The sequence below is a fragment of the Clostridioides sp. ES-S-0006-03 genome (assembly GCF_020662275.1).
Taxonomy (GTDB): domain Bacteria; phylum Bacillota; class Clostridia; order Peptostreptococcales; family Peptostreptococcaceae; genus Clostridioides.
Genome location: NZ_JADGMM010000020.1, coordinates 1 through 53,153, shown reverse-complemented (window position 1 = coordinate 53,153; position 53,153 = coordinate 1). Strand labels below are relative to the sequence as shown.

General features: G+C 28.1%; 38 protein-coding genes, 1 riboswitch and 1 other annotated feature. Of the genes, 28 read left to right on the top strand and 10 right to left on the bottom strand.

The genetic code is table 11. The features are described 5' to 3' along the window. The 3 genes from IR151_RS18765 to IR151_RS18755 all read left to right on the top strand — a co-directional run. The coding region (locus tag IR151_RS18765) for a transketolase C-terminal domain-containing protein (RefSeq protein WP_227437326.1) at positions 1-635 on the top strand (635 nt) is incomplete at its 5' end. Positions 636-703: 68 nt separating this feature from the next. Then, positions 704-1,390, top strand: a complete 687-nt coding sequence (gene araD, locus IR151_RS18760) for an L-ribulose-5-phosphate 4-epimerase (protein WP_227437324.1) — start codon at positions 704-706, stop codon at positions 1,388-1,390. Between the two features lie 17 nt (positions 1,391-1,407). Beyond that, on the top strand, positions 1,408-2,055 hold the full coding sequence (locus IR151_RS18755; RefSeq protein WP_227437322.1) for a class II aldolase/adducin family protein: 648 nt from the start codon (positions 1,408-1,410) through the stop codon (positions 2,053-2,055). 181 nt (positions 2,056-2,236) lie between these two features. On the opposite strand, the gene IR151_RS18750 is transcribed toward IR151_RS18755, so the two are convergent. Further along, positions 2,237-3,604 (bottom strand): alanine/glycine:cation symporter family protein, encoded by a 1,368-nt coding sequence (locus IR151_RS18750; RefSeq protein ID WP_227437321.1) that lies wholly within the window; start codon positions 3,602-3,604, stop codon positions 2,237-2,239. A gap of 187 nt (positions 3,605-3,791) precedes the next feature. Then, positions 3,792-3,880: riboswitch (glycine riboswitch) on the bottom strand. A 428-nt stretch (positions 3,881-4,308) separates the two neighbouring features. Between IR151_RS18750 and IR151_RS18745 the strand changes: the two genes are divergently transcribed. Then, positions 4,309-6,426 carry a DNA topoisomerase III gene (locus IR151_RS18745; RefSeq protein WP_227437319.1) on the top strand — a complete coding sequence of 706 codons (2,118 nt, stop codon included), beginning with the start codon at positions 4,309-4,311 and terminating at the stop codon, positions 6,424-6,426. A 107-nt stretch (positions 6,427-6,533) separates the two neighbouring features. Continuing rightward, on the top strand, positions 6,534-7,787 hold the full coding sequence (locus IR151_RS18740) for a flagellar protein FliS (protein ID WP_227437317.1): 1,254 nt from the start codon (positions 6,534-6,536) through the stop codon (positions 7,785-7,787). Positions 7,788-7,852: 65 nt separating this feature from the next. Here IR151_RS18740 and ytvI read toward each other — a convergent pair whose 3' ends face one another. After that, the gene (gene ytvI, locus IR151_RS18735) at positions 7,853-8,914 is read right to left on the bottom strand and encodes a sporulation integral membrane protein YtvI (RefSeq protein ID WP_227437315.1); all 1,062 of its coding nucleotides are present in this window, start codon (positions 8,912-8,914) and stop codon (positions 7,853-7,855) included. 292 nt (positions 8,915-9,206) lie between these two features. Between ytvI and IR151_RS18730 the strand changes: the two genes are divergently transcribed. From IR151_RS18730 to IR151_RS18715, 4 genes are all read left to right on the top strand, one after another. Next, positions 9,207-9,947: a tyrosine-protein phosphatase gene (locus tag IR151_RS18730; protein WP_227862697.1), complete on the top strand. Its 741-nt coding sequence runs from the start codon at positions 9,207-9,209 to the stop codon at positions 9,945-9,947. An 11-nt stretch (positions 9,948-9,958) separates the two neighbouring features. Further along, entirely contained in the window at positions 9,959-11,737 is a 1,779-nt protein-coding gene (locus IR151_RS18725) for a BglG family transcription antiterminator (RefSeq protein ID WP_227437313.1), read from the top strand. A 174-nt stretch (positions 11,738-11,911) separates the two neighbouring features. Continuing rightward, positions 11,912-12,829 (top strand): 1-phosphofructokinase, encoded by a 918-nt coding sequence (pfkB, locus tag IR151_RS18720; protein WP_227437311.1) that lies wholly within the window; start codon positions 11,912-11,914, stop codon positions 12,827-12,829. A gap of 39 nt (positions 12,830-12,868) precedes the next feature. Beyond that, positions 12,869-14,788, top strand: a complete 1,920-nt coding sequence (locus IR151_RS18715; RefSeq protein ID WP_227437309.1) for a PTS fructose transporter subunit IIABC — start codon at positions 12,869-12,871, stop codon at positions 14,786-14,788. 338 nt (positions 14,789-15,126) lie between these two features. Here IR151_RS18715 and IR151_RS18710 read toward each other — a convergent pair whose 3' ends face one another. Beyond that, on the bottom strand, positions 15,127-16,521 hold the full coding sequence (locus IR151_RS18710) for a metallophosphoesterase (protein WP_227437307.1): 1,395 nt from the start codon (positions 16,519-16,521) through the stop codon (positions 15,127-15,129). 343 nt (positions 16,522-16,864) lie between these two features. Here IR151_RS18710 and IR151_RS18705 point away from each other — a divergent pair, with 343 nt between their 5' ends. The 6 genes from IR151_RS18705 to IR151_RS18680 all read left to right on the top strand — a co-directional run bounded on the left by IR151_RS18705 (position 16,865) and on the right by IR151_RS18680 (position 25,822). Continuing rightward, positions 16,865-18,391, top strand: a complete 1,527-nt coding sequence (locus IR151_RS18705) for an FAD-dependent oxidoreductase (RefSeq protein ID WP_227437305.1) — start codon at positions 16,865-16,867, stop codon at positions 18,389-18,391. 32 nt (positions 18,392-18,423) lie between these two features. Further along, positions 18,424-18,981, top strand: a complete 558-nt coding sequence (locus IR151_RS18700) for a hypothetical protein (protein WP_227437303.1) — start codon at positions 18,424-18,426, stop codon at positions 18,979-18,981. Between the two features lie 471 nt (positions 18,982-19,452). Further along, on the top strand, positions 19,453-20,688 hold the full coding sequence (locus IR151_RS18695) for a hypothetical protein (protein ID WP_227437302.1): 1,236 nt from the start codon (positions 19,453-19,455) through the stop codon (positions 20,686-20,688). A gap of 110 nt (positions 20,689-20,798) precedes the next feature. Then, a complete protein-coding gene (locus IR151_RS18690) occupies positions 20,799-21,941 on the top strand; it encodes a peptidylprolyl isomerase (RefSeq protein WP_227437300.1) in 1,143 nt (380 codons plus the stop codon). Between the two features lie 459 nt (positions 21,942-22,400). Beyond that, a complete protein-coding gene (locus IR151_RS18685; protein ID WP_227437297.1) occupies positions 22,401-23,792 on the top strand; it encodes a peptide MFS transporter in 1,392 nt (463 codons plus the stop codon). Between the two features lie 236 nt (positions 23,793-24,028). Beyond that, on the top strand, positions 24,029-25,822 hold the full coding sequence (locus IR151_RS18680) for an aminopeptidase P family protein (RefSeq protein WP_227437295.1): 1,794 nt from the start codon (positions 24,029-24,031) through the stop codon (positions 25,820-25,822). Positions 25,823-25,907: 85 nt separating this feature from the next. Here the strand turns inward: IR151_RS18680 and IR151_RS18675 are convergent, their stop codons facing one another. Continuing rightward, positions 25,908-27,290 (bottom strand): peptide MFS transporter, encoded by a 1,383-nt coding sequence (locus IR151_RS18675; RefSeq protein WP_227437294.1) that lies wholly within the window; start codon positions 27,288-27,290, stop codon positions 25,908-25,910. A 255-nt stretch (positions 27,291-27,545) separates the two neighbouring features. On the opposite strand from IR151_RS18675, the gene IR151_RS18670 reads away from it, so the two are divergent. Together IR151_RS18670 and IR151_RS18665 are read left to right on the top strand one after the other, a co-directional pair. After that, positions 27,546-27,893, top strand: a complete 348-nt coding sequence (locus IR151_RS18670; RefSeq protein WP_227437292.1) for a cupin domain-containing protein — start codon at positions 27,546-27,548, stop codon at positions 27,891-27,893. Positions 27,894-27,910: 17 nt separating this feature from the next. Further along, on the top strand, positions 27,911-28,945 hold the full coding sequence (locus tag IR151_RS18665) for a DUF6398 domain-containing protein (protein ID WP_227437290.1): 1,035 nt from the start codon (positions 27,911-27,913) through the stop codon (positions 28,943-28,945). Positions 28,946-28,995: 50 nt separating this feature from the next. On the opposite strand, the gene IR151_RS18660 is transcribed toward IR151_RS18665, so the two are convergent. Next, positions 28,996-30,045, bottom strand: coding sequence for a PTS transporter subunit IIC (locus IR151_RS18660; RefSeq protein ID WP_227437288.1), 1,050 nt, complete (start codon positions 30,043-30,045; stop codon positions 28,996-28,998). A 273-nt stretch (positions 30,046-30,318) separates the two neighbouring features. Here IR151_RS18660 and IR151_RS18655 point away from each other — a divergent pair, with 273 nt between their 5' ends. Together IR151_RS18655 and eam are read left to right on the top strand one after the other, a co-directional pair. Continuing rightward, positions 30,319-31,860 (top strand): hypothetical protein, encoded by a 1,542-nt coding sequence (locus IR151_RS18655; protein ID WP_227437287.1) that lies wholly within the window; start codon positions 30,319-30,321, stop codon positions 31,858-31,860. 723 nt (positions 31,861-32,583) lie between these two features. After that, on the top strand, positions 32,584-33,852 hold the full coding sequence (gene eam, locus IR151_RS18650; RefSeq protein ID WP_227437286.1) for a glutamate 2,3-aminomutase: 1,269 nt from the start codon (positions 32,584-32,586) through the stop codon (positions 33,850-33,852). Positions 33,853-33,953: 101 nt separating this feature from the next. On the opposite strand, the gene IR151_RS18645 is transcribed toward eam, so the two are convergent. The 4 genes from IR151_RS18645 to IR151_RS18630 all read right to left on the bottom strand — a co-directional run bounded on the left by IR151_RS18645 (position 33,954) and on the right by IR151_RS18630 (position 37,183). After that, positions 33,954-34,310 (bottom strand): hypothetical protein, encoded by a 357-nt coding sequence (locus IR151_RS18645; RefSeq protein ID WP_227437284.1) that lies wholly within the window; start codon positions 34,308-34,310, stop codon positions 33,954-33,956. Positions 34,311-34,460: 150 nt separating this feature from the next. Next, positions 34,461-35,555 carry an AI-2E family transporter gene (locus tag IR151_RS18640; protein ID WP_227437282.1) on the bottom strand — a complete coding sequence of 365 codons (1,095 nt, stop codon included), beginning with the start codon at positions 35,553-35,555 and terminating at the stop codon, positions 34,461-34,463. Between the two features lie 203 nt (positions 35,556-35,758). Then, a complete protein-coding gene (locus IR151_RS18635) occupies positions 35,759-36,457 on the bottom strand; it encodes a transglutaminase-like domain-containing protein (protein ID WP_227437280.1) in 699 nt (232 codons plus the stop codon). Positions 36,458-36,493: 36 nt separating this feature from the next. Beyond that, positions 36,494-37,183, bottom strand: a complete 690-nt coding sequence (locus IR151_RS18630; RefSeq protein WP_227437278.1) for a helix-turn-helix domain-containing protein — start codon at positions 37,181-37,183, stop codon at positions 36,494-36,496. Positions 37,184-37,576: 393 nt separating this feature from the next. On the opposite strand from IR151_RS18630, the gene IR151_RS18625 reads away from it, so the two are divergent. The 9 genes from IR151_RS18625 (at position 37,577) to IR151_RS18585 (ending at position 51,334) form a co-directional block, all read left to right on the top strand. Beyond that, entirely contained in the window at positions 37,577-38,692 is a 1,116-nt protein-coding gene (locus tag IR151_RS18625; RefSeq protein WP_227437276.1) for a 4-hydroxybutyrate dehydrogenase, read from the top strand. 318 nt (positions 38,693-39,010) lie between these two features. Beyond that, positions 39,011-39,832, top strand: a complete 822-nt coding sequence (locus IR151_RS18620) for an AAA family ATPase (protein WP_227437274.1) — start codon at positions 39,011-39,013, stop codon at positions 39,830-39,832. Positions 39,833-39,852: 20 nt separating this feature from the next. Then, a complete protein-coding gene (locus tag IR151_RS18615) occupies positions 39,853-41,049 on the top strand; it encodes a VWA domain-containing protein (RefSeq protein WP_227437272.1) in 1,197 nt (398 codons plus the stop codon). Between the two features lie 148 nt (positions 41,050-41,197). Then, a complete protein-coding gene (gene cspBA / locus IR151_RS18610) occupies positions 41,198-44,596 on the top strand; it encodes a bifunctional germination protease/germinant receptor pseudoprotease CspBA (RefSeq protein ID WP_227437270.1) in 3,399 nt (1,132 codons plus the stop codon). 9 nt (positions 44,597-44,605) lie between these two features. Next, the gene (cspC, locus tag IR151_RS18605; protein ID WP_227437268.1) at positions 44,606-46,279 is read left to right on the top strand and encodes a bile acid germinant receptor pseudoprotease CspC; all 1,674 of its coding nucleotides are present in this window, start codon (positions 44,606-44,608) and stop codon (positions 46,277-46,279) included. A 110-nt stretch (positions 46,280-46,389) separates the two neighbouring features. Further along, positions 46,390-46,584: a CDIF630_02480 family spore surface protein gene (locus IR151_RS18600; protein ID WP_227437266.1), complete on the top strand. Its 195-nt coding sequence runs from the start codon at positions 46,390-46,392 to the stop codon at positions 46,582-46,584. 289 nt (positions 46,585-46,873) lie between these two features. Next, positions 46,874-47,108: a binding site (T-box leader), on the top strand. 75 nt (positions 47,109-47,183) lie between these two features. Beyond that, a complete protein-coding gene (gene asnS, locus IR151_RS18595) occupies positions 47,184-48,581 on the top strand; it encodes an asparagine--tRNA ligase (RefSeq protein ID WP_227437264.1) in 1,398 nt (465 codons plus the stop codon). A 176-nt stretch (positions 48,582-48,757) separates the two neighbouring features. After that, positions 48,758-49,216, top strand: coding sequence for a hypothetical protein (locus IR151_RS18590; protein WP_227437263.1), 459 nt, complete (start codon positions 48,758-48,760; stop codon positions 49,214-49,216). Between the two features lie 183 nt (positions 49,217-49,399). Further along, positions 49,400-51,334 carry a YARHG domain-containing protein gene (locus IR151_RS18585; protein ID WP_227437260.1) on the top strand — a complete coding sequence of 645 codons (1,935 nt, stop codon included), beginning with the start codon at positions 49,400-49,402 and terminating at the stop codon, positions 51,332-51,334. A 272-nt stretch (positions 51,335-51,606) separates the two neighbouring features. Here IR151_RS18585 and IR151_RS18580 read toward each other — a convergent pair whose 3' ends face one another. After that, positions 51,607-52,782 (bottom strand): GGDEF domain-containing protein, encoded by a 1,176-nt coding sequence (locus tag IR151_RS18580; RefSeq protein WP_227437259.1) that lies wholly within the window; start codon positions 52,780-52,782, stop codon positions 51,607-51,609. Positions 52,783-53,153 lie beyond the last annotated feature (371 nt).

Sequence of the window (53,153 nt, the reverse complement as noted above, 5' to 3'; positions counted from 1 at the left end):
ACTTAAATGTTAAAATAGCAGCTACTCATGCAGGAGTAACAGTAGGAGAAGATGGAGGAAGCCATCAAGCTATAGAAGATATATCTTTAATGAGAGGTATACCAAATATGGTTGTATTAAATCCTGCTGATGGAATAGAAGCAAAGAAAGCTATATTTTCTGCTGTAGATTACAATGGTCCTGTATATCTAAGACTTGGAAGAGCAACTACTGAAGATATACATAATGATGATTATAATTTCAAAATTGGAAAGGGCGAGATTCTTAGACAAGGTTCAGATGTAGCTATAATTGCAACTGGAATAATGGTTTCAAAAGCTATTAAATCTGCTGAATTATTAAGTAAAGAGGGACTTGAAGCTATGGTAGTTAATATATCAACTATAAAACCAATTGATAGTGAACTTATAGTAGAGGTAGCTAAAAATACTGGTAAGGTGGTAACTGTAGAGGAACACAGTGTAATAGGTGGATTAGGTTCTGCTGTTACAGAAGTTTTAAGCGAGAAATACCCTGTTGTAGTAAAGAGGATAGGTATAAATGATGAATTTGGTCAATCAGGAAATCCAGAATCTCTATTAAACTATTATGGATTGACTGTAGAAAATATAGTTAGTACTGCAAAATCATTCTAAATAAATATAATCAATAATAAAAGCAAACTAAAAATAAATTTTATCAAAAAAATATAGGAGGAATCAGAATGTTAGAGACTCTAAAAGAAGAAGTATTAAAAGCAAATTTGGAATTACCTAAAAGAGGATTAATCACTTATACATGGGGAAATGTAAGTGGAATAGATAGAGAAAAAGGGTTAGTAGTAATAAAACCAAGTGGTGTTGAGTATGATAAGATGACTGTAGAAGATATGGTAGTAGTTGATTTAGATGGGAATATAGTAGATGGTAGATTAAGACCTTCTTCAGACACTCCAACTCATCTAGTTTTATATAAAGAGTTTGAGGAATTAGGAGGTATAGTACATACACATTCAAGTTGGGCTACAACTTGGGCTCAAATAGGTAAATCTATACCAGCATGTGGGACTACTCATGCAGACTATTTTTATGGAAGTATACCATGTACTAGAAAAATGACTCGAGAAGAAATAAGTAGTGAGTATGAAAGAGAAACTGGTAATGTAATTGTTGAAGAATTTATGGGGAAAAACCCAATACACTGTCCAGGAGTAATTGTAAATGACCATGGTCCTTTTACTTGGGGTAAAAATGCAAAAGAGGCTGTTCATAATGCAGTGGTTTTAGAAGAAGTTGCAAAGATGGCATATTATACAGAATTAATGAGTCCTGAGAATACTATGGATAGATTACTTATGAACAAGCATTTTTCAAGAAAACATGGTAAAAATGCATACTATGGTCAAAAATAACTATCTGGAGGTAAATTATGCTAGAATCTTTAAAAGTTAAAATTGTAGAAGTAGCAATTAAAGCAGAGAATTATGGCTTGTGTAAGGAAAAAGCTGGTAATTTTAGCATTAGAGATAAGGATACTGGATATATACTTATAACACCTTCAGGTATAGGAAGAGAAGAATTGAAGACAGAACACATTTGTGTATTAGACTTGGATGGGAATGTAATAGAAGCTGAGAAAGGTATTAAACCTAGTAGTGAGGTACTAATGCATATTGAAATATACAAAGTGAGAGCAAATGTAAATGCTATATCGCATACACATTCTCTCTATGCAACAGCATTTTCAGTGGCAAATAAACCAATTATACCAATTGTATATGAGTCAGTTAATTATGGTGGTTATGTAGACATAGCTCCATATGAAAGACCAGGGACTTTGGAACTAGCCAAAAGTGTTTCAAAGTTATTATTAGATACGGATGCATGTTTATTAGAAAGGCATGGATTGACAACTGTAAGTAATGACCTTGAAGATGCTTTGTTAAAATCGAGATATGTAGAAGAAGTAGCAGAAATATACTATAGGTCTTTAGTATTAAATCAATTTAAAGAACCTAAGGCAGTAGATATTAATGAATTTAAAGCATGGAAATATCCAGATGAAATAAAATTTTAATTAGGATGATTTAAATTAAATAGATGAACTATAATAGATATTAGCTTCTTTATATAGTGTAGTACTTCCTAAGTAAATATATTTAATCTGATATATTCATTTAAAACAAAAATAATATAAAACCCTAAATCGATTCTTATATTGGTTTAGGGTTTTATATTTTTTATTTATATATTTCTACTTATGCATTTCTTTTTAGTTGATTTTCTGGAGAATTTATATATTCAAAGTATTTTTTAGTTTCAGATACTATTATAGGTGATAGTGCAAGCAAAGCTATTAAGTTAGGTATTGCCATAAGTCCATTTACAATATCAGCAATTATCCAAACTACTTCTAACTTTAAGAATGCACCTAATAATACCATAGCTACAAATACAGTTCTATATCCATTCATACCTTTTACACCAAATAGGAATTCAAAACATCTTTCTCCATAATAACTCCACCCCAAAATTGTAGTGAATGCAAATAATGTTAAGCTAACTGTAAGTAATATTGGTCCAAATGTAGGAATAGCACCATTAAAAGCTGCTTGAGTCATAACAGCACCATTTAAGTCTGAACACCAAACACCTGATATAACAAGAGAAAATCCAGTAAGTGTACAGATTATAATAGTATCTATAAAAGTTCCTGTCATAGAGATAAGTCCTTGCTCTGCTGGCCACTCAGTTTTAGCAGCAGCAGCTGCTATTGGAGCACTACCTAAACCAGATTCATTTGAAAATACACCACGGGCGATACCATTTCTAATTGCTAGTGACATAGTTGCACCTAGAAAACCACCAGTTGCAGCAGTAGGTGTAAATGCACTTTTAATTATCAATACAAAAGTTTCAGGTATTTTATTCCAATAAGATATTAAAATGACTCCACAGATTACAATATAGATAACTGCCATAAAAGGTACTATCTTAGTAGCAACATTAGATATACTTTTAAGACCTCCAAATACAACTAAAGCTACAAATACTGCTAGTACAACACCTGTAATTCTAGGGTCCACTCCAAAGCTACTATTGATAGCGTCTGTTATTGAATTTACTTGAGTAAAAGTACCTATTCCTAAAAGTGCAACTAATATACCACTTATAGCAAAGAATATTGCAAGAGGTCTCCATTTTTCTCCCATACCATTTACTATGTAGTACATAGGTCCACCAGATACTTGACCATTTTTATCTTTAGTTCTGTATTTTATTGCAAGGACACCTTCTGAGTATTTAGTAGCCATCCCAAAGAATGCAGCTATCCACATCCAAAAAAGTGCACCAGGTCCACCAGCTTTAATAGCTGTGGCAACCCCAACGATATTACCAGTACCAACTGTAGCAGCCAATGCAGTACATAAAGCTGCAAAACTTGAAACATCACCACTACCTTTATTTTCAGCAGCAAATATTAGCTTAAGAGCACGTGGAAGTTTTGTTATTTGCACAACGCCAAGTTTAACAGTAAGTAATATACCAGTACCAACTAGTAGTACCAACAGGGGCGGTCCCCAAATAAAAGCATCAACTTTGTTTAAAATATCAATTAGATTCATAAAAACACTCCCTCATTTTTTTGCTTTACACAATCAATAGAATTTTTAATGAAGTAATTGACAGGAAATTAGTATAATTTATTAATAATTTCTAGTGTAATAAAAAAAGCTAAATCTAAAATAGATTCAGCTCTGGATATACACTAATTAGCAACCAAAATAAAAGTATTAATAATACTAGTTTTGGTAGATAATCCCTGTCCTTTTGCCTGAGAGATTGAGCACAAATGCCTTGCCCCTTCGGCGCCCATAATGGGTCTCTCCAGAGTTCCGTAAATTTTACAGTCCTACTTTAAAAAAGTACCTGAGAGTGTTACTCCTTCGGTGTGCCATATGGCAACTCTTCTATAAAATCTTAACCGGATATTGATTTGTCATAGCTTATTGTATTAATAATATTAATATAAGGTTTTGTGTTTTGTCAACTAAAAAATTTAAAAACAGGAAAAAAATATAAAAATATAAGTCTAATTACGAATTATAAACTTACAAATTTAAATAATATACGTAAAAATAAATAGGATAGTAGGTGTGTAAATCAAATTAAATATAGGTTTGTGATAAAAAAAGAAGAAAATATTAAATAATTAATTAGAATTGATTTAATTATGGTAATATTATAGTTACAATGTTAAGAAAAAGTATATTTATTTAGCTTTTAAGTGTAGTGTAAGATTGGAGAAAGAGAAAGGAAGTATTTTAAAATGGGAAAAATATTAGTACTAGCAGAAAAACCTTCTGTGGGAAGAGATATAGCAAAAGTTTTGGGTTCAAAAAATGAAAAAAATGGATATATAGAGGGACCAAAGTATATTGTTACCTGGGCACTAGGTCATTTGGTTACACTTGCTGACCCTGAAAGTTATGGAGAAAGATACAAATCATGGAGTTTAGAAGATTTACCAATACTTCCTAAGTATCTAAAGACTGTTGTAATAAAAAAAAGTGGAAAGCAGTTTAATACAGTGAAGGCTCAAATGAACAGAAATGATATAGATGAAATAGTTATAGCAACAGATGCAGGGAGAGAAGGAGAACTTGTAGCAAGATGGATAATAGAGAAATCTCAAGTAAAAAAACCTTTAAAACGTCTTTGGATTTCTTCAAGTACAGATAAAGCAATAAAAGAAGGTTTTGCAAAACTAAAAAGTGGTAAAGAATATGAAAATTTGTACTATTCAGCAATAGCACGAGCAGAAGCCGATTGGATTATTGGAATAAATGCAACTAGAGCTTTAACAACAAAGTATAACGCACAGCTTTCTTGTGGAAGAGTGCAGACTCCTACTCTTGCTATGATATTGAAAAGAGAAGAAGAAATAAGAAATTTTAAACCTAAAGAATATTATGGATTGGAGATAATTGCAACAAAGGGCAACTCAGATATAAAGTTTATTTGGAATGATAAAAATAATAATTCCTCAACTTTTAGTAAAGAAAAGATGGAAGGTGTATCAAAAAAAGTAAAAGATTTAGATGTTAAAATATCTGAAGTAAATAAATCATATAAGAAAAAATATTCACCTGCGCTTTATGATTTAACAGAATTACAAAGAGATGCAAATAAAATGTTTGGATTTTCAGCAAAAGAAACATTATCTATAATGCAAAAACTATATGAACACCATAAGGTACTTACTTATCCTAGAACTGATTCTAGGTATCTAACTTCGGATATTGTTGGGACATTAAAAGATAGAATAAAAGCTGTAAATGTTAGTGATTATTCGAAGGTTTGTAATAAGTTATTAAAAAGTAATATTGTATCTAATAAGTCTTTTGTTGATAATTCAAAAGTAACAGACCATCATGCCATAATACCAACAGAGCAAAAAGTGTTTATGAGTGATTTTACAGATAAAGAAAGAAAAATATATAATCTTGTCGTAAAAAGGTTTTTGGCAGTATTAAGTCCTCCCTTTGAATATGAACAGACAACTATAAGTGCAACTATAGAGGGCGAGACATTTAAAGCCAAAGGCAATAAAGTAATAAATCTAGGTTGGAAAGAAAGCTATAAAGATATGGATGATGAAGATGAATATGAAAGCATTCCAAATGTGTTGGAAAAAGATATTCTTAAAGTTAAAAGCTTGAAGATGACTTCAGGAAGGACAAATCCACCACCATACTTAAATGAGGCTACACTTTTAACATCTATGGAGAAAAGTGGACTTGGTACAGTTGCTACTAGAGCAGATATAATAGAAAAATTATTCAATTCATTTTTGATGGAAAAGAAAAATAAAGATATATATATAACATCAAAAGGAAAACAACTGTTAGATTTAGTTCCTGTGGACTTAAAGACACCAGAACTTACAGCATCGTGGGAAAAGAAATTATTAGATATTTCAAAAGGGAAGCTTAATAAAAATACATTTATAAATGATATGAAGGATTATTCAAAAGCTATTGTATTAGAAGTAAAAAGTAGTGATAGCAAATTTAAACATGATAATTTAACTAAAAATAGATGCCCAGAATGTGGTAAATTTATGCTAGAGGTAAATGGTAAGAAAGGTAAAATGTTAATTTGTGAAGATAGAGAGTGTAATACTAGAAAAACCATATCACAAACAACTAATTCAAGATGCCCTAATTGTCATAAAAAATTAGAACTTCGTGGTGAAGGTGAAGGAAGAATATTTACTTGTAGTTGTGGGTACAGGGAAAAATTATCCTCTTTTAATAAAAGAAAACAAGAGGAAAAAAAGAAAGCATCAAAGAAAGATGTTAATCAATATCTAAAAAATCAAAATAAAAATCAAGAAGTATTTAATAATCCATTTGCAGAAGCCTTAGCTAAGTTGAAAAAATAAATAGTTTTCATGGCAATATTATACACAATCATAATTTTAACTATATATTAGTTATATGTACTGATATAATATAGGGTATAGTTTAGACATGAAAGTAGGGATGTCAAATGAGATTAAATTATATATTTAAATGCTATTGTGACAAATGTAAAGATATATGGAATAATTCAAGTATCGAATTATGTAAAGAAATAGAAACATATAGTGAAGATTCACAAAAAAAGTGTGAAGGCGAATTAGATAAATTGATAGATAAAGTATCAGTTCACTTAGAAAAGTGTCCAAGTGATGTTGTTCTAAGAAAAATGTGGATAAAAAAAGGTGAAGCTTTTTTGCAAAAAACACTAGAAAAAGAGAATATTTTTAAATTAGAGAAAATGAATGTAGAAGATAGAAAAAAATTCTTAGAAATAACAAAACAATTTATCAGAGATGCTAGAGGATTTGATGATGATTTACCTATAGAAGATATTATGCAGGCCATGAGAAATGTATGGATTTCAAATGCACTGCAATTATTATTTGGAAAAGATGTCTATTATTCAAAAGCAAGTTTTGCATATAGTATGTTATATCCATATACAGACAATTATTTAGATAATACAAAGACAAATGAAATGGATAAAGCCTTATTCAATCGTTGGTTAGAAAAAAGACTCTTAGGAGAAAAAATTAAACCTAATAACTGTCATGAAAGTAAAGTATCTCAGATGATAGATTATATTGAAGAGGTTTATCCTAGAGAAGATTTTAAAGAAATATATGAGTCATTGTTATTAATATTTGAAAGCCAAGTAAAGAGTTTAAAACAGCAGGATAAGGAGACTTATTTGCATAAAGACGAAATATTATCTATTTCTATTGAAAAGGGAGGTTCATCTGTTTTAGTAGATGGATATTTAATAAATGGGCTTATGACAAATGAAGAGGTAAAGTTTTGTATTGGTTATGGATTTTTATTACAAATATCTGATGATTTACAGGATATAAAAGAAGATTTAAAGTGTAATCATAAGACTATTATGACAGAGATGTCAAAAAAGGGTTTATTGGATGAAATTGCAAATAAGTTAATAAACTTTACTATTGAATTAATAGAAAACTTTAAAATTAACAGTAGAAATGAAGCTATAACAGACATGATAAAAAATGATTGTTTAATGTTGATTTTGTTTTCTATAGCTTATAATGCTGAATTTTTTTCTATAGAATATATAAAAAAAATAGAGAGATTTCTTCCATATACGATATCTTATTCATTGGAAATTAAAGAAAAGATGCGAAAAAAATTTAAAAATATTGATTTTTTAAATAATGAAAATGAATATAAAGAAATGATTGATACTATATGTGCAAAGTAGAAAAATAGTGAGATGTATAATACATATCTCACTATTTTAAGTTTAAATAAAATATTGATTTTAAGTTATTTAAATGCAGTAATAATCCCATTATCATGTAGATTTTTAATGATTGTAGCTGCAATAGGAAAGCCAAATAATCCAGCTATTCCAAATAGTTGAGCACCAACAAACATACACATTAGTGTTATTAAAGGATACAGACCAATTTGTTGTCCTACTACTTTTGGTTCTAATATTTGTCTAACAACAGTTATGATGATGTATAGTATTAAAAGCCCTATTGCCAAATGTATATTTCCATTGATTAATGAAATAATCATCCAAGGAGTTAAGATACTTCCTGTGCCTAATACTGGTAAAATATCGACAAGCGCAACTATGACAGATATAGTAAATGCATTTTCAACTTGTAGGATATTAAGACCAATAAGAAGTTCTACAAATGTTACTGATAGTAGTATGGCATATGCTTTTAACAATTTTAAAATAGCATTGATACTACTATTTTTTATATTGATTATCATTGTCTGACTTTTTTCTGGAAACTGTCTTAAAATAAAGTTCACTATTTTTTGATAGTCAAATGTAAAGAAGAAAGAAGCAATTAAAGTTATAATAAGTTTCAACATAAATGCAGGTGTTTTACTTGCAATACTTGCAATAGCATTAAGTGCATTTGTTGAAATAGAGGCAACTAAAGACATCATAGATTGACTGATATTATCCCAACCAAGTATCAATGCTAGATTAACATTAGGTGTACTAGCATCTATCTTAGAAAATAAAGTGTTTAATGTTGGCTGTATACCTGATTTATATATATCAGGAAGTCTAAAAAATATGTCGCTTATACTTGCAAATATTTTTGCACCAAAACTAACTAATAAAAATATTCCTAATCCATAAAAGGCTAAAAGTACTACCGCAGAAATAAATGTACGGTTTAAGTTTGTATTATCTGTAATAAGTTTTATAATAGGTCTTAAAATAAAGGCAATGATAAAACTAATCACAAAAGGCATTAATAATGGAAATAAGAATTTTAAGACAACATATATAATACTTGCTATTAAAACTACATATGTAAATTTAATTATAAAGCTCTTTTGTTTTTGAATGTCCATAATATAAAACCTCCAATGTATTTGATATTATTCTAAATATGGTCTTATTTGTATAAAATATACTACTGTATATTGATTATAAACTATAAAGCTTCTATGTAGTAAATAAATTATGTAAAATTTAGGTTAATTTTGTATAAAGATATACTTTTGTATTTTAAAATTATTAAGCAAATACGAAAAAATATTTTAAATAAATAGCATAAAATTGTGATAAAATTAATTTATAATGTTTGAGCTAAATATAGTAGATAACTTATCATATGATAGAGAATTTTTAAGAGGTGGTAAGATGAAAAACTTTAGAGATTTAGGTGGAAATAAAACAGAGGATGGTAGAACTGTAAAGTATGGTTTATTTTATAGGTCTGCAAAGTTGTCAAATTTGAGTAGGAATGATATAAAGATTTTAAAAGACTTAAATATCAAATATGTATTTGATTATAGGAGTGATGAAGAGGCACGTAAACATCCATCAACAATAATATCAAATATAAAAAATATAAGAATTCCAGCAATGAGAGAATTAGAAGAATCAGGAGGTCGTTTTGGCTCTATCGAAGATATGATTGAGAGTTTATTTGAAAAAGATGGTGCGTTTAATATGCTAAATAATAGCTACTATAATCTACCTGTAAATAATCCTTCATATAAAAAGCTAGTAGAACTTATAAAAGATTACTCTAATTTGCCAGTACTAAATCATTGTACAGCTGGTAAGGATAGAACTGGTATAGGAAGTGCTATAATTCTTATGATTTTGGGTGTATCAAGAGAAAATATAATGAAAGATTATCTAAAAAGCAATGAGTTTGCAGATAAGGAAATAGAAAGGTTTATAGAATGTAAGCCTAAATTTAAAGATATTCCAAAAGAAAGATTAAATTATATATTTGGTGTAAATGAAGAATATATGAATACAGCCTTTAGAAGAATTGATGAGGAATACAATAGTGTAGAAGAGTATCTATATGGAGAATTTAATTTAAATAAAGAAGAGATAAAAAAATTGAGAAATCAATATCTAGAGTAAAAGGTGATTTTATGAGTTTAAATATAACAGCTAGACAGATAAATATAATAAAGATACTGTTAAATTCAAAAGATACAATGAGTGGACTTGCCTTAAGCCAAGAAATAGGGTGTTCTTCAAAGACTATACAAAATGAAATAAAGGATATTAACAAACAGCTTAAAAATGGTAAAATTTTATCAATAAGAGGTGTTGGTTATAAGTTAGAGGGAAGCTTTGATGAAGTGAATTTAAATAGTAACCTTTATGATGATGTAGATAGGGTAGAATATATAATCAGAAAAATACTAACTTTAAGCAATGAAGAAAAAAATACTATAAGGCTTGAAGATTTAGCAGATTATATGTATGTAAGTGTTTCAACAGTAAAAAATGACTTAAAAGAAGTCAAGAGGATATTTGATAAGTATTCAATTTCTGTTAAATCTAAGCACAAACAAGGTATATGTATTTCTGAAAATGAAGATAAGATACTAAATTGTATAATTGATTTAAGTAATAAGAGAGACAACCAACTCAGTCTAAATGATTTTTTAAATGACGATATAAAAGAAAAAAAGTTAATAATAAAAAAAATACTATTAGATGAATTAAATGAAAATGGATTAGTACTAACTGATATAGAATTTAAGAATGTATTAAATAATATATTAGTTATTTTGAGCAGGCATAAGTATGATGAAAGAGAGTTTATAAAGGACTATGTAGAAACTTATAGCAACAAAAGAAGTTCAATATTGGAAAATGAACAGAACAAAGAGATTATAATAAATTCGATAAGAACGTTTTGTAAAAATTTAAAGCTAGCTACATCAATAGATATAAGCCATGATGATATATTTGAAGAATATTTATATAAGCATATTAGTAGCTTGTGTAAGAAAATAAAGTTAGGCATGAATCAATCGCCTATAATAGCACAAGATATTAAAATAAAGTATCCTTTTGCCTTTGAGTTAGCTAATATAGCTAAAAAAACAATAGAACAAGATTTAAAAATAGAAATCAACGAAGATGAAGTTGCAAATATAGCTCTACATATAGGAGGTGCTATTGAGAGGGCATCCTATAATAATAAAGATAAGGTTTTCAAAGCGATAATAGTTTGTACATCAGGTATAGGTACCTCAATGTTAATAAAAGCTAAATTAGAGAATATATTTAGAGAAAAGCTAGAAATATTAAAGGTTATTCCTTCATATCTAGTTGAATATGTAAAGGTTATAGATGTTGATTTTGTAATATCTACTGTACCTATTGAAATAGGTGATATACCAGTAATAAACATCTCTCCAATGTTGAGTGAAAAGGAAATTAAATTAATTGAAAAATATATAGAAACAGGAAATGTATATTTGGATTTAGATATAAAAAACTTATTTGATAGTGCGTTGTTTTTTACTGACTTAGATTTTAAATATAAAGAAGAAATTATTGATTTTATGGCAAGTGAACTTGTACAAAAAGGTTATATAGATGATGACATGAAAAACTCTTACTTTGAGAGAGAAAAAATAGCAACAACAGAAATAGGCAACATGGTATCTATACCACATGGAGCTATTGGAAAGGTTTATGATAATAAAATAGCAATTGGAATACTAAAAAAACCAATTGCTTGGGAAATATCAGATGTGCGCTTAATAATAATGTTGGCACTTGATAAAGATAAAATATTAGATTATGAAGTTATATTTTCAAACATATACAAAAGAGTAGACTCCATAGCGAAAGTTATAAGCATATGTGAAAATAGCAATTTCGAAAAATTTGTAAACATGTTTAGATAGATATATATAGAACATAGTGTTGTATATACACATGCAAATTTGGATAATATAAAACTAAATAAGATAAAAACGATAAATTTCTCTTTTAATTAAGAGAAATTTTTTGACTTTCAGGGATATTAATATGGAGTTAAGATATAAATATAAGATAAATAAATAAAAAGAGGTGGCAAAATGATTTATACAGTAACATTAAATCCATCAATAGATTATATAGTTAAATTAGATGAATTAAATACAGGAAGTACAAATCGTGTAAATGAAGAATACGTTTATCCAGGAGGAAAAGGTATAAATGTGTCTTGTATACTTAAAGAACTTGGACATGACAATACATCATTAGGTTTTATAAGTGGTTTTACTGGTGAATATATAGTAAAAACATTGGAGGAAAAAAAATTAAAAACAGACTTTATAAAATTGAAAAACGGTTTTTCAAGAATAAATGTAAAAATAAAAGTGTCAGAGGAAACCGAAATTAATGGACAAGGACCCAATATAAGTGATGAATACATCAACCTATTATATAAAAAACTTGATAAATTAAATCAAGATGATATTTTAATATTGGCAGGTAGTATACCATCTACTTTAGATGAAAAATTATATGAAAATATAATGTCTAGACTAGAAGAAAAGAATATAAAAATTGTTGTAGATGCAACAAAAAATCTTCTTCTTAATGTATTAAAATATAAGCCTTTCCTAATTAAACCTAATAATGATGAGCTAGAGGAAATGTTTGGTGTTAAATTAAATTCAAATGAAGATATAGTAAAGTATGCTAAAAAGTTAAAAGAAATGGGAACTGTAAATGTTTTAGTGTCAATGGGTAAAGATGGTGCATTACTGATTACAGAAGATAATGAAGTATTTATAAGTGATGTACCAAAAGGAACTGTAAAAAATTCTGCAGGAGCAGGAGATTCTATGGTAGCAGGGTTTATATCTGGATATCTAAGTACTGGTGAATATGATTATGCTCTTAAATTAGGTGCAGCTTCAGGAAGTGCAACTGCTTTTTCATATGATTTAGCTGAAAGAAAATATATTGATAAATTAGTAAACGAAGTATCTGTGAAAAGATTTTAAAAATAACCTAAAAAATATATAGAGAGGAAATGAGAACTTATGAAAATTATAGAGTTATTAGATGAAAAATCAATTAAATTAAATTTAAAGTCAAAAAATAAACCAGAAGTAATAGAAGAACTAGTTGATTTAGTTGAAAATAGTGGTAATTTAAATGATAAAGAAAATTATAAGAAAGCAATTTTAGCCCGTGAAGAGATGAGTACAACAGGAATTGGAGAAGGTGTAGCTATTCCTCATGCTAAGACTACAGCAGTTACTAAAGCTTGTATAGCAGCAGCTGTATCAAAGGAAGGTATAGATTATGAATCTTTTGATGGAAGTTTGTCAAATTTATTTTTTATGATAGCTGCACCAGATGGAGCTAATAATACACATCTTGAAGTATTATCTAGATTATCTACAATACTTATGGATGAAGATTTTAGAAATAAACTTATAAATTCAAATTCAGCAAGAGAATTCAAAGAAATAATAGATAAAAAAGAAAGAGAAAAATTCAGTGAAGAATATCAGGATGAAGAAATTAGTAAAGAGGATGTTTTAAATAATAAAGATAAAAATATTAGTAAGTATCCTCAAGTTTTAGCAGTAACAGCGTGTCCAACAGGAATAGCACATACATTTATGGCAGCTGAAAGTTTAAATAAAATGGCTGAAAGTAAAGGTATCTCTATAAAAGTAGAAACTAATGGTTCAGCAGGTGTTAAGAATAGACTTACAAAAGAAGAGATAGAAAATGCTACATGTATAATAGTAGCAGCAGATAAAAATGTTGAAATGGCCAGATTTAATGGCAAAAAAGTTATAAAAACTAAGGTTGCTGATGGTATACACAAAGCGGAAGAACTTATAGATAAAGCTGTAAATGGAGATGCTCCAATTTATCATGGAGAAGAAGGAAGTCACAACGAATCAAGTGAAGAAAACGAAAGTGGATTTAGAAAAGTCTACAAGCATTTAATGAATGGTGTGTCTAATATGTTGCCATTTGTTATTGGTGGAGGTATACTTATAGCTTTGGCATTCTTACTTGATGATTACTCTATTGACCCTTCACATTTCGGTTCAAATACACCAATAGCAGCATTTTTTAAGGGAATTGGAGATAAAGCATTTGGATTTATGTTACCTGTACTTGCAGGTTATATAGCATATTCTATATCTGATAGACCTGCATTTGTTGTTGGTTTTGTGGGAGGAGCTCTTGCAGGAGATGGTGGTTCAGGTTTTCTAGGAGCATTACTTGCAGGTTTTATAGCAGGATATTTGGTAGAAGGACTTAAGAAAATATTTAATGTATTACCAACTTCATTAGAAGGAATAAAACCAGTATTATTATATCCTTTATTTGGAACTCTTTTGATGGGCGTTATAATGACATTTCTAGTAATACCTCCAGTTACAGCAATTAATAATGCTATGGTTGGATTCCTAAATAGTTTAGGTGGAACTTCAAAAATAGTTTTAGGATTAGTGTTGGGTGGAATGATGGCTGTAGATATGGGTGGACCTGTGAATAAAGCAGCTTATGTATTTGGTGTAGCATCTCTTGAATCAGGGCAATTTGAAATAATGGCAGCAGTAATGGCTGGTGGTATGGTTCCTCCACTTGCTATAGCTCTTGCAACTACATTCTTCAAAAATAGATTTACAAAAGAAGAAAGAGAGTCTGGTAAAGTTAACTATGTAATGGGGTTATCATTTGTAACAGAGGGAGCAATACCTTTTGCAGCTGGAGACCCACTTCATGTTATACCAGCTTGTATTGGAGGTTCAGCAGTAGCAGGAGCACTTAGTATGCTATTTAATGCAGCTCTTCGTGCACCTCATGGAGGAGTATTTGTTATACCAGTAGTTACTCATCCACTTGGATATATAGTGGCTATAATTGTAGGTGCTGTAGTTGGAATGATGCTTTTAGCACTACTTAAAAAACCACTAAATCAAAGCGCATAATAACCAAAGAGTATTAAAAGGGATAATTTTAGATATATTTAAATGAAATTATTATAAAATAACTGACTGACATTTAACTGACAGTCAGTTTTTATTATTTAAAAAAATTTACTTAAACTATAGGGTATTTCATTGTCAAATTTTTAAATCAGATGAGAATATCTATTTTATAGTTATTTGTAATGCTTTATAGCTTTATAACTAAGTCATAGTATAGCTTTTTACTTGAAAAACTTTCAATTAGCCTTGACTTATATTTTGTGTCATGTTTCATAAATCTTACACCTCATCTTTTAATTAATATTTTAATATTCAATCTTAAATCAAGGAATAAAACTCTACTCTATATGTTCTAAATTAATATTGTATTTTCTTTCACCTTTTATAACTTTGAATTTATCATTTTTATTAGGATAAATAGTCACAACATTGTTTTTGTACTCTGATTCATCACATTTTATATTAAATGGCATAAGCTCTGATTCTCCATATAGATAAGTAACAGGTTTATTATTCTTCATAACGACAATTTGTAGCATATCTCTATCTTTTGGAGAAGATATATTTCTCCATTTATATCCTACAGCTTTATATATATCGTTTGCTGATGTTCCAGACTTAAAGATAAATATTTTATCCCATTCAGGCGGCATTACTTTTGCCAGTCTTATTTCATTATTGTTTTCACTAGCTTTCATAAGTGAAGAAACAAATTGTCCAAATTTCTCATCTTCTTTATTTTCCTCAAATTTAACTAACTCACTGGATTTGTCAACTACACTCCATTTATCGTTATTTTTTTCTAATTTAAAGTTAATTTTAGAAATACATTCTCCATGCTTTCCTGGTTCAGTAACTATAACCTTTTCTCCCAATATGTTTTTATAATCGTGTTGTTCAATTTGAACATGATTATGCCCTGCAACTATCGCATCAATACCATCAACTTGTTGAGCTAAATCTTGTATTCTATTGCCTGGATTTTTAGGATTTTTAGGTCTTTCACCTGTGTGCGCAACAGCTACTATTATATCTGGACTTTCTTTTTCCATGATTTTTACCCATTTTTTAGCATCTTCTACTAAATCATTCATATATAGTTCACCACTATAACCTTCTTGGTCTTTTAGTTCTAAAGATTTAGAATCTACAAGTTCTCCATTTTCATTTAGTTGTTTTCCTTCACCAACTTCTTTTATAGTAAGTCCTAGAATTCCTAGTTTTACATTTCCTTCTGGTGTATCAATATTTTTTATTATGTATGGTTTTGTATAGCTATCCCCATTTTTCTTATAAGTATTAGCTGATAATACATCTATTTTTTGTTTTTCAAAATCAGATATCATATTGTCTAAATGAAATTTATTAAGAGATATAAATTCATGATTACCAAGAACTACAGCATCATAACCGACTTCTTTCATGTCCTTTGAAATAGGAGTTTCAATATAGCTTTCAGTTTTGTTGTTGTTATCTTTAAGCATAGCATTAGAATAATCATCCATACTACTTCCTAAAGCTACTCCACGGTCAAAGAAGTCTCCAGCATCTACTAAAGTTATATTTTTATCTTTTTCTCTTTGTTCCCTTACATAAGAAGTTAACTCATAAGGGATGTTACCATGTAAATCGGTAGTGGCTAGTACATTTATTTCTGTTGTATGTTTTGAAGTACACCCAGACATTAGCAATATAAATAAACAAGTAATGCCTATAATTATTTTGTTTTTCATAAAACCTCCATTTTACTTTTTCTGAATATTTGTTTTAGTGTCATTAACTACATAATCCCTCTGTAATATCAATAGTAATATATTACTATACAAAAATCAACTATATATTTCATAGACATATAAATTGATAGAGATAAAAATAAAGTTCATTAAATAAAAATCAATTAAAAGTAATCTCAAAAGAATTTTAAAGCATGCTATAAGATTGGTTAACTATAGTATCTTTGAGAAAATGATAAACAAATAATATATAGTCTTGCATTTATTTTTTTATATTATTTATAATAAATAAACCCTATGATGGAAAAACTATTCTTATTTAACATGTAAAGGAGTATTTAAAATGAATGAATCGTATTGGATTTTAAATTCAAGTCCCAAAGAATATGAAAAATTAGGCGAGAATATAAAAGTAGAATGTCTAGTCGTAGGAGGAGGAATAACTGGTTTAACAACTGCATATCTATTAGCAAAAGAAGGTAAAAAAGTAGCACTTGTTGAAGCTGATAAAGTAGGATATGGAACTTCAGGCAGAAATACTGGTAAAGTAACTTGTCAACATGATATAGTATATTCTAAAATAGAGAAAAAATATGGATTAGATAAAGCTAAATCATATTATAATGCAAATAATGAAGCTTTAAAATTGATTGAGAAAATAATCAGTGAAAATAATATAAAATGTGATTTTCAAAGGATTCCATCTTTTGTCTTTACAGAAAAGGAAGAATCTATAAAGGATATTAAAGATGAATACCGTACATGTAAAAAAATAGGCATAGATTGCGAATATTATGAAACTATAAATGATATTCCATTAGATGTAAAAGGAGCTATTCATTTTTCTAATCAAGGTCAATTTAATCCAAAACAATATGTTGATGGTTTGGCAGAAGTAGCAGTAAATTTAGGGCTAAAAATATATGAAAACACGCCGATAGTAGACCTAGAAAAAGGAGCTATATGTAGAGTTAAGACTGGAGATAATAATATAATAGAAGCTGAAAATGTTATAATCTCATCTCACAGTCCATGGTATGATGGGTTGAATTTTTATTTTGCAAAGGAATATGCTGAACGTGCCTATTTAATGGTTGCAGTCCTACAAAATGAATTGCCAGAGGGTATATTTATAAGTATAGATGACCCATCAATAACTTTTAGACAATGTAATGATGAAAATAATAACCTATTAATCTTTGGAGGAGGAGACCACAAAGTTGGTCAAGGTGGAACTGAAGAAGAAATATTTGATGATTTAGAGCATTATGGTAAAGAAGTATTTAAGATAAAAGACTTTAAATGTAAATGGTCTGCTCAAGACAATATGAGTTTTGACAATGTTCCTTATATAGGTTATATCAATAAAAGGGAGAATAATATTTATGTAGCTACAGGATTTTCTAAATGGGGAATGACTAATGGAACTGCTGCAGGAATAATAATAAAAGATTTAATAATAAATAAAACTTCTGACTATAAGGACACTTTCAATCCATCGAGATTAGGTAGTTATTTTTCAATGGATTTTATAAAGGAAAATGCAAATGTAGCGATGAATTATGTAACTGGAAAATTAAAAATAGGTAGTGGAGATATGCCTAAAAGTAGTGGTGAAGGAAAGATTGTTAATATAGATGGAAAAAGATATGGTGTTTATAAAGATGATAGAGGAGATTTTTATATTGTAGATACTACATGTACTCATTTAGGATGTGAACTTAATTTTAATAGTGAAGAAAAAACATGGGATTGTCCATGCCATGGTTCAAGATTTGACTATAAAGGAAACATACTTGAAGGCCCAGCACTTAAGCCATTAAAACTTTATGGTTATGGTGATAATGATGTTAATCCTAAGTTATTATAGAATATAGAATGTTTTGGAAAGGTAAATTATTTATGAATAAACTTTTAAAGCCAATAACCATTTTACTTTATATAGTATATGTTTTATGTGCCATATTTTTTGCTACAAATAGAGCTTTTGGAAATGTAGGTTTAGTAGCAATCAGTTTAATTGGTACTTTTATATTAAGTATTTTAAATAGGCAAAATAAAAGACTTTTGAGCAATGAATTATATATTGTGCTTGTATTATTTATAATGTTTGCATCATTATTAGGTACTTGTTTTAATTTTTATGACATAAATTATTATGATGATTTTTTACATTTATGGTCGGGTATAATATCATGTATTGTAGCATTTTCTACAATTAAATATTTTTATATACAAAAAGATATAAGTAAGATGAGTAAAATATTTTTAGTTATATTTGTATTTATGTTTAGTATGGGAGTGGCTAGTTTGTGGGAAATAGGTGAATTTCTAACGGATACTTTTATTGGGACTACTACACAAGCTGGAGGACTAGAAGATACTATGATTGATATGGTAGATGCTTTAGTAGGTACAATTATAACCATTCCTTTTATAATAAAAAAATCAAATGCATAGTTTAAAGTTGATTGCAATGGATTTAATTAGTCATATGAAGTTTTAAGAACTTATGTGATAAATTAAATCCATTCTTTATTGTATGTAAAGCTTACGTTTCACATTTTTTATAAATTTTACTCCATAAATAGAAAGTATTGTATCTTATTTTACTGGCCATAGTTTACAACATCTAGTATTATCACACTTGTGTTAGTGTATTGTTGTTATTTGGTAAAATATATTATAAATTGTATCTTAAATAGTATTAAAAAGTAAAAAATTTAAAAAGATAATATTTTATAAAAACATGATATAATTACTATGAAATAAAGGCTATGTTTTTGGCTGATAAGAAAGTTTTAAAAAAGTTTTATGGTTACAGATGTTGATGAATTTTTGACAAGTAATTAAAAATTAAGGAATTGCTAAAAATAGTAATATTTTATGTGATAATATAAAGAGTAGATAAAGTATTAGGAGGAACATTGAGTGTTAAAAAAGTGGTTTGGTATTATGAAAAAGAGACAAAAAGTTGAGGCAGCAAAAGAAGAAGGTGAAATAATATTAAAAAATGAAAAAATTTTGTATGAAGAAAATTTAATTGATAAAGAAAAAAAGGTATTATGTTGTAAAGAGGAAGTTGTAAGTGAAGAAAATGAGTCTTTAAACCAAGAAGAATATTTGTCTAATAAAGAAGATAAAGTGTTACGCAAAGAAGAAGTGGTATGTGATAAAAAAAATAAAGTCTTATCTGAAGAAGAATTGATAATCAACAATGATAAAGAAGAATTAATAGTTAATAATGATGATACAACTTTAAATAAAGTAGAAATAATAATTGATGATATAGAAATAATAGAAAAAAGTATAAATAGCGAAGAAATACTAATTAATAAAAATACTATAGAATTAGATAAAAATGAAGTATTTATTACTGATGAATCTATCAACTTAAATAAAGAAGAAATACCGCTTGAAAGTAAAAAAACAGATTCTAAAAAATTTGAAGAAATTGAGCGAAGTGAAAATAATACTCTAGTAACAAACACTACTGAAGTTGAAGAAAAACAAGTAATTGATATAAATGAATATTTAACAGAAGAAGATTTAAATTACATAAAAGAAATAAAAATAAAACGAGGAAGAAGTATAAAAGCAATAAACTTATATACTAAAGAAGAGAAGACTTTTGATACTCATATTCAATGTAGTAAAAATCTTAAGGTACCACTTGGCTACATAAGAGAAAATTTAAAATATGGATATATGGATTACTTTGGAGAAGCTATAAATTATTTAAGTAGAGTGTTAAATGTAGAAGAATACTGTAAAAATGAGTGGAGCTATCTAGAAAATAGTAAATCTCCATCTGAGATATTTAATATTCTTAATGACAAAATATTTAGTACAAGACTTTCTGATAAAAAGAGAAATGAAATTTTAACTAATGATAAGATTGAAACAATAAAAATGAATTATAAGTTTGAGTGTATTGATGAGGAATATGATGAATATTTTAAAAAATATAAGTCTATAATCAAAAGAGGTGGAAAGAAAAAGATTGAATTAGTAAATAAAAAAGGCGAAGTATTAGAGATATTTAAGTCTTTAGAAGAATGTTCTATTTATTTGCAAAAAGAAAAAAATGAAGTTATACAAATGTTAAAGTATGGAGATACAAAAATAGGAAGAAATTTCATAAGATATAGTTTAAGAAATATTTAATTTCATTTTAAATTCATGAGAGTTTCATTTATGATTCACACATTTAATATTATTTTAATGTAAAATAATAAAAGTGAAGTATTGTACAATTAAATTTAAGGAGGATATTAATGTCTGAAGAAAAAAATTCAAAAGATAATACATTGAATGAAATTAAAAATTCAGAAAATGTAAGTTCTAAACAAGATGATGTGTCAGGTGAAAAAAATACTGATAACAAAATCAAAAAAAGAGAAATAAAATTAAGTAGTAAAAAGCTTAAAGCAATTGTAGCAATTGTAGCAGTAGGGGCAATTTGCTTGTGTGGAGGCTATGTCTCTGGAAAAGAAGCTGGAAGAAAATTACCAGCCACTTCAAAGCGTTATAATAGTAATGAAGTAGTAGCTACTATTGGGGATAAAAAAATTACAGGGGAAATGTTAAGAAAAAGAATGGAGCCATTATTTTATTTAAATGCAAAAAATACTATGAGTGATGATGAAATACGTTCATATGAATCAAATATGATTGAGACTATGATTACATCAGATATATTATCTTCAGAAGCAGCAAAAGAAAAGATAAGCATAACTAATGACGAATTAAATTCTCAATATGATAATCTAATGTCTAGCATAGAATCTGCAATGGGAATGACAAAAGAAGAGTTTCTAAAGCAATTTGACTTGACTGAGAAATATATAAAAGACGATATGAAAAAAGAACTAATAGCATCAAAATACTTAAATGAAGCATCAAAAGTAACAGATAAAGATGCACAAAGTTATTATGACAAAAACAAGAGCAATTATTTACAAGTTAGAGCTTCACATATTTTAATAAAAACTGTTGATGATAAAGGTAAACAAGTCAGTGATAGTAAAAAAGCTGAACTTAAAAAACAAGCAGAAGAAATACTTAAAAAAGCTGAAGCTGGAGAAGATTTTGCTACTCTAGCTAAAAAGTATTCTGAAGATAGTAGTGCAGAATCAGGTGGAGATTTAGGATTTTTTGGAAAAGGTCAAATGGTAGAATCTTTTGAAAAAGCTGCATTTGCTTTGAAAAAAGGAGAAATATCTAGTAAGCTTGTAGAAAGTGATTATGGATACCATATAATTAAGAAAACAGATGAAAAATATCAACCATTTGAAGAAGTAAAATCAGATTTAGTAAGTACTTTAACATCAGAAAAGCAAAACTTACTTATAAATGATTTAAAGGAAAAATACAATGTAAAAATTACAGATAAATATCAAATGAAAGCAAAGCAATAGATTAAATCAATTTATTAAAAGAAGAAAATATTAATCTATATATCTAAAAGCTGTTTTTGTTCTTAAATAGAGGACTTAAACAGCTTTTATTATTTTATCATAAAATTAATTCGCCTAAAAATGAAATTATAAAAAAATAACATGCATAAATTAACAATGAAAACGTATTTTGAATTTAAATTATTTTATTGAAAATCTATATAAAATATAAAAAAAATAAATAAAAAAATTTAAAAGCTAAAAAAATACTATTCAAATATATATACTAAAGTTATTCTTTAAAAATACTTAAAAAAGAATATTTTTCATAATTTTAAAAATAATAATAAAAAAATGAAAATATTAACAATAATCTATTGAGTAATATAAAAAAAGATGCTATTATAAGTATGTGTTAAAATGATTAAGCTAATCTTAGTACTGAATTTAACTATAAAAATAATAAGGGGGCGTTTTTTTATGTCAAATACTGAAAGCGTATCTAAAAAAGCTAGTCATCCGAAGAGTTTTTGGCTTGTTTGTATGACAATTTTATGGGAAAGATTTAGTTATTATGGATTAACAGCTTTGTTGGTATTATTTTTTACAGCGAGTGTAACTCAAGGTGGTCTAGGACTTTCTACTCAAGAAGCAACTTCAATGTTTGGTTTGTTTACAGGTCTTATATATCTTACACCATTAATTGGTGGCTGGTTGGCAGATAAAGTTTTAGGTCAACAAAAATGTATATCTATAGGTGCACTTTTAATAGCAATAGGTGACTTTGTTTTGTTTGCATCATCTACATCTATTAATATGGTTTGGGTAGGTCTATCAATAATCATTTTAGGAAATGGTTTTTTTAAATCAAGTTGTTCCAATATAGTTGGTGATATATATCCTAAAACCGAGGTATCAAGAAAAGACGCAGCATATAGTTTATTCTATATGGCAGTAAATGTAGGTGCATTCATAGCTCCAATCATATGTGGACTGCTTTCTGATAATGTATTTGCAGTAAGAGGAGTAAACGGAGATATAGTGTCTTATGGATATAAGATGGCATTCTTAGTTTGTGGTATAGGTATGATGCTTGGTATGATTATATTTACACTTTTTGCGCCAAAGCTACTAAAAGAAGTTGGAAAACATCCAGTTACTAAGGGAAATAAAGGTGAAAAAATTGAGTATGGACCACTTACTAAATTAGAGAAAAATAGAATCATAGCAATGGTTGTATTATTCTTATTTGTAGTTTTATTTTGGACAGCATACTATCAAACACAAAGTTCATTTATGATTTATGTAAGAGACAATGTAAATAGAACTCTATTTGGATTTGAAATGCCAGTGGCATGGCTTACATCGTTAAATGCTATATTATGTGTAGCTTTATGCCCTGTATTAGCTGCTTTGTGGGTTAAATTATCTAATACTAAAAGAGGCGACTTTTCTATTCCAGTTAAAATGGGGTTGGGAATGATAATAATGGGTCTTGGTTTTATAGTTATGGTATTGGCCACATTAGCCAATGGTTCAGATGGGACAATAAAGGCTAGCATACTTTTTATAGTAGTAACCTATATATTTACAACTGTAGGGGAGTTATTTTTGTCTCCTATAGGTCTTGCAATGTTTAATAAATTAGCTCCAGCTAAATATGCTACATTATCTATGGGTGCATGGTATCTGACAAGTTTTTTTGCTAGTTTGTTATCAGGAAAAATTGCTGGATTTACAGCTACATTAGGTTTTTTGCAAATCTTTGGAGGAATAGCAGGAGTCTTAATAATCTTTGGTTTAATATTACTTGGATTAAGAAATATATTGACAAAATTAATGGCAATGGATTTGTTAACAGAAACAAAATAATCCACACTTAATTAGTGAAAATAAAGGAAATTACATTTGAATATAAAATCAAACGTAATTTCCTCTTTAATTATGAAAAAAAGCTTTACATAGATAGATATTGTAATTAAAATTATAATTGTGATAATTAGAGTGTATAAGATTTATATAAATTATATAAAAGGAAAATTTATGTAATAAACTTTACATACTTATATATTTAGTTATTCAAACTATTATTTTGAGGAGGTCTTGTTGTGAATATAAAAGACAGAGTAAATGAATTAAGAAGACTTATGGAAGAAAAAAATATTGATGCTTATATGATTCCGTCTTCTGACAATCATCAAAGTGAATATGTAGGAGATTACTTCAAATCAAGAGAATTTATATCAGGATTCAATGGTTCAGCTGGAACAGTTATTGTGACTAAAGATGAAGCTGGATTATGGACAGATGGAAGATACTTTATACAAGCAGAATCTCAATTAGAAGGAAGTACAATAAAATTATTTAAAATGGGACAAGAAGGTTGCCCAACTACTGATGAATATTTATATACAAATATTCCAGAAGGTGGAACTTTAGGTTTTGATGGTAAAGTTATATGTGCTAAAGAAGGAGCTACATTAGCTGAAAAATTATCTAAAAAAGGTATAAAAGTAGAATACCAATATGATTTAATAGATAGCATATGGTCAGATAGACCAGCTTTATCAGATAGTAAAGCATTTTTATTAGATGTTAAATACTGTGGAGAAAGTTTTAGTTCAAAGTTAGCTAGATTGAGAGAAAAAATGAGTGAAAAAGGTACTTCTACTCATGTAATAACAACTCTTGATGACATAGCATGGTTATTTAATATAAGAGGTGGAGATGTTAAATACAATCCAGTTGTACTTTCTTATGCAGTGATAACTTTAAAAGAAGTTTATTTATTTGTTGATGAAAGTAAATTAAATGAAGAGATATTAAATGAATTGGCTAAAGAAAATGTAAAAATAAAACCATATAATGATGTATATGATTTTGTAAAACATATAGATAAAGATGAAAAAGTTTTAGTTGATGGAACTAAGATTAACTATGCAATTTACAATAATATACCTTGTGGAGTTGAAAAAGTTGATGAGTTTAATCCAGTAATGTTCTTTAAGGCCCAAAAAAATGAGGTAGAATTAGAGAACATAAGAAATTCACATGTTAAAGATGGTGTAGCTTTCACTAAATTTATGTACTGGTTAAAGAATAATGTAGGTAAGATAGAAATAACTGAAATAAGTGCTACTGAAAAATTAGAGGGACTAAGAAGAGAACAAGAAGGATTCTTTGAACCAAGTTTCAATACAATTGCTGCATATAAAGAGCATGCTGCTATGATGCACTATAGTGCAACTCCAGAATCAAACTATAAGTTGGAAGCTGAAGGTTTATTCTTAGTAGATTCAGGTGGACAATATTATGATGGAACTACTGATATAACTAGAACTACAGTATTAGGACCTATAAGTGATGAATTAAAATTACATTTCACTTCTGTAGCAAGAGGTATGATAAATCTTTCTAAGGTTAAATTCTTACATGGTTGTAGAGGATACAACCTAGATATATTATCTAGAAGTTGTATGTGGAATATGGGAATAGATTATCAATGTGGAACTGGACATGGTATAGGATTTGTATTAAATGTTCATGAAGCTCCAAATGGATTTAGATGGAGAGTAGTTCCTGAAAGATTTGATAGTGCAGTTCTTGAAGAAGGAATGGTAACTACTAATGAACCAGGTATATATATAGAAGGTTCTCATGGTATAAGAACAGAAAATGAAATAGTAGTTAGAAAAGCTGAAAAGAATTTTTATGGTCAATTTATGGAATTTGAAGTTGTTACATTAGCTCCTATTGATTTAGATGGTATAGTTCCAGAATTAATGAATCAAGATGAAAAAGATTATTTAAACTGGTATCATAAATTAGTTTATGATAAGATATCTCCTTTCCTAACTGGTGAAGAAAGAGAATGGTTAAAAGTTTATACTAGAGCTATATAGTTTTGTAATTGAATACTATAAATAAATCGAGGCATTTTAATGCCTCGATTTTTGATATATTATCTATTAAACTTAAACATAGTTTTTACTTTGATAATTCTACAAGTTTTTTATTCATTATAAGTAATATAATTCCAAATAGCAATAAAAATGAAGGGATTACTATAAATACTTGTAACATACCAAGGTGGTCTATAATAGCCTGTGTATAACCAGATAATTTATTTGCTGCAAATTTACCTAAGAACCAAACACCCATTAAGAATGAAATATATTTTTCTGGTGAAAGTTTATTTACCATACCATATCCAACTGGAGAAAAACAAATCTCTCCTATACTTTGGAATGTTAAAAATCCAATTACCCAAAATACACTTGCTTTCTGAATTGAATTAGGGTTAGTTCCTGTTTGTATAACTGCGACTATCATGAATAAAAATGCTATAGCTAATAGTATAAACCCTAGACTCATTTTTGAAGGTACACTTAAATCGCCTTTTTTAGTCTGAGATAATTTTACCCAGACTAGAGCAGATATAGGGCCAAGGATGACACATAGAAGACCATTATATGAATCTATCCATGAGGTTGGTATTTGAAAATTACCAACAGTCAGATTTATGTGTTCTTTTGTATACAAAGCTATAGACATAGAAGCTTGATTATATGCTATCCAAAAAAATACTGTAAAAAAAGCTAATATTAATATTACTATTATTCTTTTTTTCTCAACTGAAGTTAATGGTTTTGAAGCAAGTAATTTTTTATATTCTAATGATTTCTTTATAGTTTCTTTTTGACTACTAAATTCATTACTTGAAGATTTATAAAATCTTTTGTGACCAAATATAAAGAATAATAAGCCTATTAAAACAGTAATTGAAGCAAATAAAAATACATATCTGTAACCATACATATTTATAGAAGTACCATTTTTCATAGCGAACCATTCATTAGCGACCAAACCACAGATTAAAGGACCAAATAATGTTCCCAGATTAGTAGCCATATATGTAATAGAAAAAGCGCCATCCTTTCTTGGGTCATCATTAGTATATAAGTTTCCAACTAAGGTATGCAAGTTTCCCTTATAAAAACCTATTCCTAATCCAGACAAGAATATCATGATGTTTACATCCATTTTGCTATTTGCCAGATATCCTAAAAAGTAGCCAATTGAAACCATTATCATTCCAAGCATAATACAATTTTTCGGACCTAAAAATCTATCACTAACCCATCCACCAATAACTGGAGAAAAATAAGTCCATGCTAAAAAAGATGCAAGCATTGATGCAGATTCTGCTGGTGTTAATCCCAAACCACCTTTAGATACTTGCTCAGCTAGAAATAACAATAGCACTAATTTCATACCATAGTATGCAAGTCCTACAAATGTAAATATTGAACAACAAAAATATAAATCCTTAGGCTGTTTAAGCTTTTCTTGAGTTTTTAAAATTGACATATGTTGAGAACCTCCAGACCAATAATTTAACAAAATTTTTCCACACTATATGAGTATATGTTTTTTTTATAAAGACGTCAACTTATGGCATAAGAAAACAAAGTGTTAATAATCTATAAAAATAGTATTATTTTATAGATTCAGTAATATTTTTTTACAAGAATATATGTTATTATTATATTAAAATACAACATATTATGGAAAGGATATGCCAATTTAGTAGTTAGATTGATTGTTTGGCAGGTGGGATGAGCTATGATAAGAAAGAAATCTGAATTACAAGTAGAAGTAAAAGAAAATTTAACTGGTGGGGTTGGAAAAGTTAAGCTTGAAAATATATTACAAATTGATGAGCTTAAAGGAAAAGGAAGATTATTTAAAAGAATAACTTTACCAGTAGGAAGTTCAATTGGTGTGCATGACCATACAACTGATTTTGAGGTATATTATATATTAAAGGGAAAAGGTAAAGTTTTTGATAATGGGGAATTTGTAGAAGTAAATGAGGGTGATGTAATATACACTGCTGATGGTGAAGAACATTCTATAGAGAATATAGGAGAAGAAGAACTTGAATTTGTAGCAGTAGTCTTATATGTGTAAAATATGGAGGAGGAGTCATGACAAGCAAGATAGAAGAAATTAAAGACAAGATAAATAGATTTTGCAACTCCAATCTAAATCAAGAATATAAAGATATAAGTTTTAAAATCTTGCAAGACATTTTAGATAATAATAAAGAGATAATTCATTCTTCTAGAGCTGATATATGGTCTTCAGCTATACTAAACATAGTTTTGGAGCAAAATCTCTTATATAATAAGAAGCATCCATTACATATAACCAAAAAGGAATTTTCAAAAAAAATAGGTGTTTCTTTAAACACTATAAACAATAAATCATCATTGATAAAAGACGTTTGTAATATTGATTTCTTAAATCAAGATACTATTGCTATCTCTAATATTGAGTTTTGGGTAAGAGAGAGTAACTCTAAATCCAAAGCCATAGATTTAGAGTTAGAAAAGAAAAAAATACTTTATAAAAGATATATTAAACTATCACAAGAAGCTAAAAATCATATTGAGTCAATTAGGTATATGGAAGAAGCTGTAAACATTGGAAAAAGCATGATTACTAAGGAAGATAGACAACTTGGATTTTGGAAAGGTGTATCTACTAGAGCTTATATGGTAGCACTTGAGTCTCTTGCTAGGAAGTTAGAGAGTATTGATAATTTAAAGGAAGCTAGAAAGGTATTAGAGTATTTAATAGAAATCAATCCTGATGATGAGCAAGGAATAAGGTATAAATTACTCAATGTATTAATTAGGTTAAATGATAGAATAGCAATAAATAATTTATTTGAAATGTATAAAGAAGAAAAGTCTGCTACATGGATGTATAGCAAAGCTCTTTATTATTTTAAAAATAAAAATATGTTTTTAGCAAGTGATGCTATTAAAAGTGCTAAAAATAAAAATAAATATATTGGATTATATTTAATAGATTGGCGAAATGCCTTTGGTAGAGAGTTTGTTACAGCGGAAGAAAAGGGAGAAGCTGTCTATTACTATGATGAAAATATAGTACTTTGGAATGAAGTTAAAGGTTCTATGGATTGGTTACTGAAAAAAATGTTGGAATTTTCATAAAAAAAACTACTCCTTATTACTTATAAAAAAGTAAGGAGTAGTTTTTTTATTTATACATCTAATTTTAAATCTCCTGGTTTTATCATACCTTTTTTTCTCATAAATTCTGATATTATTAGAGTTACAATAGCAGGAAGTACAAAGTTAAGTAAAAGTATACCAATCCACATAGTTATTCCACCTTTTCCAGCACTTTGCATGGCAGTTACTGTTCCAAATTGTCCAACTAATCCACAAGTTCCCATACCAGAGCCAATAGGTATATTTTCCATTTTAAATATTGTTGTAGATAATGGGCCAAGTATTATTGAAGCTATTGTAGGTGGTATCCAAATTTTCCAGTTTTTTATTATATTGGGAACTTGGAGCATGGATGTACCAAGTCCTTGAGCTACAAGACCTCCTACTCCATTTTCTCTAAAACTCATAACAGCAAAACCTATCATTTGGCAACAACAACCAACAGTTGCTGCTCCACCAGCAAGCCCTCCCAAACTTAACATCATACAAATAGCTGCACTACTTATGGGTAGTGTAAGAGCTATTCCAACAAGTGCAGAGACAAGAGCTCCCATTATTATAGGTTGCATAGTGGTTGCTTGCATTATTATGTTTCCAAATGAAGTCATAAATGCAGAAACTGCTGGTCCAATAAGTTCTGCCACAAGTACTCCTATTAGTATTGTTACAGCAGGTGTAACTAATATGTCTACCTTTGTTTCCTTTGAAACTAATTTTCCAATTTCTACTGCAAAAAGTGTAGCGACAAATGCACCCACAGGTCCTCCTAGTTCATTACCACAAGCTCCAACAAGTGCACAAGAAAATAGCACAAGTGGAGGCGCTTGAAGTCCATACGCAATAGCCACTGCTATAGCTGGGCCTGTAACTTGCTTAGCAAGTGGGCTTATAACTTCAGTAAAAAGAGAAATATTGAAGTTGTCTCCTAATGTGTTAAAAATTGTTCCAATTAAAAGGGAAGAAAAAAGGCCTAGTGCCATATAACTTAATGCATCAATAAGATACCTTTGAACAGAAATTTCAATGTTTTTGCTCTTAGCAAACGATTTAAAATTTCTTTTTTTGCAATTGATTTCCAATTTAAAATCCTCCTCATATAATACAAATATAATTTCTTTTTAATTAATTATATAACTTTTCAGCTGACAAGACAAATGTTATTTCACTAAAATTAGACTACTGTAATAGTAAGAAATTAACACTAATTTTAGTTTTAAATTTTAAATTTATGGTTTATAATTAGTATAGGGATATTCTGAAATATAATACTTTTCCAGTTTATCCCAATATTTAACTTAGGTAGATTGCTTACAAAACAAATGATTATATATTAGGCTAAAGGAAGTGGATAGATGAGATTTGTAGAAAATAAGAAATACAGAAAAATTGCCATAATTATATCTATTCCTATATTGCTTGTTGCGCAGTACTACCTTTTTAAATTTGGAATACTTAGACCAATGGTAAAGGGAGTGGAAATCGAAATTGTAGATGGGGAATATGTTAAAGATTTAGATAAATATGTAGTAAAACTAAATGAAACAGTTACTTTGTCTACTGGCGAATATATCAAGGTTCCTTCATATGCTAAAGACCCAAATATTTGGTTTAATGTGTTGGATAATTCAGGGACTTTAAAAATAGATGGAAATAAGATGACAGCATTAAAGGTTGGGTATTCTTCTGTGGGTATTATGAAGAATTCAAGAGTGTTGAAAAAGGCTACTATAAAGGTAGTAGACCCAGAAGTAGAATCACTAGATATGGAGATTAATGGGGATTTAAAACATGTTGGTGATAGTGCTACTATAGAAAGTACAATAGAGGTTGATTATGACAAATTTAAAAAGTCATATAAACCTATTTATAAGAGTAGTAATGATGATGTGCTAAAAATTAAAGGAAATACAGTAAGTGCAGTTGGAGTTGGAAAAGCCACAATATATGCTAAGTGTGGAAATAAAGAAGTAGAGAGAACCTTTAGAATTCAAGCTAGAGTTGCCGAAATAAATATGAATGATGTAAAAATAGAAGTTGACCAAAATGAGAAATTAAAACCAGATATAATAACTTCTCCACCAGGTTTAGAACCACCAAAAATACACTATGAGTTGGCCGATTCAAAATTACCTGTGGAAAGAGCTATAAGTCTAAGCGGTGATGGAAGTGTAGTAGGTCTTAGAGAAGGTAAAGAAAGAGTAAGGATAACTTGTGGAGATAAGTCTAAAATAATAACTGTAACAGTAGTCAAAGAAACTATAACTAATGATTATATACAGAATTTAGTAGGTTCACATAAAATAGTAAATAACAAAGTTATTATTAAACTTGAATGGGATTATATGAAAGATGTTTTTGACTATGATATATATCTTAAAGACAAGTTGTCAGGAGAATCATTTAAGAAAATTAAATCTATAACTGTAAATGAAAGTGATTTAGGAAAATCACAAAAAGTATATGCTACTATAGAAATTGATGTAAAAGATAATCAGAGTATAGATTATGATATTTATGTTCTAGGTAAGAAAGACTCAGACACAACCAAGCCAAGTAATGTAATAAACATTACTAACATGAATGGTAATGGCAACTCAGATAATAATGATAACATACAAAACATGAAGGTTGAAAATATATCCGCTAATGTTGACAGAGATAACAATGTTATTAGAGTTAACTGGAGCAGTGTATCTCATAAAGAATGTACCTATAGTATATATATAAAAAATAATACTAATGGAGATGGTGAGTTTACTTTGTATCAAAGTGATATAAAAGGGAATGAACATACTATAAGTATCCCTGAAGGAGATTTAAATTTAGATATATATGTAGTGGCAAATTACAATGGACAAAATTCTAAAAATAGTGATGTTATAAATGTAAGATAAATTTATACAAAAATTTAGAAGTGTTAGATTTATGATTTATTAATAAATCAAATCATTATAAGAAGAGGATAGTATGGGAGTAATCATACTATCCTTTCTATTTTATTGAAACATACTGGTGTTAAATTTTTAGTGTGAAAATTATTGTAAAAATGAAAACATAAAAGGCATATATATCATACCAGATTATCATAATCCAACAACGCATTCTATGTCTAACTTATCATGTAAGAAAATAGCAGAGATAGCAAAAAAGTATAATATCATAATTATTGAAGAAAGAAAAGATGAGATTATAAAAAGAAATGAAGCTACTAATAAGATTTTATCTGAGTATAATTTAATTAAATAAATAAAAATGCGGAGAAATTTATTATAATAAACCTCCGCTTTTATTATTTAATGAAATACTTTACTTTCTATTAAAATTTTAACTTTAATCATCTTGAAAATATAATCGTTTTATGGTAAAATAATTCTTAAAAATAGAAATAATTAATCATTTGTTAAAAAAAATGCATAATAAATTGTAATTTATTGACTATAGTGGGAAAATATTCACAAATGTATAAAATAACAGAAAAAATGCAAAAATAAAATCAATTTCATATGTTATAAAATCTATATGGCAAAATTAAATTTGCCTATCAGAATGATATAAACACATCAGAAAGGAGGATGCTATCAATAATGGAAATTAATTAATTTTGGTAGCTAAAAATTATGAATGAACAAACTAGAATATCCTTAGAGAGAGCTGCTGAACTAAAATCAAAAATTGATGATTATATTCAGGCTAGGAAAACAATTAACAGAGGTCTTGAAAAAGAAGAAGAGATAAATAAACGAAAACAAAACATATTAAGCATATTAAATGGAACAGAAGAAGACTGGAATAATTACAAATGGCAATTATCAAATAGAATCACAGATGTAGATACTTTATCAAAGATTATCAATCTAACTAAAAAAGAAAAAGAATATATAAAAGAAGTTGGTACTCAATTTAGATGGGCAATATCTCCATATTATTTGAGCTTGATAGACCCAGATGATATATGTGACCCTATAAAATTACTTTCTATACCGACACATATAGAATTGGAAGATGAACAAGATGATTTAGACCCAATGGGAGAAGAGTATACAAATCCAGCAGGATGTATAACTAGAAGATATCCAGATAGATTAATAATAAATGTAACAAATGAATGTGCTATGTATTGTAGACATTGCCAAAGAAGAAGAAATATTGGTCAACAAGATTCTCATAAGTCGAAAGCTGTTATACAAGAATCTATAGACTATATTAGAGAAAATGAAGAAATAAGAGATGTATTAGTAACTGGTGGAGATGCTCTTACATTAAAAGATGATTATTTGGAATGGATTCTTAGCCAACTTAAAGAAATACCACATGTTGATTATGTTAGATTAGGAACTAGAACTCTTGTTACCATGCCACAAAGAGTTACAGATGATTTTTGTAATATGCTAAAAAAATATCATCCTATATATATAAATACACATTTTAATCATCCGATGGAAATAACTAAAGAATCTAAAGAGGCTTGTGAAAAATTAGCAAATGCAGGTATACCATTAGGAAATCAAGCCGTGTTATTAAATGGTATAAATAATGATAAATTTGTAATGAGATGTTTAAATCAAGAATTACTTAAAATAAGAGTAAAACCATACTATATATTCCAAAGCAAACATGTAAAAGGAACAAAACATTTTAATACATCAGTAGATGATGGTCTTGAAATAATGGAATATCTAAGAGGATATACATCAGGAATGGCAATACCAACATATATAGTTAATGCTCCAAAAGGAGGTGGTAAGACTCCATTACTTCCACAATACCTTGTATCAAAAGGAACAGATTATGTTATGCTTAGAACATGGGAAGGCAAAGTTATAAAAATGGAAGATGAACCAGCTGTAGATATAAAGAAACTTATAAAAGAGCAAGCACAGGATTAATAAAATATTTAGATATATAAAAAGAAACAACTTTAAAATAAAAATAAAATGGATGCTAAATTTATATCAATTTGCATCCATTTTTATATTAGTTAATTATTTTATTTATTATTTTGTTGTTGATTAACCAATTCAAGGTATCCACTTGGATGGAAGTAATATATCTCAGAAGTATTTTCATTTACAAAATAACCAATGTCACCATCTGCATCTGGTAAAAATACATATCCATTAAGATTTTTAGCTTTTAATGCTTCAAAATCGCTAGCATTTCCTTGATATATGTAATCAACTTTATTGTTGTATTTTACTAAAAGTTCTTTGGCTTGCTCTTGAGTCAATTTAGTACTTTGACTTACAGGAACATTCTTTTGAGAATCAGCATAAGAAGATTCATTTACTGGTGCAGTTAATAATAAACAAGATAAAACTAATAAAGATATAAGTGCTTTTTTCATACTAAAACCCTCTTTCGTAATTAATTATATAAGATTCATTTCTTAATAATATTATATGTTTTCTATAATTAAATATTACCATTAAAGAGGATAATATTACAGTTACACAGCTGTAACCTTTGATTACAAAATCGTAATTAAATTGTATTTTTATTCCATTTGTATTTTATCATGTCTACGATTAACAAATTCACAAAAGTATATTTTTATTACACCCATAACAGGAGCAGATAGAATCATACCAGGTATACCAAAAAATCCTCCACCAACAGTAACTGCTAGTATTGTAAAGAATGGGCTAAGCCCTAGCTGTCCACCTACAATTTTTGGTTCTATAAATGCAACTTCTACTTGCTGAATTATTATTAAGTAAATTAAACAAGTTAATGCAGTTGTCGGATTGTAGAATAAGTTGATTACTACAACTGGTGCCATACCTATTACTGGGCCAAAATATGGAACCATATTCATAATACCCATTAATGTACCAAACAATAGGGCATATTCAGACTTTAAAAAGTATAGACCAATTCCAGAAAGTACTCCAACTACAAATGAATCTAAAATTTTGCCTGTAAAATATTTACCAATATTTAAATTTAAGCTTTGACACAATTCTATTATAAAGTCTCCATATTTTTTACCTAAAGAAATATAAACAATTTTCTTTGTAAATTCTAAGAATCTTTCTTTTTCTAATAATATATAGAAACAAATTATAAAACCTAAAACAAGTTGTACTATAAATTTTCCAACAGAGAAGGTAGTACTAAAGATTCCTCCAAGTGAACCAATAAGCAAGTTACTAAACTTGGGCATTACGCTCATAATTTTATCACCATATTCTTTTAATGTATTAGGGTCTACTGATTGTAAGCTTTTTCCTAAATCAAATAAAAATTGTTCTGTCTTGTCTATATACATAGGAACTTGAGTTACCAAATCAGCCAAACTATTTACTATGGATGGAACTGTAAATAGTATAAAAGATATTAATATAACTATTAATACACCATAAGTAAGAAGCAAAGAGTATATCCTTTTAAAATTAAGTTTATTTTCTAAAAACTTTACTAATGGATTAAATACATATGCTAATACAAAGGCTATTATAAATGGAGTTAGTAGTGACATCAGTAAACTTATTACTCCAAAAAAATATTTGTAATTATCAATAACTTTAATCAAAATATATGAAATAACTACAGTAAGTATAATATTTAAATGAATTTTTTTATCTTGCAAAACAACACAACCTTTCTTATATTTATTAAGTTTATATTTACTTAAATTTAAAATCAAGTTAATATTTATAGCTTATTATACAATAAAAAGTAGTATTAATATAGTGTGATTAATATTAAATTTGACAGGTGTACAATATTTTGCAAGTTTTCTCTAAATAGTGTTTTTATCTTCTCAAATTTGCATATTGCAAATAGAAACAGTTATAATTTGTTTCTAATTCTCTGTACATTTCTATTTATATAGTGCCTTCCAATATATTTGTATAAAAGATTTTTACACCATCCTATTTTTTGGTTATATTGATTGAAAAAATCATCTGGAGTATCAAAGGTTCCCAAATCATCAATTATTCCCTCTTTTTGAATAAATGTATTATTTAGATTCCAAGATATTTGAGGATTTTGCAAATCTTTAGTGGCAATGCCCCATCCCCAAAATAAGCCTTGACAGTCATTGTATTTTTGCTGAATACTTGTAAGATAATTTTTATCTAAAATAAGACCTTCTAATTGATACCATTGTTTTTCATAGTATACTTCTATCCATGTGTGAATGATTTCTGTAGGAGTAATCTTGTAAAGAACTCCTAAGAGTTCTAATTGAACTCTTTTATCTAGAGTAAAACCATGAATCCTACATGGAATGCCAACGCCTCTTAAAAGTGACATAGCAAGTATCGTCTTTGTATTGCATTGTCCATATCCATCTTTTAGTATTTTACTTGCAGATATATTGTCACTTTCATTAAAACCAAACTTGATGTCATCTCTAACAAAATTATAAATTTGTTTGATTTTATTAAAATTATCTAATTGATTCCATTTTTTTTCGATAATAAGCTCTTGAACATTTTTTGAATTAAAGTCTAATAATGTACTTTCTGATAAATGTCTTTTCATAAAATATAAATCTCCTTTATTTAGTGTAATTATATTTTATATCTTAGAGTAATTTGAAACTTTCAAAAACTTGCTGTTTTTTAATATACCAGAAATATTCATACCAGTCATACATTTATTGGTATATGCTAGATGTGAAGCGCTGTCAAAACCTGACATCATAGCAGCATCGGTTATAGAGTATTTACCAGATAAAAGTAAAAAATATGCTTTTTGAATTTTATGTAGGAGAATATAACTTTTTAATGGCATTCCTGTTTGTTCTTTGAATATATGGGACACTCTACTTGGCGAAAGAAAGACCATATTAGAAATCTTTTTTATAGAATGGTCATGACAGTCACACTCATTAAGTCTTTGCATTATTTTATGAATTCTTTTATCAACTACTGTGTAATTGTCTTGAGTAACATTAAGATATTCGAACATAGAATTTGTAAAATTTAAATAACTTTTTTCATCATGATTTTTGAAAAAATTAATATATTCTTTTTGTGTATGTTTATTATTATGAATATCTATAATTCCATAACCTTTAATTTTGTCAATATATTTTGACTTAAAGCTTAATGCAAGTGATGATGTTGGCTCAATTAACATAGTAAAACATATTTTTTCTCCTGTTGAAAAACAATGTTCTATATTACTATCTACAATAATACATTTACCTTCTATATCATTGCCATCTATAGTTATATTTAAACTGTCTTCAATTCCTATAAACAATTGTAACATCCAATGTTTATGCTTATTTGATTGAATAGAATTTGTAAACGAAGAAATATGATTATTTGACATAATTATATAATTAATAAAATTACCTCCAAACATTTTTCTTATTGAGGAAATACAGGTTAATTGTACAGTATTTTTCAGTAAGATTAGTGAAATTTTTATTTTATTATACTTTAGATTTTAATTTTGTTCAATTATTTTAAAATTAGATTATTTTTATAATGAATTAATTTTATTTTATATAATATTGGACCTATATTGAGATATTTTAAAATATAAATTACTTATGGTAAAACTTGCATATAAAAAATAAAAATTTTATAATTATATTACAGATTATATAAAATAAAACATCAAGTCATAAGTTGAAGAAAAGAGGATGTCATGAAGTTATTTCAGCAAAAAACACAAGTTCATAAATTTAAAAATTCAAAGGAATTTATAGAAGAATTCAAAATTTGTAAATCAGATTTTATATTGACAAGTAAAAGTGCATATGATACATATTTTAAAAGCCTTGGTTTGGATGCACATGTAGAATATAAAAGTAAGTATGGAACTGGTGAACCTAATGATATAATGATGGATAAATTATTGGATGATTTTTCAAAAACTAATTGTACAAGAATTATTGCTATTGGTGGGGGAGCAGTTATTGATATGGCAAAGTTGTTAGTACTGAAAGATGGAAAGAAATCAAGTGATTTATTTCAAAAAAAGGTTCCTTTAGAAAAAATAAGAGAATTAATAGCTGTTCCTACAACTTGTGGAGCAGGTTCAGAGGTGTCAAATATTTCAATTGCAGAAATAACAGAGATGAATACGAAGTTTGGATTAGCTGTAGATGAATTATTTCCAGATTATGCAGTTTTAATTCCAGAGTTATTATTAGAGCTTCCATATTCATTTTTTGCTACAAGTGCAATCGACGCTTTAATACATGCTATAGAATCTTTTGTATCTCCAAAGGCGAGTATTTATACAGAAATTTTTAGTACCAAAGCTATAGAGATGATTTTAAATGGATTTCAGCAAATTGAACTAAATGGAAAAGATTATAGATTTGATATTATAGAAGATTTTTTGATTGCAAGTGATTTAGCTGGTATTGCTTTTGGAAATGCTGGTACAGGAGCAGTACATGCACTTTCATACCCATTAAGTGGAGTTTATCATGTTACTCATGGTGAAGCTAATTATCAATTTTTTATAGAAGTATTTAAAGCATATAATAGATTATCACCAGATGGTAAATTAGCAAAAATAAATATGCTTTTGAGTGAAATAATGAATTGTAAAGTATCAGAGGTATATGAAAAAATGGAAGAACTACTTAATAAAATTATTACAAGAAAAAGTTTAAGAGAATATGGAATGAAAGAGTATGAGATAAATAGTTTTGCAGACAGTGTACTAGATAGTCAACAAAGGTTGCTAAATCAAAGTTATATTAAACTTAATAAAGAAGAAATAGTAAATATATACAGAACTTTATATTGATACCCCAAATCTAAAAGTTAATTGTTCTATATTTAGCTATAACTCAAATTTATGAAAAGCGGTGATTTAATTAAATCATCGCTTTTTATGACTGATATTTTTATAAGATAATATATCTTGTACTTATTAAAAAATATATATTTCATTTAATTATGACAAATAAAGATAAAATTTAAATATTTTAGAGGTAATTTTATTTAGATATAGAATTTTAGAGTAATGATATACAAATGTGTTATATTACCACTTTATATCAAAAATAGTAATATAATAGTCATATACATTTAGAAAATTTATTGTTTAAAAGGAGTAGAACCTATGATAAAAAAAGAAATGGGTAATTTTAAAGGAAGCAGTGATTATGTAGTATCACCAGAATTAATGGCATCAGTTAATGTTGCTATAGCACTTGAAAAACCACTTTTAATTAAAGGAGAACCTGGAACAGGAAAAACTATGCTTGCACAAGCAATTTCAAATCAACTGCAAAAAGATTTAGTAATTTGGAACATAAAATCAACTACAAAAGCACAGGATGGTCTTTATGTATATGATACTGTTCAAAGACTTTATGATAGCCAATTTGGAGGTGAAGGAGTAGATGATATTGGTAAGTACATAAAATATGGTAAATTAGGAGAAGCATTTAGTTCAGAACAACAAGTAATTCTTTTGATAGATGAAATAGACAAGGCAGACTTAGAGTTTCCAAACGACTTACTTTGGGAATTAGATAAAATGGAGTTTTATATAAATGAAACAAAAGAAACTGTAACAGCAAAACAAAGACCTATAGTGATTATAACTTCGAATGCAGAAAAAGAGCTTCCAGATGCTTTTTTAAGAAGATGTATATTTCATTATATAGAATTTCCTGATAGAGATATGATGGAGGAGATAGTAAAAGTACATTTTGATAAAGTTGAAGAACATTTATTGGAACAAGTAATGACTACTTTTTATTGGATTAGAAGTTTAAGAGAGATACAAAAGAAGCCTAGTACATCAGAGTTAATAGACTGGATACAAGCATTGACTTTGAGTGGAATTCCAATTGAAAAAATAGAAAAAGAAGTTCCTTTTGCAGGGATACTGCTTAAAAATAACGAGGATATTGAATCTATGCAAAAACGTTTGTAGTCAATAGGAGCTGAATAATTATGTTTATTAAATTTTTTTATTTATTGAGAGCAAGAGGCCTAGATATATCTTTAAATGAGTGGATGACTCTAATTGAAGCACTAGACAAAGGGCTTTGTCATTCAAATTTTTCGAATTTTTACTATCTTTGTAGGATGATTTTAATAAAAAGTGAAAGTAATTTTGATAAATTTGATGCAGTGTTTTTGGAGTACTTTAAAGGTATAGAACACAAAGAGGAAATTCCAGAAGAGATTATGAACTGGCTTAAAAATCCAAATGTAGATTTAGAAGGATTTGAAAGATTAGAGCAAAATCCCAACATAAACCTTGATGAATTGAGAGCTAAATTAGAGGAACGTATAAAAGAACAAGATTCTCCACATAATGGAGGGAATTACTGGATAGGAACAGGGGGTACTTCTGAATTAGGTCATTCAGGCAAAGGTCAAACTGGTATACGCATAGGCGGAACTTCCACCTATGGAAGAGCTGTTCTCGAAGTTGCAGGAGAAAGAAAGTATAGGGATTTTAGAGATGATGAAGTTTTAAATATGCGTCAATTTCAAGTTGCATTAAAAAGGCTTCGTCAATTTTCTACTAGAATAGATGCTCCAAAAACAGAACTTGATTTAGATAAAACCATTGAAGAGACTTGTAATAATGCAGGATATTTAAAACTGTTTTTCGAAAAACCAAGAAAAAATACAGTGAAGCTTTTGTTGCTTATAGATTCAGGGGGTTCAATGAGAGGATATAGTACTTTATGTAATACATTATTTCAGTCTGTAAGTAAATCAAATCACTTTAAAGATGTAAAAGTATACTATTTTCATAACTGTTTTTATGATAGATTATTTACTACACCAGAATGTTGGTTAAGTAAGTCTATTGATACTGAATGGATATTACAAAACATAGATAAAAACTATAAAGTTATAATCGTGGGTGATGCGTCTATGGCACCTTCTGAGTTACTTCATATTGGTGGTAATTATCGAGGTCCATATAACGATACACCTGGAATAGAGTGGCTTAAAAGATTCAAAAGAAAGTATAGTAAAATTGTGTGGCTAAATCCGGAACTGAGAGATGGGTGGGATTCAATCAGTTATTGGTATCAGACTCAAAGGTTAATACAAAGTGAGTTTAATATGTATCCATTAACTGTAAAAGGATTGGAAAAATCATTGAAAAATTTAATGGTCGCGAAATAATATAAAAAATGATGGTACAAATTATATAAAAAATGTACCATCATTTTTTATATTATAAATTGTATAATTGAAATTTAAAAATTATGTAGTCTAATACATTTTAGACTTACAAAAAACATATACATTAATAATAATTTTAGAAATTGAGGTGATTATAATAAATTATGAATTAATCGTAAAATACAATGGAGATATATTAAGATTAGAGCAAGAATTAGGTGTTTCAGTAGAAATACTTAATGCTTCCTATGCGATAATAACATCAAGTGATGAAGAAGATATAAATAGATTACTGACTTATCCAGAAATAGAGTTTATAGAAAAACCTTTTATATTACAAACTCAAGACATACAAAGTTTTTCAAGCACAGGGATAACAGGTTTTAAAAATAGAACAGGATTAACTGGAAAAGGAACTATAATTGGTATAATTGATTCAGGTATAGATTATACTTTGCCTGTATTTAGAGATAGCGAAGGAAAGTCCAAAATATTATACTATTGGGACCAGTCTATACAAGGAAATCCTCCAGCAGGTTTTAAAGAAGGAACCTTATATAATAATGAAGATATAAATAATGCAATAGCTGGTAATACATATATACCTATCTCAACGACTAGTCTACATGGTACACATGTTGCAGGTATTTGTTCAACCATTGCAAGCGATGCTAGGATAATAGTAGTAAGGGTTGGAAATATACAGACAGATGTTTTTTCAAGAAGTACAGAGTTTATGAGGGCGATTAAATTTATTTTAGATAGGGCATTAGAATTAAGAATGCCTGTTACATTAAATATAAGTTATGGAAGTAATGAAGGCTCACATAGAGGGACTTCTTTATTTGAGCAGTATATAGATGATATGTGTTTATTTTGGAAAAATAATATAGTGGTAGCGGCTGGTAATAATGCAGATAAGGGAGGACATAAAAGGATTAGGCTTCAAAATAATACTACAGAAGAAGTTGAGTTTGTAATTGGAGAAGGAGAGCGTATATTAAATATAAACATATGGCCAGATTTTATTGATGACTTTAGTGTACATTTAGTAAGTCCATCGAATAGCCAGACACAATCAATTTCTCTAACTTCAGGTGAAATAAGAAATACTTTAGGAGATACAAGAATTACTGGTTATTTTTATCCTATAGCACCATATTCTCTTACTAGAAGAGTTACATTGCAATTAAGTTCAAATACACAGATAAATCCTGGTCTATGGAGAATCGTATTTGAACCTATAGATATTGTAACTGGTAATGTAAACATATATCTACCAACTTCTGAGGGATTAAATAGAAACACGAGATTTTTGATTCCTACTCAAGAACTTACTGTTACAGTTCCCGGAACAGCAAGTAGAGTTATAACTGTAGGAAGTTTCAATTCAAGAACAGATATAGTATCTATATTTTCTGGCGAGGGAGATACACAATTGGGTGTATTTAAACCAGATTTATTAGCTCCAGGCGAAGATATAATATCTTTTTTACCAGGAGGTACCAGTGGAGCATTAACTGGAACGAGCATGGCCACTCCTCATGTTACAGGAGTTTGTTCGTTGTTTATGGAATGGGGAATTGTAAATGGAAATGATTTGTTTTTATATTCGCAAAAGTTAAGAGCATTGCTTCTTAGGGGAGCAAGAAGAACAAGTAATCAGTCATATCCAAATAATTCATCGGGATTTGGTTTTTTAAGTTTATCAGACATAGATTTGTATACTTTATCTAGTATAAATCAAGACTTAGAAACAGAAGACATTGGATATAGAAGCACTAATAAGTCGTTTAAAGATGAAGAAAATAATTATAGAGTTATAGAAAATTATAATTCTCAGAGAAACGATGATTTAAAGTTGGAGGATTTTATAAGTGAAAATATGGATAGACAATCAGGAACATTGGCAGGAATAAATGTAATTCATACTCCTGAATTTGAAGATGAGTTAGCCTCATTGGGTATGAGTCAAGAATTTCTTAAGCTAAGTGACTCATTTGGTGTATTATCTATAAACACTACAGACTATAATAGCATACAACGAGTTTTGGAACTTCCATCAGTTATAAGGACAGAATCAACTATAAAGATGACACTGCTTGGAGAGATTAATCAAGGTACTTTTGGTGGTGTAGTTGCAACCGAAGAAATAGGTGTAAATTTTTTTAAAAATAATCCCAATATAACAATAACAGGAAGAGGTACTCTTATAGCGATTGCTGACACAGGAATAGACTATTTACATAAAGACTTTATATATGCAGATGGAACCTCAAAAATAGCTTTTTTATGGGACCAAACAAAGAATGGAACTCCACCTGAAGGTTTTTATATTGGGACAGAATATACACGAGAAGATATTAATAGAGCAATTGCAGAAAATGATGCTAGTCTATCTCAAGATGAAGTTGGGCAAGGGACTATGATAAGTGGCATATGTGCAGGTCTTGGTAATGTAAATAAGGAATATGCAGGAATAGCTGAAGATGCTGAATTAATAATAATAAAAATTGCTAAGATAGAAGGATTTTATAATAGTGCAATGTTATTTGCTGCATCTCAGTATGCATATAAAAAATCTTTAGAACTTGGGAAACCATTAGTAATAAATATATCTTTGGGTAGCAATAGTTTAGTTGGATTGACCAATAGAAGTAATAGTGAAAAAGCATTTTTTACTAGAGGGTTGTGTATAACAGCAGGAGCTGGAAATGAGGGAAATACTCAGACACACACATCTGGAATAATACCAAATGTAGGAAGTTCCGTTGAAGTCGAGTTGGAATTAAATGAAGAAGAAGAAGAATTATCAGTTGAACTTTGGCTGAATAAACCAGATAAGGCAGATGTAATAATAGTGTCTCCCACTGGTGAAGAAAGTAAAAGTGTTGGAATATCAAGTTATAATAGGATAACAGGTTTATTTGATTTAGAAGGAACGGAGTATTCTATAACATATGTATATCCAACTACTTTTTCAGGGCAGCAGTTTACCAATGTTACTCTGAAAAATGCTAAAAGAGGAGTGTGGAAGATTAGATTAGTAGGAGTTTATATTGTAAATGGAATATATAACTTGTATCTTCCAAATAGGGCTCTTTTAAAAAGTGGAACTAGATTTAGAGAGGTTGACCCTTTTTATACAATAAATTATCCAGCTGTTCAAGATGATTTAATAACTGTAGGAGCTTATAATACTATTAATAATAGTTTGTGGCAAAGTTCATCAAGAGGGCCGACTATTGAGGATAGATTAAAGCCAGACTTAGTAGCACCAGGAGTTAATATAATAGCTGCATATCCTGGAAATACATATGCGACTATAACTGGGACAGCAGCAGCTAGTGCACATGCTGCAGGAGCCGCTGCGATGTATTTTCAATATACTTTTGTTGATAGAAGATATCCAAATCAAGCATATGTTCAAAAAATAAAAACTTTTATGCAGGCTGGAGCTAGAAAAAACCAAACTACAGAGTATCCAAATATGAGTACTGGATATGGAACTTTGGATGTTAGAGGTATGTTTGATGTGTTAAGATAGGAGGGATTTATGGAAAAATCTTATTGTATAATTTACCAAGGTGATATAGAAACTGCACTTCAAGAAAACGGAATAAATAAATATATGGTTTTAAATAGTCAGCTTGCAGTAATATATGTACCTATGGATTTTGATGAAACTATTTTAAACAATATATTACAGGTTGCTTGGTGGGAAGAATCTGCTCCAATGAGCAGTTTAATTGAAATAACTAATAATATGAATAATGGAGAAACTATTACAACAGCTACTGAAGCAGAGTATATTTATGAGAATCCATATAATGATATAACAGGAAGAGGGATTTTATTAGCAGTTATAGATTCTGGTATAGATTATTTACACCCTGACTTTATAAATGCGGATGGAACGAGTAAGGTTTTACGATTATGGGATCAGGAAGAAAATACAAATCCACCACCAGAAGGATTTATTTTTGGGAGTGAATTTACAAGAAGTGAATTAAGTTTAGCTATAAGTAGAAATGATGGAAGTTTAAGTCAAGATAATATAGGTACTGGAACTTTGGCTTCTGGTATATTAGTGGGAAATGGAAGAGTAAATTCACAATATAGAGGTATAACTACAGAGTCAGATTTGATAGTGGTTAAATTAAAATCATATACAGATACTTATTATGCTGGAAAGATAAATTATAGTGTTTCAGATTTTTTAGCAGCTATAACATATGTTACTAATATAGCAAAAACAGAAAATAAGCCTATAATAATAAATCTTACTATTGGAGTTAAGTCAGGTGCTGTAGCAACTACTTCCATATTAGATACATTTAATATATTAAGTAGTGCTGGTGTTGTTGTAGTAAGTGGTGCAGGTAATCAAGGTAATACAGATATTCATTATGCTGGAAGATTTAGTAGTTTAAATGAAGTCCAAGATGTAATAATACAAGATGGTGACGATTACGCACTTGATATAACACTCAATACAAATGGTCCAGATAAGATAGGGGCACAAATAATATCTCCTTCAGGTGAGGTTAGTCATGATATAAGATATTCTCCAGACTTTTATGTATATAGAGGAAAGTTTAATCTGGAAAATACTACTTATTCAATGAGATTCATCTATCCATATATTACTTCTGGGAATGAAAGCCTAGAGATAAGACTCAGAGATATAAAACCTGGTGTGTGGACTTTGAGGCTAACTCCAGAACTTATAATAGGGGGAGAGTATGATATATATTTACCAAATAAAAACTTGATAGCACCAGATACAAGATTTTTAGACCCAGACTCAGTGGCTACAATAACTATGTATGCTGCTGGTGATGATGTAATCACAGTTGGTACATTTAATAATAAGACTGATAGTATGTGGATTGGTTCATCAAAAGGGCCAATTAGAGGAAGGGGAATTAAGCCAGATATAGTAGCGCCAGGAGTAGATATAATATCTACATATAAAAATGGAACCTACAATACAGCAACAGGTACAGGAGTTAGTAGTTCAATAGTTTGTGGAGTCTTAGCCTTATTAATGGAATATTTGGAAAAACAAGATAATATCCCAAGGTTATCGTTGTTTACACAAGTTTTAAAAACATATTTAATATTGGGAGCTACGAAGCTCGATATATATACTTATCCAAATGTTTCACAGGGATATGGTATTTTAAATTTAAAAAATACAATTCAACAGATGGCAAATACTTTATAAATAAAAAAATATGTAAATAATGGTATTTTATCTGTTATAAATTTTACTTATGAATTTAATTTGAAAAATTGCTAAAACTATTACAAAATAAATATATAGAGGTGATAGTTTTGGAAAGTAAAAAAGCAAGAGCATTAAAAGGTAATGATAACAAAAGACTTAGAAGTCCGCTTCTAGTTGGAAATGAATCAACAGCAGCTTGGGCAGATGTTGAAAAATTAAAACCTCATAGTAAAGTTTCAATACCTTCACTTAATAGTGTTGAAGAAGCAAAAGATTGGGTTGACAATGGAAGTAAACTGTAAGACTTCTATACTTGATAACAAAAATAAATAATTTATTGTATTTAAGTAAAGTAGTATTAGTTTAAAAAGCTTAAAGTTAAACTTAAGCTAATAAACAGTATACTGCTTTACTTTTTTTATAGGTGTCAGAAGGCAAAATGTAACTTACAAATATTTGAAAGGAAAATATAAATTTTTGTATATAAATATTTATAGATTATATAAGACTAGTAAATATCAATTGTATAAATTTATTGACTAAAAATTTATAAATTGGTATAATTTTGTTAATTAGCGGAAATAATAGAAGATAAATACTGTGAAGAGAAGAGTAGATATAAAATGTAGTTTTAGCGAGTTGAGGATGGTGAAAGCTCAATACAAGTTTTATATTGAAGAACATCTTGGAGTTTCTAATCGAAAGCTTATTTAGCAAGTAGACTTAGACGGAAGGCACCGTTATAGGCTTTAAGCATTGCTTAACTAAGAGGTCATTTATGACAACTAGGGTGGTACCGCGAAAGTAATAGTCTTTCGTCCCTTTATACAGGGATGAAGGGCTTTTTTTATGGAATTATATTTAGAAAAAATTACTAAAAATTAAACTAGGAGGCTTTAAAATGCAAAAGGAATTTATAACAGTAAAAGAATTGTACAGAGATAAAGAACAGTACATAGGAAAAACTGTAAAAGTAGCTGGATGGATAAGAACATCTAGAGTATCTAAAAACTTTGGATTTATAGAATTAAATGATGGAAGTTTCTTTAAAAATATGCAAATAGTATTTGATGAAAAAGTTGAAAATTTTAAAGAGATAGGTAAATTGGCAATAAGTTCATCTATACTTGTAGAAGGTGAGTTGGTATCTACAGAAGGAGCTAAACAACCAGTAGAAATACATGCAAAAAATATAGTTGTAGAAGGTGAATCAGATAGTTCATACCCACTACAAAAGAAAAGACATACACTTGAGTATTTAAGAACAATAGCACATTTAAGACCAAGAAGTAATACTTTTTCAGCTGTGTTTAGAGTAAGATCAATAGCTGCATATGCAATACACAAATTCTTTCAAGAAAGAAACTTTGTATATGCACATTCTCCAATCATAACAGGTAGTGACTGTGAAGGTGCAGGAGAAATGTTTAGAATAACAACTATGGATTTAAATGATATACCAAAAACAGAAGATGGGAAAATAGACTATACACAAGATTTCTTTGGGAAAGAAGCTAATTTGACAGTTAGTGGGCAATTAAATGCCGAAATAATGGCACTTTCTTTTAGAAATGTCTATACTTTTGGACCTACATTTAGAGCTGAAAACTCTTATACAGGAAGACATGCTTCAGAATTTTGGATGATAGAGCCAGAAATAGTTTTTGCAGACCTTGAAGATAATATGGAACTTGCAGAAGATATGATAAAATATGTTATAAACTATGTTTTAGAAAACGCTCCTGAAGAAATGGAATTCTTTAATAGTTTTATAGATAAAGGATTGCTAGAAAGACTAAATAAAATAGTAAACTCTGAATTTGTTAGAATAACATATACTAAAGCAGTAGAGCTATTACTTGAATCAGGACATGAGTTTGAGTATCCAGTAGAATGGGGATGCGATCTTCAAACTGAACATGAAAGATATATAACAGAACAAATATACAATTCTCCAGTATTTGTTACAGATTATCCAAAAGATATAAAAGCTTTCTATATGAGAATGAATGAAGATGGGAAAACTGTTAGAGCAATGGATTTATTAGTTCCTGGTGTTGGAGAGATAGTTGGAGGTTCTCAAAGAGAAGAAAGAGAAGACGTACTATTAGATAGAATTCATGAAATGGGATTAAATGAAGAAGATTACTGGTGGTATTTAGAACTTAGAAAATTTGGTACTGCTACTCACTCTGGATTTGGTCTTGGATTTGAAAGAATAATTATGTATATGACAGGTATGTCTAACATAAGAGACGTTATACCTTTTCCAAGAACTCCTAAAAATGCTGAATTCTAATAATTATAACCTATAATATGATTATATAATTTTTCGATATAATAAAATAGCTTGTGTGCTATCTGATTTAGATACATACAAGTTATTTTTATTGTGTTTACAAATATATGTAGTTTGTTTGTTCATATTTTATTATACAATGTAATTATAAGTTACTTATACTAGGAGGATAAATAATGTGTAGTTTTTGTTTTATTAAATTTAATGTGAATGATGTAAAAATATTTAATCGAATAAAAAATTTATTTTCATATATAGCAGATATAAAAAATGATTGTATACAAATTGAGGATTTAGAATATTATATTTTAGAAAAAGTAGATGAATTTTATAATAAAGAAGAATTAGATTATTTTTGGTGGCCAACAGAAGAAGAAAATAAAATGTTTTGGGAGAACTATAAACTACTGGATGAAGAGAATCGACAGGAATACATAAAGTCTGTTTCATGGGATTTTGAGACTGTGTTTTCTGAAGTTGGACTTGGCGATTATACAATAGAAGGTTGCGAAATGATTGGTGAACAAACTGCTAAACTTTATTTTAACCCTATTGGATATCCTTATGGTGGAAATGAAGTGCTTCAAGAGGCACTAAAAGCTTTTGGAGTGACAATAGTGGGTGTGCTTGGATAACGTTTATTGTGCTATACTATAACTAGTAGAGTAATTTTTTGGAAGTTTAAATATAAATTATATTTAAGCATTATCTTTATGTAAATAGTATAAAAATATGTAAGGTGATTTAAATCTAAAAAATTATTGAATAGTATATTTATTACACAAAAAGTTTTATCATTATCATGAGGGGGAGTAATAATGTTAAAGAAAGGGTTGTTTATAGTTTTAAGTTTGGCACTTATATGTACAGGTTGCAGTTCACAAAATGATTCTAAAGGTAAGCAAGCAAACAAAGATAATTCTCTTATACTATTAAAAAATGATGAGAATAACTCAGGTGATATGACAGATGTATACATAAAGACAGAAGGTAAGGATGAAGAAAAAATAGCATCAGATGTACCTACATATACTAAAAAAGATTATATAAATGGAGAACAATCAATATTAATCCAAGATAAAGAAAATAATTTATATAAGTATAATCTAAAAAAAGAAAAGGAAAAAATAGCATCAGATTTATCTTCTGACGAAATTAATTCATATGAATTTATGCCTTCTTCAAACACTATAGCATATATATCATCAGAAAAATCCTTGTATGTAAAATACGATGGAAAAGATAAAGAAAAAATAGCCAATGATGTTGTATTGTATAGGATGTCTACAGATGGAAAATTCATATATTATATGAATACAGATGAAGAGTTATATCTATATAAAGAAGATGGAAATAAAGAAAAAATATCTACTGATATACAGAGTTTTGATATTGTAAATAATAAAGGTGATGTAATATTTATAAATAATGATGATAATCTATATTTAAAAAGTACAGATAAAAATGATAAGGTCAAAATTAGTTCAGATGTATCAAATTTATGGGGGGTAAAATCTAATGATGAAGAAATTATGTATATAAGTGAGTATAATTATAAGGATTTGAAAGGTGAATTATATTTGTACAAAAATAATGCTAGTGAAAAAATAGCATCGGATGTTAGGTCTTATAAATATAGAGATAGTAAATTTTATTTTATAAATAGTGATGATGAATTATATGAGAAAGAAATAGGTAAAGAGGTGTCTAATAAAATAAAATCAGACATTAATTATGTAAGTTTTATTAAAGATGGAATTGTATTTACAAATTCTGATGGAGATGTATATATTAAGAAAAATAATAAAGAAGAAGAAAAAATAGGCAATGATATGAAAGAAAATTCTAATGTATCTATTATTAATGATGAGAAATTACTTTATATTAAATCAAGTGGTGAGTTATTTTTAGATAAAGACAGGATAGCAAGTGATGTTGTTGGCTATTCATTTAATTCAGAGAATATAGCATATTCCACTAAAAATAAGGAAATACATTTTTATAATTTAAAAACTAAGAAAGACAATATAGAAATAAACAATGTAGGAAAATATTTAGAGATTTATCTTGGAAATAAATTGATTTACTCTAAAAATTTAGAACCAAAAGACTTAAATGGTTTTTGGAAAGCTGATGAATATAATATATTTGAATTTGAGGAGCCAAATAAGATAAAACTTTATAGTAAAAGTGAAGAAGAAAGCAATTATACAGTTAAATATGAAGTAGAAAGTTCAGATAGTAATAGCATAGTATTAAAAGGAAAAGATACTTTATCAAAGGAAAAATTTACTATAACTAAGTTTAATAGTAATGAAATTTCATTACAAGCTAATAATGTAAGTGGTACACTTAATAAAATTTCCAAAGAAGAAGCGGAGAAATTTGTCAAGAGTATAAATAACAAGGAAAATAGTGAAAATACTGATAAAAAGAGTACTAAAAGTGATTCAGGTTCAAGTTCTAATTTGAAAAATAAAGAAGTAAGTTATGATGATGATTATATTATATATGATAGTGATTCTAGAGTATTAACTAAAGATGAACTTGAACTTTATAGTAAAGAGGAGTTAGCATATATAAGAAATGAAATATTTGCAAGATATGGATATGTATTTAAAGAAGAACCTTATAAAAGCTATTTTAGCAATAAGTCATGGTATCAGCCAGATTATAGTATAGGAGCGGATACAGATGTTTTAAATTCTGTAGAGAAACAAAATGTATCATTGATTAAGGAAATGGAAAACTAAGTTATAAGAAATTTTAAAATACATGTCTAAATGTAGTATAAGATAGTCTATAGACATTAAAATTGAAATGTGAATTAATTTTAAACATGAATTAATTATATATAAAATTATTAAATCTATAAGTTAGACTTAAGTATAATTTATAGATTTAATAATTATGAATCTAAAAGCTAATTTATAGGTTTACATAATATTATACAAATATTTTGAACAAAATAAATTTATTATTAAGAAAATATAAATATAAGGATTAATACTTTGTTTCTATACTCCTAATAAAACTCAACACGATTACGACCTTGTTCTTTTGCAATATATAAAGCTTTATCACAATAACTTATAAATTCATTTAAAGTTATTAATTCTTCAACTTTCTTTGTATGAACTCCGATGCTAACAGTCACACATTTTGAAGGAACGTCATCACGTTCAAAATTACAATACTCTATAATCTTACGTAAATATTCGGATTTAAGTTTAGCATTCGCCTCATCACAATTGAAAAGACATATAAAAAATTCTTCACCACCATAACGGATAGCATGTGAATTTTCAGAATTTGTAAAATCTAAAATTACTTTAGCAATATTCTGTAAACAGTAGTCACCCTTTTGATGTCCGTAAGTGTCATTAAACTGTTTAAAATAATCTATATCTATCATCATTCCTGTTATAGGTTCTTGCTTTGTATGGGTCTTTAATTTTTTTTGAAGAACATCTTCTAAATACCTACGATTATTCATTTTAGTTAGGTCATCAGTCATAACCTTAAGATTTAATAAATTGTTCATATGGGAGATTTCTTCATATTGTTGATGGATTAGCATTTTATCATAATAAGTAAATACACGACTTCTATATAACATTGTAGAAATAAAAATAGCAAGTGATGTTATAAAAAATGTGTTTACAATATTACTGAACTCATTACCTGATACAGTTTGAATTCCTGGTAAGAGTAGATTAAGAAATAAAAAACATCCTCCAAAAACTATTATTGATTGACCTAATTTTAATACTGAAAAAGCAGCAGCTGTTAACATTATATAACTGAATACACTCAAATCATTTCCGCCTAACTGGTCAAGCAAAGTAATTACACAACCCCATAAGCAGAAAAATGTTACATAAATCACCCACAAGTTTATATAATAAGTACAATGTTCCTTTTTTTTATTCCAAAGATAAGAAAAAACAAGCATAAAAATTAAAGAGATACAAAATAGTATTATATACATACAAAAATACCATTGACGTCTTGGGGTGGCAAAAGGACCACCATCTCTAGCTGATATTGATATCATCATAATTAGTTGAGATATTATTATTATGATACAAATAATTTTGCCTGTATGATAAAGATAATTGCAAAGTTCTCGTTCAACATTTTCTTTGTATTTTTTATCTAGAGGGAATCCAAAGAATTTTTTTAAATTTTCTAAGTTCATATAAGCCTCCATTAAAAATAAAACATAAAAATAAGTATTCCTCTTCTTTTCTTAGATACTCGGAATACTTTGTTTATAACTTAATTATAGCAAAATATGTTATATGTAACAATCTAAATTTGTAATAGATAGTATTTATTAGTTAAGATTAAATAAAATTTTGTATTAGTATTTTATTATAATTAAGATTAGTAAGTTATTTATTTTAGAATATTAGACAATTATAATGAAATACTAATACAAGACAAATAAAATAGATAAATATATCCAATTAAGGTATAATTAAGTTGAATTAGTTAGATTTATAATTAATATATTATATGGATTAGAGTTGTTATAAAACTAAAAGCATTGAAATTACAACGATATAA

Bases quoted from the DNA above. Each gene is read 5' to 3' on its own strand.
- araD (WP_227437324.1), top strand. From the start codon at position 704: ATGTTAGAGACTCTAAAAGAAGAAGTATTAAAAGCAAATTTGGAATTA.
- IR151_RS18755 (WP_227437322.1), top strand. From the start codon at position 1,408: ATGCTAGAATCTTTAAAAGTTAAAATTGTAGAAGTAGCAATTAAAGCA.
- IR151_RS18750 (WP_227437321.1), bottom strand. From the start codon at position 3,604: ATGAATCTAATTGATATTTTAAACAAAGTTGATGCTTTTATTTGGGGA.
- IR151_RS18745 (WP_227437319.1), top strand. From the start codon at position 4,309: ATGGGAAAAATATTAGTACTAGCAGAAAAACCTTCTGTGGGAAGAGAT.
- IR151_RS18740 (WP_227437317.1), top strand. From the start codon at position 6,534: ATGAGATTAAATTATATATTTAAATGCTATTGTGACAAATGTAAAGAT.
- ytvI (WP_227437315.1), bottom strand. From the start codon at position 8,914: ATGGACATTCAAAAACAAAAGAGCTTTATAATTAAATTTACATATGTA.
- IR151_RS18730 (WP_227862697.1), top strand. From the start codon at position 9,207: ATGAAAAACTTTAGAGATTTAGGTGGAAATAAAACAGAGGATGGTAGA.
- IR151_RS18725 (WP_227437313.1), top strand. From the start codon at position 9,959: ATGAGTTTAAATATAACAGCTAGACAGATAAATATAATAAAGATACTG.
- pfkB (WP_227437311.1), top strand. From the start codon at position 11,912: ATGATTTATACAGTAACATTAAATCCATCAATAGATTATATAGTTAAA.
- IR151_RS18715 (WP_227437309.1), top strand. From the start codon at position 12,869: ATGAAAATTATAGAGTTATTAGATGAAAAATCAATTAAATTAAATTTA.
- IR151_RS18710 (WP_227437307.1), bottom strand. From the start codon at position 16,521: ATGAAAAACAAAATAATTATAGGCATTACTTGTTTATTTATATTGCTA.
- IR151_RS18705 (WP_227437305.1), top strand. From the start codon at position 16,865: ATGAATGAATCGTATTGGATTTTAAATTCAAGTCCCAAAGAATATGAA.
- IR151_RS18700 (WP_227437303.1), top strand. From the start codon at position 18,424: ATGAATAAACTTTTAAAGCCAATAACCATTTTACTTTATATAGTATAT.
- IR151_RS18690 (WP_227437300.1), top strand. From the start codon at position 20,799: ATGTCTGAAGAAAAAAATTCAAAAGATAATACATTGAATGAAATTAAA.
- IR151_RS18685 (WP_227437297.1), top strand. From the start codon at position 22,401: ATGTCAAATACTGAAAGCGTATCTAAAAAAGCTAGTCATCCGAAGAGT.
- IR151_RS18675 (WP_227437294.1), bottom strand. From the start codon at position 27,290: ATGTCAATTTTAAAAACTCAAGAAAAGCTTAAACAGCCTAAGGATTTA.
- IR151_RS18670 (WP_227437292.1), top strand. From the start codon at position 27,546: ATGATAAGAAAGAAATCTGAATTACAAGTAGAAGTAAAAGAAAATTTA.
- IR151_RS18665 (WP_227437290.1), top strand. From the start codon at position 27,911: ATGACAAGCAAGATAGAAGAAATTAAAGACAAGATAAATAGATTTTGC.
- IR151_RS18655 (WP_227437287.1), top strand. From the start codon at position 30,319: ATGAGATTTGTAGAAAATAAGAAATACAGAAAAATTGCCATAATTATA.
- eam (WP_227437286.1), top strand. From the start codon at position 32,584: ATGAATGAACAAACTAGAATATCCTTAGAGAGAGCTGCTGAACTAAAA.
- IR151_RS18645 (WP_227437284.1), bottom strand. From the start codon at position 34,310: ATGAAAAAAGCACTTATATCTTTATTAGTTTTATCTTGTTTATTATTA.
- IR151_RS18635 (WP_227437280.1), bottom strand. From the start codon at position 36,457: ATGAAAAGACATTTATCAGAAAGTACATTATTAGACTTTAATTCAAAA.
- IR151_RS18625 (WP_227437276.1), top strand. From the start codon at position 37,577: ATGAAGTTATTTCAGCAAAAAACACAAGTTCATAAATTTAAAAATTCA.
- IR151_RS18620 (WP_227437274.1), top strand. From the start codon at position 39,011: ATGATAAAAAAAGAAATGGGTAATTTTAAAGGAAGCAGTGATTATGTA.
- IR151_RS18615 (WP_227437272.1), top strand. From the start codon at position 39,853: ATGTTTATTAAATTTTTTTATTTATTGAGAGCAAGAGGCCTAGATATA.
- cspC (WP_227437268.1), top strand. From the start codon at position 44,606: ATGGAAAAATCTTATTGTATAATTTACCAAGGTGATATAGAAACTGCA.
- asnS (WP_227437264.1), top strand. From the start codon at position 47,184: ATGCAAAAGGAATTTATAACAGTAAAAGAATTGTACAGAGATAAAGAA.
- IR151_RS18590 (WP_227437263.1), top strand. From the start codon at position 48,758: ATGTGTAGTTTTTGTTTTATTAAATTTAATGTGAATGATGTAAAAATA.
- IR151_RS18585 (WP_227437260.1), top strand. From the start codon at position 49,400: ATGTTAAAGAAAGGGTTGTTTATAGTTTTAAGTTTGGCACTTATATGT.
- IR151_RS18580 (WP_227437259.1), bottom strand. From the start codon at position 52,782: ATGAACTTAGAAAATTTAAAAAAATTCTTTGGATTCCCTCTAGATAAA.